This is a genomic window from Lacibacter sp. H407, assembly GCF_037892605.1.
GTDB lineage: Bacteria > Bacteroidota > Bacteroidia > Chitinophagales > Chitinophagaceae > Lacibacter.
The window spans coordinates 2,883,573-2,941,243 of the sequence record NZ_JBBKTU010000001.1 but is presented as its reverse complement, the minus strand read 5'-3'; the positions used below and the strand labels follow the sequence as shown (position 1 = coordinate 2,941,243).

The 57,671-nt window shown below is 40.1% G+C and carries 53 protein-coding genes and 2 pseudogenes (1 of these 55 only partly in view); 25 read left to right on the top strand and 30 right to left on the bottom strand.

Features of this window, described 5'->3' with window-relative positions:
• The 13 genes and pseudogenes from WG989_RS12700 to WG989_RS12645 all read right to left on the bottom strand — a co-directional run.
• Positions 1-250, bottom strand: the 5' portion of a protein-coding gene (locus WG989_RS12700) for a sensor histidine kinase (RefSeq protein ID WP_340429881.1). 953 nt of this gene lie to the left of the window's left edge; only the first 250 of its 1,203 coding nucleotides appear in the window; its start codon is at positions 248-250; the stop codon falls past the left edge of the window.
• 237 nt (positions 251-487) lie between these two features.
• Positions 488-1,549 carry a hybrid sensor histidine kinase/response regulator gene (locus WG989_RS12695; RefSeq protein WP_340429880.1) on the bottom strand — a complete coding sequence of 354 codons (1,062 nt, stop codon included), beginning with the start codon at positions 1,547-1,549 and terminating at the stop codon, positions 488-490.
• Positions 1,550-1,557: 8 nt separating this feature from the next.
• Positions 1,558-2,001 (bottom strand): response regulator, encoded by a 444-nt coding sequence (locus tag WG989_RS12690; protein ID WP_340429879.1) that lies wholly within the window; start codon positions 1,999-2,001, stop codon positions 1,558-1,560.
• Positions 2,002-2,028: 27 nt separating this feature from the next.
• Positions 2,029-3,822, bottom strand: a complete 1,794-nt coding sequence (locus WG989_RS12685; protein ID WP_340429878.1) for a sensor histidine kinase — start codon at positions 3,820-3,822, stop codon at positions 2,029-2,031.
• A gap of 510 nt (positions 3,823-4,332) precedes the next feature.
• Positions 4,333-5,514 (bottom strand): Kelch repeat-containing protein, encoded by a 1,182-nt coding sequence (locus WG989_RS12680; protein WP_340429877.1) that lies wholly within the window; start codon positions 5,512-5,514, stop codon positions 4,333-4,335.
• A 153-nt stretch (positions 5,515-5,667) separates the two neighbouring features.
• A complete protein-coding gene (locus WG989_RS12675) occupies positions 5,668-6,498 on the bottom strand; it encodes a hypothetical protein (protein ID WP_340429875.1) in 831 nt (276 codons plus the stop codon).
• A gap of 200 nt (positions 6,499-6,698) precedes the next feature.
• Positions 6,699-7,340: a response regulator gene (locus WG989_RS12670; RefSeq protein WP_340429873.1), complete on the bottom strand. Its 642-nt coding sequence runs from the start codon at positions 7,338-7,340 to the stop codon at positions 6,699-6,701.
• Entirely contained in the window at positions 7,337-8,110 is a 774-nt protein-coding gene (locus WG989_RS12665) for a sensor histidine kinase (RefSeq protein ID WP_340429871.1), read from the bottom strand. The genes WG989_RS12670 and WG989_RS12665 overlap by 4 nt, the downstream gene beginning before the upstream one ends.
• Complete coding sequence (locus tag WG989_RS12660; RefSeq protein ID WP_340429870.1) at positions 8,080-8,739, bottom strand: hypothetical protein; 660 nt, start codon at positions 8,737-8,739, stop codon at positions 8,080-8,082. The genes WG989_RS12665 and WG989_RS12660 overlap by 31 nt, the downstream gene beginning before the upstream one ends.
• Positions 8,730-9,329, bottom strand: coding sequence for a hypothetical protein (locus WG989_RS12655; protein WP_340429869.1), 600 nt, complete (start codon positions 9,327-9,329; stop codon positions 8,730-8,732). The genes WG989_RS12660 and WG989_RS12655 overlap by 10 nt, the downstream gene beginning before the upstream one ends.
• A gap of 724 nt (positions 9,330-10,053) precedes the next feature.
• Positions 10,054-10,290: pseudogene (locus tag WG989_RS20960) on the bottom strand (T9SS type A sorting domain-containing protein); the annotation flags it as partial.
• Between the two features lie 126 nt (positions 10,291-10,416).
• Positions 10,417-12,948: pseudogene (locus tag WG989_RS12650) on the bottom strand (GEVED domain-containing protein); the annotation flags it as partial.
• A gap of 810 nt (positions 12,949-13,758) precedes the next feature.
• Positions 13,759-14,757, bottom strand: coding sequence for a hypothetical protein (locus WG989_RS12645; RefSeq protein WP_340429865.1), 999 nt, complete (start codon positions 14,755-14,757; stop codon positions 13,759-13,761).
• 210 nt (positions 14,758-14,967) lie between these two features.
• On the opposite strand from WG989_RS12645, the gene WG989_RS12640 reads away from it, so the two are divergent.
• The 10 genes from WG989_RS12640 to WG989_RS12595 all read left to right on the top strand — a co-directional run bounded on the left by WG989_RS12640 (position 14,968) and on the right by WG989_RS12595 (position 25,115).
• The gene (locus WG989_RS12640; RefSeq protein WP_340429863.1) at positions 14,968-16,620 is read left to right on the top strand and encodes a type I restriction-modification system subunit M; all 1,653 of its coding nucleotides are present in this window, start codon (positions 14,968-14,970) and stop codon (positions 16,618-16,620) included.
• Between the two features lie 11 nt (positions 16,621-16,631).
• Positions 16,632-16,994: a hypothetical protein gene (locus tag WG989_RS12635; protein WP_340429861.1), complete on the top strand. Its 363-nt coding sequence runs from the start codon at positions 16,632-16,634 to the stop codon at positions 16,992-16,994.
• Complete coding sequence (locus WG989_RS12630; RefSeq protein ID WP_340429860.1) at positions 16,991-17,806, top strand: hypothetical protein; 816 nt, start codon at positions 16,991-16,993, stop codon at positions 17,804-17,806. Before WG989_RS12635 ends, WG989_RS12630 begins: the two co-directional genes overlap by 4 nt.
• Before the next feature lie 15 nt (positions 17,807-17,821).
• On the top strand, positions 17,822-18,556 hold the full coding sequence (locus WG989_RS12625) for a hypothetical protein (RefSeq protein WP_340429859.1): 735 nt from the start codon (positions 17,822-17,824) through the stop codon (positions 18,554-18,556).
• Positions 18,553-19,770, top strand: coding sequence for a restriction endonuclease subunit S (locus WG989_RS12620; RefSeq protein ID WP_340429858.1), 1,218 nt, complete (start codon positions 18,553-18,555; stop codon positions 19,768-19,770). Before WG989_RS12625 ends, WG989_RS12620 begins: the two co-directional genes overlap by 4 nt.
• A 6-nt stretch (positions 19,771-19,776) precedes the next feature.
• Positions 19,777-22,803 (top strand): type I restriction endonuclease subunit R, encoded by a 3,027-nt coding sequence (locus WG989_RS12615; protein WP_340429857.1) that lies wholly within the window; start codon positions 19,777-19,779, stop codon positions 22,801-22,803.
• Positions 22,804-22,848: 45 nt separating this feature from the next.
• Positions 22,849-23,727, top strand: a complete 879-nt coding sequence (locus tag WG989_RS12610) for a hypothetical protein (protein ID WP_340429855.1) — start codon at positions 22,849-22,851, stop codon at positions 23,725-23,727.
• Positions 23,728-23,738: 11 nt separating this feature from the next.
• The gene (locus WG989_RS12605) at positions 23,739-24,008 is read left to right on the top strand and encodes a hypothetical protein (protein WP_340429854.1); all 270 of its coding nucleotides are present in this window, start codon (positions 23,739-23,741) and stop codon (positions 24,006-24,008) included.
• A gap of 116 nt (positions 24,009-24,124) precedes the next feature.
• Entirely contained in the window at positions 24,125-24,592 is a 468-nt protein-coding gene (locus tag WG989_RS12600) for a hypothetical protein (protein ID WP_340429853.1), read from the top strand.
• A 52-nt stretch (positions 24,593-24,644) separates the two neighbouring features.
• Positions 24,645-25,115, top strand: coding sequence for an HNH endonuclease (locus WG989_RS12595; RefSeq protein WP_340429851.1), 471 nt, complete (start codon positions 24,645-24,647; stop codon positions 25,113-25,115).
• Positions 25,116-25,394: 279 nt separating this feature from the next.
• On the opposite strand, the gene WG989_RS12590 is transcribed toward WG989_RS12595, so the two are convergent.
• From WG989_RS12590 to WG989_RS12575, 4 genes are all read right to left on the bottom strand, one after another.
• A complete protein-coding gene (locus WG989_RS12590; protein ID WP_340429850.1) occupies positions 25,395-26,882 on the bottom strand; it encodes a hypothetical protein in 1,488 nt (495 codons plus the stop codon).
• 7 nt (positions 26,883-26,889) lie between these two features.
• Positions 26,890-27,900, bottom strand: a complete 1,011-nt coding sequence (locus tag WG989_RS12585) for a M12 family metallopeptidase (RefSeq protein WP_340429848.1) — start codon at positions 27,898-27,900, stop codon at positions 26,890-26,892.
• 596 nt (positions 27,901-28,496) lie between these two features.
• Positions 28,497-28,760, bottom strand: a complete 264-nt coding sequence (locus WG989_RS12580) for a TFIIB-type zinc ribbon-containing protein (protein ID WP_340429846.1) — start codon at positions 28,758-28,760, stop codon at positions 28,497-28,499.
• Positions 28,761-29,097: 337 nt separating this feature from the next.
• Complete coding sequence (locus tag WG989_RS12575; protein WP_340429844.1) at positions 29,098-29,301, bottom strand: hypothetical protein; 204 nt, start codon at positions 29,299-29,301, stop codon at positions 29,098-29,100.
• A 147-nt stretch (positions 29,302-29,448) separates the two neighbouring features.
• Between WG989_RS12575 and WG989_RS12570 the strand changes: the two genes are divergently transcribed.
• The gene (locus WG989_RS12570) at positions 29,449-29,637 is read left to right on the top strand and encodes a CsbD family protein (protein WP_340429841.1); all 189 of its coding nucleotides are present in this window, start codon (positions 29,449-29,451) and stop codon (positions 29,635-29,637) included.
• 124 nt (positions 29,638-29,761) lie between these two features.
• Here the strand turns inward: WG989_RS12570 and WG989_RS12565 are convergent, their stop codons facing one another.
• Positions 29,762-30,331 (bottom strand): helix-turn-helix domain-containing protein, encoded by a 570-nt coding sequence (locus tag WG989_RS12565; RefSeq protein ID WP_340429839.1) that lies wholly within the window; start codon positions 30,329-30,331, stop codon positions 29,762-29,764.
• 401 nt (positions 30,332-30,732) lie between these two features.
• On the opposite strand from WG989_RS12565, the gene WG989_RS12560 reads away from it, so the two are divergent.
• Positions 30,733-32,259 (top strand): alanine/glycine:cation symporter family protein, encoded by a 1,527-nt coding sequence (locus tag WG989_RS12560; protein WP_340429837.1) that lies wholly within the window; start codon positions 30,733-30,735, stop codon positions 32,257-32,259.
• 137 nt (positions 32,260-32,396) lie between these two features.
• Here WG989_RS12560 and WG989_RS12555 read toward each other — a convergent pair whose 3' ends face one another.
• The gene (locus WG989_RS12555; protein ID WP_340429836.1) at positions 32,397-33,098 is read right to left on the bottom strand and encodes a GIN domain-containing protein; all 702 of its coding nucleotides are present in this window, start codon (positions 33,096-33,098) and stop codon (positions 32,397-32,399) included.
• A gap of 186 nt (positions 33,099-33,284) precedes the next feature.
• Here WG989_RS12555 and WG989_RS12550 point away from each other — a divergent pair, with 186 nt between their 5' ends.
• From WG989_RS12550 to WG989_RS12535, 4 genes are all read left to right on the top strand, one after another.
• Entirely contained in the window at positions 33,285-33,959 is a 675-nt protein-coding gene (locus tag WG989_RS12550) for a hypothetical protein (RefSeq protein ID WP_340429835.1), read from the top strand.
• A 98-nt stretch (positions 33,960-34,057) separates the two neighbouring features.
• On the top strand, positions 34,058-34,435 hold the full coding sequence (locus tag WG989_RS12545) for a YccF domain-containing protein (protein ID WP_340429834.1): 378 nt from the start codon (positions 34,058-34,060) through the stop codon (positions 34,433-34,435).
• An 89-nt stretch (positions 34,436-34,524) separates the two neighbouring features.
• Positions 34,525-35,220: a DsbA family oxidoreductase gene (locus WG989_RS12540; protein ID WP_340429833.1), complete on the top strand. Its 696-nt coding sequence runs from the start codon at positions 34,525-34,527 to the stop codon at positions 35,218-35,220.
• Positions 35,221-35,285: 65 nt separating this feature from the next.
• Positions 35,286-36,122 (top strand): oxidoreductase, encoded by an 837-nt coding sequence (locus WG989_RS12535; RefSeq protein ID WP_340429831.1) that lies wholly within the window; start codon positions 35,286-35,288, stop codon positions 36,120-36,122.
• Positions 36,123-36,152: 30 nt separating this feature from the next.
• Here WG989_RS12535 and WG989_RS12530 read toward each other — a convergent pair whose 3' ends face one another.
• Complete coding sequence (locus tag WG989_RS12530) at positions 36,153-36,788, bottom strand: STM3941 family protein (protein WP_340429830.1); 636 nt, start codon at positions 36,786-36,788, stop codon at positions 36,153-36,155.
• A 341-nt stretch (positions 36,789-37,129) separates the two neighbouring features.
• On the opposite strand from WG989_RS12530, the gene WG989_RS12525 reads away from it, so the two are divergent.
• Positions 37,130-37,342, top strand: coding sequence for a hypothetical protein (locus WG989_RS12525; RefSeq protein WP_340429828.1), 213 nt, complete (start codon positions 37,130-37,132; stop codon positions 37,340-37,342).
• Positions 37,343-37,379: 37 nt separating this feature from the next.
• Here the strand turns inward: WG989_RS12525 and WG989_RS12520 are convergent, their stop codons facing one another.
• Complete coding sequence (locus tag WG989_RS12520; protein WP_340429826.1) at positions 37,380-38,147, bottom strand: glucose 1-dehydrogenase; 768 nt, start codon at positions 38,145-38,147, stop codon at positions 37,380-37,382.
• Positions 38,148-38,355: 208 nt separating this feature from the next.
• On the opposite strand from WG989_RS12520, the gene WG989_RS12515 reads away from it, so the two are divergent.
• Positions 38,356-38,832 carry a YybH family protein gene (locus WG989_RS12515; protein WP_340429824.1) on the top strand — a complete coding sequence of 159 codons (477 nt, stop codon included), beginning with the start codon at positions 38,356-38,358 and terminating at the stop codon, positions 38,830-38,832.
• A 23-nt stretch (positions 38,833-38,855) separates the two neighbouring features.
• Here WG989_RS12515 and WG989_RS12510 read toward each other — a convergent pair whose 3' ends face one another.
• Positions 38,856-39,629, bottom strand: coding sequence for a sulfite exporter TauE/SafE family protein (locus WG989_RS12510; RefSeq protein ID WP_340429822.1), 774 nt, complete (start codon positions 39,627-39,629; stop codon positions 38,856-38,858).
• A 297-nt stretch (positions 39,630-39,926) separates the two neighbouring features.
• On the opposite strand from WG989_RS12510, the gene WG989_RS12505 reads away from it, so the two are divergent.
• Positions 39,927-41,678, top strand: coding sequence for a cell envelope integrity protein TolA (locus tag WG989_RS12505; protein WP_340429820.1), 1,752 nt, complete (start codon positions 39,927-39,929; stop codon positions 41,676-41,678).
• Positions 41,679-41,819: 141 nt separating this feature from the next.
• On the top strand, positions 41,820-42,299 hold the full coding sequence (locus WG989_RS12500; protein ID WP_340429819.1) for a COG3650 family protein: 480 nt from the start codon (positions 41,820-41,822) through the stop codon (positions 42,297-42,299).
• 72 nt (positions 42,300-42,371) lie between these two features.
• On the opposite strand, the gene WG989_RS12495 is transcribed toward WG989_RS12500, so the two are convergent.
• The 3 genes from WG989_RS12495 to WG989_RS12485 all read right to left on the bottom strand — a co-directional run bounded on the left by WG989_RS12495 (position 42,372) and on the right by WG989_RS12485 (position 44,273).
• The gene (locus WG989_RS12495) at positions 42,372-42,806 is read right to left on the bottom strand and encodes an SWIB/MDM2 domain-containing protein (protein ID WP_340429818.1); all 435 of its coding nucleotides are present in this window, start codon (positions 42,804-42,806) and stop codon (positions 42,372-42,374) included.
• A 648-nt stretch (positions 42,807-43,454) separates the two neighbouring features.
• Positions 43,455-43,682, bottom strand: a complete 228-nt coding sequence (locus tag WG989_RS12490; RefSeq protein ID WP_340429817.1) for a DUF2905 domain-containing protein — start codon at positions 43,680-43,682, stop codon at positions 43,455-43,457.
• A gap of 117 nt (positions 43,683-43,799) precedes the next feature.
• A complete protein-coding gene (locus tag WG989_RS12485) occupies positions 43,800-44,273 on the bottom strand; it encodes a hypothetical protein (protein ID WP_340429816.1) in 474 nt (157 codons plus the stop codon).
• 162 nt (positions 44,274-44,435) lie between these two features.
• Here WG989_RS12485 and htpG point away from each other — a divergent pair, with 162 nt between their 5' ends.
• The gene (htpG, locus tag WG989_RS12480; protein ID WP_340429815.1) at positions 44,436-46,325 is read left to right on the top strand and encodes a molecular chaperone HtpG; all 1,890 of its coding nucleotides are present in this window, start codon (positions 44,436-44,438) and stop codon (positions 46,323-46,325) included.
• Positions 46,326-46,453: 128 nt separating this feature from the next.
• Here htpG and WG989_RS12475 read toward each other — a convergent pair whose 3' ends face one another.
• The 4 genes from WG989_RS12475 to WG989_RS12460 form a co-directional block, all read right to left on the bottom strand.
• Entirely contained in the window at positions 46,454-49,642 is a 3,189-nt protein-coding gene (locus tag WG989_RS12475) for a M16 family metallopeptidase (protein WP_340429814.1), read from the bottom strand.
• Between the two features lie 143 nt (positions 49,643-49,785).
• Positions 49,786-50,370 carry a porin family protein gene (locus WG989_RS12470; RefSeq protein WP_340429813.1) on the bottom strand — a complete coding sequence of 195 codons (585 nt, stop codon included), beginning with the start codon at positions 50,368-50,370 and terminating at the stop codon, positions 49,786-49,788.
• A 97-nt stretch (positions 50,371-50,467) separates the two neighbouring features.
• Positions 50,468-51,472 (bottom strand): hypothetical protein, encoded by a 1,005-nt coding sequence (locus tag WG989_RS12465; RefSeq protein WP_340429811.1) that lies wholly within the window; start codon positions 51,470-51,472, stop codon positions 50,468-50,470.
• 60 nt (positions 51,473-51,532) lie between these two features.
• Positions 51,533-52,789 carry a metallophosphoesterase gene (locus WG989_RS12460; RefSeq protein WP_340429809.1) on the bottom strand — a complete coding sequence of 419 codons (1,257 nt, stop codon included), beginning with the start codon at positions 52,787-52,789 and terminating at the stop codon, positions 51,533-51,535.
• Positions 52,790-52,981: 192 nt separating this feature from the next.
• On the opposite strand from WG989_RS12460, the gene WG989_RS12455 reads away from it, so the two are divergent.
• The 3 genes from WG989_RS12455 to WG989_RS12445 all read left to right on the top strand — a co-directional run bounded on the left by WG989_RS12455 (position 52,982) and on the right by WG989_RS12445 (position 55,669).
• Complete coding sequence (locus tag WG989_RS12455; RefSeq protein ID WP_340429807.1) at positions 52,982-53,662, top strand: metal-dependent hydrolase; 681 nt, start codon at positions 52,982-52,984, stop codon at positions 53,660-53,662.
• 53 nt (positions 53,663-53,715) lie between these two features.
• Entirely contained in the window at positions 53,716-54,546 is an 831-nt protein-coding gene (locus WG989_RS12450) for a ParA family protein (RefSeq protein WP_340429806.1), read from the top strand.
• 91 nt (positions 54,547-54,637) lie between these two features.
• A complete protein-coding gene (locus WG989_RS12445; protein WP_340429804.1) occupies positions 54,638-55,669 on the top strand; it encodes a methionyl-tRNA formyltransferase in 1,032 nt (343 codons plus the stop codon).
• A 201-nt stretch (positions 55,670-55,870) separates the two neighbouring features.
• Here WG989_RS12445 and WG989_RS12440 read toward each other — a convergent pair whose 3' ends face one another.
• A complete protein-coding gene (locus WG989_RS12440) occupies positions 55,871-56,857 on the bottom strand; it encodes a LysM peptidoglycan-binding domain-containing protein (protein ID WP_340429803.1) in 987 nt (328 codons plus the stop codon).
• Positions 56,858-57,022: 165 nt separating this feature from the next.
• On the opposite strand from WG989_RS12440, the gene WG989_RS12435 reads away from it, so the two are divergent.
• A complete protein-coding gene (locus WG989_RS12435) occupies positions 57,023-57,658 on the top strand; it encodes a ribonuclease H1 domain-containing protein (protein ID WP_340429802.1) in 636 nt (211 codons plus the stop codon).
• Positions 57,659-57,671: the final 13 nt, after the last annotated feature.

Below are 57,671 nucleotides of genomic sequence, written 5' to 3'. Positions count from 1 at the left end.
CTACATTAAACGTAACGGCCGATAAAATCTTTGCTGCCAACGTATGATCTTTTTGATGCAGCAACAGCGACAGCAAAAGAAAAAATCCGGCAGCTGTTAACACATAGACATCGTAATATTCGCCGTAGCCCGACAATATACTGTCGGCAATGTTGATGATAATGGCAATCAGAGCAAGATAGATAAACCGTTTAAAGCCGGTTAATACGTTGTGCTTAACAACATCATCAAAGGATGTAGCACTATTCATACATAGGAATTCAGGATATTGGATAATAAAAAGTCAACTTTAAAATTAGACTAAAACCTGCCCTTTTCAGGCATTTCCCTCCAATGGTTTTTACAACTAAGTAGTTTAACTGATGAATCCAATAGAATACTCTTGTCAGCTATAAGTAGTATCGTCAGTTATTGAAACGATGCGCCAGATTTTCACCGGATGTTAGAAATTGCGGGAACCAGAAATGTAATAAAACAGACTGCGTGATCAACTAATATCGCTGTTGGCCATCGCAGTATAAGGAATTTTCACCTTCAATGTAAAACCTGTGCCGGGTGCTGTTTGAATGATGAGTTCGCCATCAAAATAATCAACCCTGCTTTTAATATTGTTCAAGCCGATGCCATTGCCTTTTTCTTCTGTGTTGGCACCTTTACCATCATCGCCAATCAACAGGATCAACGATTGTGGTTCCGGATAAATTTTAATAAACGCATTTAATGCACCGCTATGCTTGAGAATATTACTCAGTTGTTCCTGCACAATTCTGTAAAGGGTGAGTTTGAACTCCCTGCCAAGATGCTCTTCATCAAAATCATCGGCGCTGAAACTGATTTGAAGCGATGAGCTTTGGTGTACATCTTCAATCAAATCACGAATAATCTGGCACAGGCTGATGCTTTCCAGCGATGGTGTAACGATCTGGTGCGATAAACGCCTGATTTCTTCAATAGCGTTCACTAAATGTTCTTTGCTTCGAAGCAGCAGATCGTCCTGGTCATTTTTTTGCCGTAATGCTTTATCCAGAAAAAGCTTTGACGCCGCCAGTATTTGATTGATATTATCGTGTAACTCAATACCAATTTCGTTGCGTACTTTTTCCTGCGCCCGGATGCTTGTTCGTACAATCAGTTTTTCCTGCAAAATCCGTTGCCGGTCTAACGCTTTCTCTGCTTCAAATTTTTCAATAGCTGCAGTAACGGCACCGGGTAGCCGCTGCATCCTGTCTTTCAAAATATAATCGCAGGCTCCCTGCTTCATGATTTGTACAGCATAATCTTCCGACACAGTGGAAGTGATAAGAATAAACGGAACAGCAGCGTCAATTTGTTGCGAAATCTGTAAAGCTTCCTGCGAATTAAAAGAAGGGAGCGAATGATCACTCAAAATGAGATCGGGTTTACTGTAGTGCAACAGCTGTTCAAACTGTTGTTTGTTGACCGCACGATGGATTACACAATTGATCCCGCCTTTCTTCAGCACATATGCAACCAATTCTGCATCGGTATCCAGATCTTCAAGATGTACAATGTGTAAAACCTTTTTCATACTTGTATCTACAGATTGTTGATCGACTTATTCAGTAACATCCAGTACAAACCCAGCTCGCCCACAGCTTTGGCAAAATCTTCAAACCCAACCGGCTTTACAACATAGCTGTTTACACCAAGCTGATAACTGGAAATAATATCTTTCTCTTCGGCAGAAGAGGTCATAATTACAACGGGAATCACTTTCGTGTGTTCGCTTGCTTTTAGTTGACGTAACACCTCGATACCATTCACCTTTGGCATTTTTATATCCAGCAAAATCACCTTCGGAACTTTTGTAAGATCCCTTTCGGCATAGGCACCTTTGCCAAATAAATAATCAAGTGCCTCCGCTCCATCTTTCAAATGCAGAATATTGTTGGCGATCTTTGCTTTATTGAGAGCCCGGATCGTTAATTCTGCGTCTGACATATTATCCTCTACCAGTAATATTTCTACTTCATGTAACATGCGCATCGTTTTTTTTAAATTAAATGATCAGCAAAAGCTGAACGCAAAAACAGCTCCATTGCCAATACTGCTTTCGGCACGTATAGAGCCCTGTTGCCGTTCTACGATCCGTTTTGCCAATGCCAGTCCAATGCCGGTGCCTTCAAATTCATCCTGCCGGTGCAAACGTTGAAACACACCAAACAGTTTTTCACTGTACTTCATATCAAAGCCTACTCCATTATCTTTCACATAGTATTCTGTTATTCCGTTGGAAGTAGTTGTTCCAATTTCAATAACAGGCTTCTCTTTTTGAGAAGAATATTTCATGGCATTGTCGATCAGGTTTATCCAAACCTGTTTGATCAACTGCGGATCAGTAGTGCAGGTAGGCAAAGCATGTACAGTAAACTGGTAATGCTTATCGGTGCGTTGCGTTTTGAGTTCAGCAATTATCTGCTCCACCAACTGTTGCATATCTACTTCCTGCACATTGGATTCTTTGCGGTTGATGCGTGAAAAACTGATCAAATCATCGATCAGTTGACCCATCATACGTGCATTGGTGATAATCGTGCCAACTATTCGCTTACCATCATCATTTAACGAAGCGGAATGGTCTTCCTGCAACATATAAGCATATCCACTTACTGCACGCAATGGCGCACGCAAGTCGTGCGATACAGAATACGAAAATGCTTCCAGTTCCTGATTGGCTTTCTCCAGTTGCGCTGTTCGTTGTACTACGTTCGCTTCCAGATTTTTTTGTGTGTCGTTTACTTCCTTTGCCATGCGATTAAATGCATCGGCCAGCACGCCTAATTCATCAGCACGTTTTAATTGAACGGTTTGTGAAAAATCACCTTGTGCAATACCACGTGCTGCCACCGCCAGTTTTTCAATAGGCTGTGTAATTCTGCGGCTAAGGAGCCACGTTAGTACAATTCCGATTACCAGAAGCAACACTGCACTGCTGATGGCAATTTTTAAAAATTCATTTGCGGGTTGTATTACCATTCGCTGCGGTGTTGTTACCATCACTTTCCATGCCGCATTCTGCACAAGTGCCTGAGCTGCCAGATAATGTTCCCCGTTGTTAGAATACGTTACAACAGCATTATCTACACCTTTTGTTGCCGGCAATCCAGTAACCGTAGTACGCAGATCGCTCCACATACTGCCATCTGCATTACCAACATACACCCGCACTTCTTTCCCCAACAATTTTAATACACGCTCAATATTATCTTTTGAATTATACATTTTTCGCCAACGCAGTAAATAACCGACCAACTTACCATTATGCACTACTGCTGCACATAATGAATAGTAGAAGGCTTCCTCTTTTTCGTATAATTTACTGATGAGATTGGTGTCGGCTATTGATGGATAACCGGGAAAGAGGGTTGATAAGTTGATGGAATTATATCCGGCATCCTTGGATGCTGCCAATTGTTTTTTGTTTACATCCAGCAACTGTACATGAATCCAGGTTGTATCGGGTTGCAAGCGTTCCATCAATCGTTGAACCGAAGCCGCAGAATCTTTTCCGTTCGAAAGAAGAAACGATTTTACTGCAGGACTTGCAGCGGCTGCTTTTGTTGCATTCATTACCGGCACCGCCATTTGTGTGTAATTTCCAGCCAGTTGTTGGGCCAACATTAACAACCGCTCCGTTGCTGCATTCTCTGACGCATTGCGGATCCCTCTATACGAAAGCCAACCAAAAGCCAGCATCATAACAAGTAACAATACAAAAATGAGAAAAGGCAGTTTCCGTTGGATCGACTGTCGTTTCAGGAATTGAACAGTTGTTGTTGGTTGGAAATTGTTGGTATTCATCAAAACATATAAGTTGGCTGTTAGAAATGGAAAGATAGCTTTGTTGAACAACAAAAAATATAGCTGTTACCACTTGTAACAAACAAGTGAAAACACCTACAGACTGTCAATGCTTGACTGCAATCAACAAAGCGATCAAGAATGTTATGTGGATTTTTGGGAGAATGAAATGCATCAGATTCAGATACATTTATTTTAAAGTTACATGAAATCGAAGATGAAAGGATAGGTTTTTTGAAATTGCTGTTACAAATGTTCTTGGTTGGTCACTTACAACCGCACCCTGTTTGCTGCAAACAGATTGATATTATCGTCATCAAAAAAACAATTACCTCTGCAGCGCTTTCTTTCAACTATGCTGCCATTCTCAAGAAAATGACAACACAGTTGAAGAAGAATACCATCTTACGCATAGATTTTATAAAATGAATAGTGAGAATAACGCTGACATTTCTTAGGTATGCAGCAATTCAAAACAAGGAAATACGAAGTACATTGCCCGCAGCTTTTTTATTCCGGCAGATATTCCCAAAATTCATTGGCATAGGTAAGATTATTGATATGCAGAAAAAACAACTCTTCGCCTGCACTGGTGTACAGCATAAACTTTTTATCGCCCGGAGTAATTGGATATTGGTAAGAAGTTGTCATTACTTCACCATCAAATCTGCGATTTACACGGTATACCTGATTTGCCTGAATCAGATACATCATATTATCCCAACGATACGATGAATGAAGCGCCGCAAATCTTGTCTGCGGCCCGCTTTGCAACACACGCCAAACATTCGCAGCGGGATTAAATTCAATTGTTCCGTAACTGGAAGTAGGTGCATAAAACATGTTGCCAATCCGGTACGCATGTCCTTCCACTTCTACTGAAGCAGGTAAATCTGCAAGTCGTGTCCATACATCTGTTTGAGGATCGTAGGTCCAGCATTGTTGACTCACGGGATTGTTGTATACTTCATAACATCCCAGCACATACGCTTTGTTGTTATGTACAAACGAGAGTGCATCCATACGACCTGCTGCAGGCATGGATGCTTTTTTGGTCCAGGTATTTGTTTGCGGATCATAACAATACAAACTGTTGGCTCCGTTGCCTGCACTTGCGGTTAATCCGCCAAATACATAGGCTCTGCCATTAATAACAAATGAAGTGGTACGGCTGGCCCATTCCGGCATATCCGCCACCCGTTGCCAGGTATGTTGTTCTGCATCAAACTTCCAGAAGTCATCAAAGCCGATGTACACAAAACCATTGATTGAAAACATGGTGCTTGGACGGTTTTTCTTTCCCGGATAATCGGGCAAGCGTTGAAATGTATTTTGAATACCATTGGCCGGCGAAATTGTAAATGGAGATGCTGCACAGTATCTTTTTGATTTCCATTCAACGCACACCGTTCCGCTTTTGGCATTAGCCGGTACAAATACTTCCAGTAATGTATCATTGATCACAGCAACATCGCAACGTACATCCGCAATAAATAATTTGAATTGAGCACTGCTATCAGCAACAAGCAGATTTTTAAACCCTTTGCCAATCACTTTTACAGTGCTGTTTACCCTTGCTGTTGTTGGTATGGTACGAACTACCTCAATTGTTGCAGAAGGATTGTCATTTTTGCTACAGGAAAAAAGCGACAAAAAAATCAGCAGAACCGTAAATAAAAAATACGTTTTCATGCAATGGATTTACGTTCAAAAGTAACTGTTTCCTGTTTACGGAGAAACTACAGCAACTGAAGTAGTATAATGATATACAAAATATATCTGCACTCAGTTCATAGCTGACAGCCAGAATTTTCTTTGCAGTGGGCTGCTGTCATCAATATATAATCACTTTCCTGCAGTAACCAATTGCCAGGCACCAATATAATACACTTGTCCGTTGGCAACATAAGCAGAGATCATATATGGCTCATAACCTTTGGCGGCAAGTTCTTTTGATTTTGACTGGAGTGCAACATAGGTAAGTCCGTAACGTGCTTCCCACTTGATGCCCGGAATTTTCTGCCAGATACATCCGTATTTCAGTACACCCTTATCATAATACGCAAACAATTCTTTCGGCACATAACCCTGCGGTGTTAACTTATCAAAATAACTTTGAAATTCAGTTGCTGTTAAACTATGCCTTGCTTCCCATGCAATACCCGGTCGTTTTTCCCATACTGCTGCAAACAGCAACTCTCCATTTGTTCCCGTATAAGCTGATACATGCATGGGCATATATCCCTGCGGTGTAAGTTTATTGAAATAATCCTGGTACTGATTGGCAGTTAAATTATGTCGTGCTTCCCAAACAGCAGTTGGCCGTTTTTCCCAAATAGCAGAAAACACAAGGCTGCCACTTACATTATAGACCGATACATCGGTTGGCATATAACCCTGCGGAACAAGTTTATTAAAATATTCCTGGTACTGTGCTGCTGTAAGATTGCTGCGTGTTTCCCAAACACTTCCGGGTTGATGATGCCAAACAGGATTGAATTGTTGCACACCGTTTACTGCAATAAAATTTACTGAAACAGGTTTATATCCCTTGGGCGTAAGTTCATTAAACAACTCCTGGTAATTACTCATCGACATGTTTTGCTTTGCGATCCAGGTTTGTGCAGAAGCCGTTGCAACCAGCAACAGCAAGGAAACAGATAAAAGAAGACGCATACAATTGGTTTGGTGAATGTATTTGCAGCGTTGCCACTCAGCAGCTGCGGGTTACGGATGTGAAGATAAAGAAGAAATGAACGCTGGAATACTATGCAGCGTTGCGGAGACAGCAGGGTGGTAAAAAAAATGATTCAGGAAGAAACGCATGGCAACAATTCAAAAGTAAACTTGCAACAAGCACGCCGCTCACAGCTTCCTCACAATTTCGCAAACCCCTTCCGCAGTGCTTCCAGACAAAGCCCTACCCTGCTTTGTACATGAAATTTTTGAAACAACGATTCCCTGTAACCATCAATCGTACGTTCGCTCATATTCATTTTGGCAGCTACCTGCTTGTAAGTAAGTTCGCTGCAGGCATAATTCAAAAACTGTTTTTCCTTTTCCGTTAACACGATCGTGGGCGCCTCATTCGATTTCAATAAAAGCCGGCGAAAGTTGATATTACTGGCATCGGCATTGTAATAACCTTTTGCCACTACTTCCTGCAATGCTTTTTCTAAATCGTTTGGATGTGTATCTTTTAACAGGTAGGCGCAGCATCCTGCCTTTATCATATCAATGATGGCGCTATCAGTATCGTTCATTGACAATGCAATTAATTTCATGGCAGGGTACTCTTTACTCAACCATGTGCAGGTGGCAATGCCGTCCATTACCGGCATATTCACATCCACCAACATCAAATCAGGTATTACACCACTGCTTTTCAATTTACTTTTTAAGTCTTCGCCATTAAGCGCTTCTACTACTACTTCATATACTTTAAAACTCTCCAACATCAATTGGAGTGATTTCAAAAACAATTGATGATCATCTACTAAACCAATTGTGAGCTTCATACTTTGTTTGTTTTTACGGGTAAGCGGATCACAACAGTTGTGCCTCCTGCCGGAATTGAATTAAATTGAATGCTTCCACGCAGCAGTTGCACCCGTTGCTGCATGTTGGCAATTCCCATACTTTTTGTAACAGCACTTATGTCAAAACCTCTTCCATCGTCACTAACGGTAATGCGTAGATTATTTTCTTCCGCTTCAACAGCAATACGCATGTGTACAGGTGAAGCGTGCTTTACTGCATTCTGGATTGCTTCCTGTACAATACGGAACAGGATGATCTGCTCATCGTTTCGCAGTGGCAGTTCAACCGATTGCAGATAATCTACTGCAATGGTTCTGCCGGCATTGATGCGTTCGATCATGGTTTGGATATTTTCTGAAAAGCTGAAACGCTCCAGCCATTCTTTGTCCAATGATTTTGCCAGCGAACGGATCTCATTGATCGCCTGCCCCAGTGTTGCATTTGCCGTTAGCAATGTATCGGGTGGGTTTTGCAATTCACGTTCGGTTAATCCGATCAGCATGCGGGATGTGCTTAACAATTGTCCTACATTATCGTGCAGTTCCTTTCCGATTTGCTGAAAGGTTTCTTCCTGCACTTCAATACGTGATTGCAGGAGTTGTGTTTGAAATTCTTCTTTCATTTTGAGGTGTTCTTCGGTCATCGTTTCCTTTTTTCGTTTGAAATAAATAAAATAATTGATCACAAACAATGCAACCATTGCAAAAACGGAGGACATTAAGACGATCGCAACTGCTTTTTCTTCCATATAAAACCAATTATCCAGCTTCCGTATAAAATGAAGCTTAAATAGCCTATGACTAATGTATAAAAAGATAGATTGCCTGCCAGTTTTATTTTAGATACCTGCTCATAAAAAGCAAACATCACAATAGAACCAAAATAATAAAAAAACAAACCGGTTACGATCCAGAATGCCGGGTGCGACAAAGGGTTTTTCACTTCATCGTTCTGTAACAACGTAAAATAAAATGTACAACTGAACAACACAATTACAAGCGAAAGGTATTGCCGGCTGTATTTGTTATACGCCGCAAAGGCATGAACGATCGATTCTGTAAAATAGAACAGTAAAAAGAGCACTGCTGCGGCAACGATCATTTTTTTCAACTTTTTTGACTGATGAAACCGGTAAAAGAGAAAAAGAAAAAAAGCCACCTGCACCGGCATCAACAAATTATACACGGCATGGTTGGATTTTACCATAACCGTACGCATATAAAAACCGGTGAGCTCTGCCAGCAGCAGCACTACACAAAACAAAATAAACAATCGCCAGTAACCGGCTTTCTCTGAAAGAAGAAAAACGCAGGCTCCCACCAGTGCCAACAGCTCTGCAATGGTAACGGGGTTTGTAAGAAAATCAGTTATGGCCATAATTGTCCTTCGTTAAAAACAAAACCACGAGTTGTAGAATCAGTCATGGTTCCTTTTATAGTTAATGGACCAATAGAATTATACAAAGGCAAATAGTATTGTTTGTAGTAATCAGTATTTCCTTCCATTTCGGTAAAAAAATCATACACTCTTGCACTGCTGGTATCTACAATACAAGGCACTATACATAGGCTAAGTTTTTGTCCTGCTCCCGGTTTCGTGAAAAACATGGGACTGAAAGCCAATCTCCAAATATGACCTTGTGGTAATGTTATTTTTGCTGTGTATTTGTAAAATATACTATCCATATAAAATTTCACTGCCATTGGATCATGCATTACAATCTGTGTGGAAAAAGGCCCTCCACCTGCATTACGATATTTTTTTACCCAGGCTGCTGCACTGTCTTTTGGTATAATTGAGCCGGGTGGTTTCATTTCAATTATTTCTGTAATACTGGTATCTGTTGTTGCTGTTGTTATTTCTGCTCCATCGCCGGTGGATGATTGATCACAGCCGATCCATAAAAAAGAAAGACCAATAAATACGAACAGCAGGGTAAAATACCTGTCTGATTTTTTTGTACGCATAACTAATATGTGGTTTGGGTTGATGAATTGGCCGTAAAATGAGCCAATCCAATGAACTAACCTACGGGAATTTTCCCGTACACAATTGCGCCATTCACCCTTTTTTACAAATGGCAGGTAGTTCATCTTTGTAACTCATTACACAAATTCAGTTGTAACACCTATTGCGGCCGCTGCTAATCTTTTTGCACAACAAATGAAGTTCACCACCTTGCCCCTCGTTCAAGAGGGGCTTTTTTTATGGTGAGTACGGCCGCTCGTAGCTCACCGCTAATAGCTCGAGCTTTCTTGGCCAAGGATGAACACAAAGGAACACAGATGATTCGTGAGAACAGGCTCAGCCGGCAAACGTTTCGAAGATTGAAGCTGTAAAAAATATCACCACGAATCACACTAATCTGCACGAAGAACAAGAAGAAGGTTACCTGATGAACATTGCTGTTAATTTAAATTATATGTGCTGCAGCTCACAGATAATAGTTCGCCGCTTTTCTTGCCACATATGAAGAAAGTTTCGTTGGCACAGCATTAGTTGAGAAACGTATAGAATTTGTTGCTGTCTTTTCACTTGCAAGGTGACTGCACAACCGAAGAAAATGCAAATTCATTATGTATTACAACAACCATCATTTAAAACAAACATAAATACGAAGAACGGGCTGTGAATTCACAGCCCGTTCTTCGTATTTACTATTACAGTTTTCAGAAACCTATCACAGTATTTCTATTTTGTGACAATCAATTTTGTTTTATACCATTTACCATTGGCTGTTACTTCAACCAAGTACATACCTGCTATTGCATAACCCGGCAGTTGAATATTCTTTCTTACCAATCCGTTTACAACATTTACTTTCTCGGTCAACAACAGCTTACCTGTAATATCACGGATGCTGATGTTGGCAGTACCTGAAATTGTTTGTTCAAGCTGCAGATCAAGATTAAAGTTTCCGTTTGATGGATTTGGATACAAAAGAATGGCAGCATTAGCATTTCCAGTCAACATATGATCTCCGGAAGTTCGGCCTGCAACTGCGGCAACTGTTTTAAAGTTAGCACCTGGTAAATAGGCTGTCCACGATTTACCACACTTTGCCCGTAGTTGCCATTGATAATTTTGATTTGATACAAGATTTTGTATCGTTACTGAACGGATATTGCCTGTAAGCAGTACATCAATCCATTTCGCAGCACCTTTGCCAATAGGTTTGTATTGCACTTGCCATTGTTCAGGATTCGCAATCGCTTTCCAATTTAACTGTACGCTGGTGAATGTAATATTCGTAACTGTTAGATCAGTTGCATTTGCACATGGATAGCAAACGGCTTCATCAACAATACCATTACAATTATCATCAATTTTATTGCCACATACTTCCACTGCTGCAGGACTGATAGCAGGATTACTATCGTTACAATCACCGCTATTATTTACATAACCAACAGGTGCCGTTGAAGAACAAACCGAAATTGGTTTTGCATTATTGCCGTAACCATCTCCATCCTCATCTTTATAATAGGTTTGGTTTTCAAACACTGTTTTATCAGCATCATTACAATCGCCCTCAACCTGATTTATTTTTACCACATAGCCTGTCCCCGGACTATCACATTGTATAACAGGTGCATCTACATAGCGCCCATCACCATCTCCATCTTTCACCCAAACAGTAAGGGGATTAATTGCCTTAACGCCATCATTGCAATCGCCTGGCTTTTTGCCAAATATTCTCATATAACCAGGACCAGGTGAAGTACACTGTAAAATTGGTTCACCCGGATAGTAGGTATCGCCATCAGCATCTTTTACCCATTTGGTGGTTGGATTTACATCGGGAAAATCATCATTACAATCATCTCCTGTTGTTGAATAACCCGGAGGTGCTGTTTCGCTGCGCAACCATGCCCTTGAATTGGGAGCGCCATAACCATCACGGTCACGATCAACATAGTAAAACTTTTCAGCAGCTAAAAATACAACGCCGTAATCTTCTACTTGTGCACCTGGATTAACACTACATCCATTTGCAGGCGCTGAACCGCAGCCCGTACCTATTACCCGCATACGTAAGGTTTTATCCAACACAGTAATATTTGCAGGAACGGTAAATGAAAAACTATACTCACCCATCAGGCAATCGGGCGATGTATGAACTGCTTCACTTTCATCTAAAAAATCACCATCAGCATTGTAATCAATAAACAGCTGCAACCTGCTGCTTACGTTGTTGGCAGGCAATCCTACAATGCCTTTGTACGTATATGTTTTACCGGGGATAAACGAAACAACTTCACAAGTATTATTTTTATAAATTCCACCATAAGGGCTTTCAAACGTATGCTGCAGATCGCTTACACTGAAATTGGTAAATGCACCAAAACTTAAAAAAGTACCTGTACGGGTTACACATCCGTTGGGCAAGCCCGAAGTAATATATACCTGTTTAACAATTGTATTAATTTCAAACGTACTGTAAGCAGTAAGCGAAATTGTTTTTAAACCCGGCGAACTGTATTGTACGGAAAACGAAGCTGCATTCGACCGCTCGGGTGTAGCACCCGGTGCTTCCCAAAAAACTCCATTAACAGTTCCAACACTTGCACTGGTTAAATTGATGGTATTACTGCAACTGTATTTTGGCAAAGTAAACCCAGCCGTTGGTGGTTCTGTGTTGCAGCCGGCAATACATGAAGCCCCGGGAAAGCTTAAATAGGTGTTCATAGCTGAAAGACTGAGTTCACTAAACACTGTATTTGGCGGATTAGTTATCGATGGCGCCATAATAAACGGAGCACCTGATGCATCGTGTTGTGCACCCAGGTTATGGCCCGTTTCGTGGGCGGCAAGTACCCCTGCCTGCAATCCCGTTTGCGAATAAACATCTCTGTTTACCTGATATTTTGAACTGGAACAAACAACACCAACAAAGGCAAGGCCAACAACTCCTCCATTATCAGGTATAATATTTTGCATGGTCCAGAGTTGACCCAAATCAAAATTGAAGCCACTGCCAAAACCACCTGCATTGCCCCAAGCCCTGAAACCACTAAGCAGCGGGCTGTTTGTAACTTCGGTATATGGTGCAACAGGATCTGTTTCTACGGACGTGGAAACGTAATTACGTTTTATCCTGAACTGTAAATACGAACTGCCAATCTGTGCGTTACTGTACAACAATACCATTGTATTCGTAACACTGATATTGTGCTCTTCAATCAATTCGGCCGAACCATATTTTTCAAAGATCGTAGCATCCGAAGCAATAGCTAGCTCAATAATTTTACAAGTACCCGTTGCTGAACCGAGTGTAGCTGCCGAAGTTTCAGCAGAAGCCACCTGCTTTTCGGCAACCTCTGTTGCACCGCATACCCATCCGGAATTCGGCAGCACATCTTTTGTTTCGTAGATCACAAAACTATTGGCCGCTGCTTTTTTATTATAATATCGTAATGGCTCAATAAAATAATCTTTGTCTTTCCCTTTTATATGCCCGAAGATTGTTTTATCTGATACCGTTAGTGCCACAACAGAACTTTCGTCGCCAGCCAGTTTGCCGGTATACGTTTTGATGTTGGGACGGCCGCTTTCTTTTTTACCCGAAGGTCCGGCAACCGTCATACTATACGATTCACTTAAAATATTCTGCTCAACTAATGCCAGCGACAGCGATTGAAGCCCCGCTAATTCCAGATCGAATCGAAACAAACCCCTCCCGGCGGCTTTTGAATTACGCATCAGCTCAGGGGCATTGATGGTAAATACATGATACTTTTTAAATACTTTGCTCAGCGATGGTTGGTTGTTTTGGTTTACACGCTCCCCTTTTAGTTTGTATTGGGCCGCTACCGAAAGCGGAAACAGAAAAACAACAGCCAGGAGAAACTGATATAAAATTTTACGCAAACGCTTTGTTTGCTTACAGGACGAAACAGTCATAGCAGGTTTAATTTTGAGTTGATTGTGATTGTCCTTGAAAATTAAATCACTTGCTGACCGAACGCACTATAAAATCCACGACAAAAGACTGACATGTACCGGACAAAAACCTGACAATGGGAGAAAACTCCAGTTGCCACTGCGAAAGTTTTCCTGGAACAAAACCACAGACGATGGACGACAGACCACCAATGGTTGATCGTTCATAGTTCATGGTTAATAGCTGACCACGCATTACTCATCAGCTCACCACTAACTCCTTGTTCAGGATGAATCATTCATGACTGTCACTATCAGGCAGCCACCTGGTCAGGCCGGTCACCGGAGGCCAGACCGGAGCCAATTGTCTGAACCGTAATTGATGAGATTTTATGGATTGAGAAGATGAAGACATCGAAACGGTCGGGACGCTGCAGCGACCTGAACAATGATGCATCCTATTACCGCAAAGACGACATGAGGGAAGAAAAAATGTATCGAGATTTTCCTTGGTTACCTCACAAATACAGAGTATGCATAACCGATTCCTTTTTTAACAGGCAGTACATTTGGAATATTATTTTTCCAGAGTATAGCTTCATTGCCATGCGAAGCCACATACACATCTTTTCCTGATGTGGTAATGGATGCTCCGGTAGAAGAAAATTGGTTTTCTGTGTACAAGATTTTACCATTTTTCCATGTTGCACAGCCAGCGTTTTGCATACCTGTAACAAACACATCATTGGTAGCCGACACAGTAACACCTGTTGCCCAAACATTGCCCGGACCCTCCAGTTCGGTGTACTTACCATTGATCCAAAGAACAGCTTCATTTTTAAGTGGCATTGAAACATAACCTGCAGCATACACAATACCTTTGTGTACATATACACACAGCACTTCTCCATCCAGATAGTTTGTCGGCAACTCTAATAATTGTGGCTGACCGTTTTTATAAATGGCAGGGTAACGAATACCATTTACTTTATGTGCGCCTGTCGCATACAAATCATTGTTGTACACAAATAGCGACCATAAAAACGTTGTATCAGAAATCTGAAATAGTTCAACTCCGTTTTTCCAAATAACTGCATTGAATGTTCCGTTCCTGGTAACCGATCCACTTACATACACATCCTTGTTGGAAACATATAAGGAATGTGCCTGCCCCCCTTCACCATCTTTAGATAAATAAACAGGACGCATATTTTTCCAGAGTACAGCTCGTGAATCACCATAACCATACTCTGAACCTGCTACATACACATCTGTCTTTTCAACAAACACTTCTTCGGGTTGAGGCCAGGGGGCATCTGAGGGAAGATCATACGGCACACCATCTACCCACAATTTAGCAATGGCGTATGCAGAATCAGTATAAAAATTTATCATTTCACCACCGGCCACATATACCTTTCCTAAACGCACAGGCAAGGGTGGTTTGTCACATTGCAGAAATAATACACAAACAAAAAGAATGGAAGTAACCTTGTGAAGATGTTTTTGCATAACCTGTAATTTGTGAATAATGGGAGTTAACGACTGACAAAATACTCATTCCAGTGGTTTATACAAGAGGCGACAGAAAGATTCATAGTTGCCAACTTCTACTCACCACTATCAACCTGCATCTTTCCACACAATGTGGGTGAAAAACACTTTGTACAATCAATTTTCATCTTTACATTGAGAACTTAACCAGAACAACTACACGTACGAATGGCCAAAGCAAAAAAAGAAAACACCAAACCCAAAGCCGATATTGATTTTGAACAGGAACTATGGGATGCTGCCAATGAACTACGGGGTGCAGTAGCCGAAAACCAGTATAAAGATTACGTACTCTCCCTCCTCTTTCTCAAACACATGAGCGAACGCTACGAAATGCGCAAAGAGGAAATCAAAAGCGAATTCACAAATCCCAAGTCTGATTACTATACATCCGATGAAGCTGTACAACTCAGCTTTCTCGAAGATGAACTGGAGTACCAGGTAAAGAACGTGTACAAGATACCCGAAGAAGCAACCTGGACTTATTTAAAAGACAATGCCACCCGTGATGATATTAAAGTCATCGTCGACAAAGCATTTGTTTTGATTGATGAAATACTGGCCCAACGCAACGAAGAATTTAAAGGCGTAATGGAACCCATTTTTGTAAAAAGCCAGTTAAGCCCCACACAGGTTGCCGGACTCATCAACATGTTCAGCCACGATAAATTTTCGGAAGCAAAGAATCCCGAAAGTGATATTTACGGACGTGTGTACGAATACTATATCGGCAAGTTTGCTATGGCCGAAGGCAGTGGTGCAGGGCAGTTCTTTACACCCGGTTCGGTAGTGCGGTTACTGGTGGAAATGATTGAACCCATGAAAGGCCGCATTATGGATCTGGCCTGTGGCAGCGGTGGTATGTTTGTACAAAGCTTAAAATTTGTAACTGCACATGGCGGCAGCAGCAACGATATTTCTATTTACGGACAGGAACGTTACGAAGGCACGTTGCGTTTATGCAAAATGAACCTGCTCTTGCGTAATCTTTCTTTTGATGTAAAACTGGGCGACTCTTTATTGAACGATCGCTTTCCGCAACTGAAAGCCGATTATGCATTGATGAATCCGCCCTTTAACATCAGCAAGTGGCACCCCGAAGATTTGTCAGAGAACGATCCCCGTTTGTTTGGCGCAAAAGAACAGTTTACCACCGATGGTAATGCCAACTACATGTGGTTTCAAACACTGTGGCATCATTTAAGTGAAAAAGGAACGGCTGCTGTGGTAATGGCCAACGGTGCTATGACAACAGGAAACCAAGGTGAAAAAAATGTACGGGAACACATGATTGAAAAGGGCATGGTGGATTGTATTGTGCAAATGCCTGATAAATTGTTTTTAACCACGGGCATCCCCGCCTGTATTTTCATTCTCAGTAAAAACAGGGATGGAAAAGATGGCCTGCACCGTGAACGTAAAAACGAAATACTGTTTATTGATGCACGTAAACTCGGCCACATGGTCAACCGACGCCTGCGTGTATTTGAAGATGCTGATGTTAACAAGATTGCCGATACCTATCACCGTTGGCGCAACGTCCCCTCCCAAACGTCATTGCGAGGCACGAAGCAATCTCCCCCCTACGAAGACGTAGAAGGCTTCTCCAAATCCGCCACCCTCGCCGAAGTAAAAGCCAACGGCTACATCCTTTCCCCCGGCCGCTATGTAGGCACCGAAGCCGAAGAAGACGATGGTATTTCCTTTGAAGAAAAAATGAACCACTTAACCCAGCAGTTGAAACAACAATTTGCTGAAAGCGATAAATTGGAACAACAGATAAAAGAGAATTTGAAAAGTATTGGGTTTGAAATAAACTAAAATGACAAATCATGGGATATTGGATGTTCGAAATGTTTGATGATTACTTATCAAAAGCAAAAAAACTTTCTGCTAAGGATAAACAATCTGTTTACGAAATAGTAACTTATGCAATTCGTAGTACAAAAACTTTTATTACAAATAGAAGAAGGAACAACAACGATGAAGCTTCTAATATTTTAAGTATGTTATGGCAGGATGCATCAAGTCAACTAAAAAAATATGGAGACGAAGAATTAAAGTCATTTGCAAACATGTTAGAAGAAAAAAGCAAATACTGGGCAGATCCAAAAGGATATGACTTTGATGAACTTAAGCAATATGGAATGATGTTAACACAGGTTGAATTAAAACTTAAAGAATTAACTTCATGAGAGTTATAATTACTATTTCTTTTCTGTTTTCTACAATTGTTTGTTTAAGCCAAAAAAGCAAACAGAATTTGTTAATTGAAAGAAAATTAGATTCAATCATTAACATTGTCCAGACTCTGCAAAACAAGACTTCAGACTCGACTTTGATTAGAATAGATAAACTTGATGAAGTTTTTAAAAAAACAGACACTAAGTGGTATGACAAGTATTTACCTGCGCTTATTGCTCTTGTAACAGTTATTTTATCTTCAGGCGTCGCTTACTATGTTGGAGTAAGAAACGCAAAAACACAAATTGTGAATGCTGAAAGGCAAGCAAAAACACAGATAGCAATTGCGGCTGACCAATTAGAAATGTCTCGAAGGCAGATTGATCAAAACACAGCAAACACATTAGCACAAATAAGAGCCAATAATATTTCAAAAGCAAGAATAGACTGGATTCAAAATTTGCGTGCAGTACTTAGCACTTTTTTTGCAAATGCTGCTGAAGCTTCAAGTTTAATTGAAGACATGAAATTAGCGAAAGCAAAAAACAAAACGGATGAGGTGTTAAAAGTATATGAGTCTTTTACACATATTCTCTTCAAAATGAAAGAGCAAGACAACCAAATACAATTGATGCTCAATCCAACAAACCAAAATCATCAAAATCTGATTAATTCTATGGACGCATATATAGAATACCTTTTTCGTATTGACGGAGAGCAGGATAAAAAAGCACAAGAAGAACTATCTGGCAAAGTCATTTCTGACTCAAGAAAAGTAATTAAAGAAGCTTGGGAAAAAGCGAAGAGCGAAACAAACATCTAATTATAAAAAGACATAATGAGTGCTTTAAATCAAATCAAGGAAAATGTTTTTTCAATTTTTACATTTTCACTTGTAGCAAGTTATTTTGCGTGTCAAGGCTACTACCTGTCTTTTAATCTTGACATAAGCTCCTTTCTAAGTGTTGAGGATTTGATAATGATTTTTGCAAAATGGATTTGGCTTAGTGGCGTAGTTTCCATTATTTTAGTATTATTTGTTCGGAGAGTTTTGAATAAAATTGATGAATTCACATTTTCAAATAGCTGGCTTAATAAAACAATTGGTAACACAATTTACAAACGAACTATTTTCATACTTATTCCGCTATTAATCGTAGTGGCCATACTTCTATGTCGTTATGAAACATTTAGAGATATTTTTATTGCTCTTTTTGGATTAGGTTTTTTCATATTCTTTTTAGTAGTTATAGTGTTTGCTATTATTTCAATTTTTAGGGAAAAGACAGATGTTAAAACCCTTGGTTTAAATGACTGGGCATCAATAATAGCATTCGTTTACTTTTTTGTTATTATTATTCCTTTAAGCGGCGGGATTTACGCTGCATCTCACACTCCTAACGAGGATGTTGTGCTAAAAGCCGATAACCAAATAATAAATACAAAAGATTCTGCCCATGTAATTTATATTGGAAAAACTCATGATTATATTTTCATTCATAATAAGAAACTTAAAAAAACAAAAGCTTATAATCTCAGCAGTATTACATTTTTAGAATTTGAACGCAAATGACAACAAGGGCAAAATACAAACTCGGCGAACTTTACGACGTATCTTCTGGCTTATCAAAACCAAGAGAAGAATTTGGCTTTGGGCATCCATTTGTAACATTCAGGGATGTGTTCTATAATTACTTTCTTCCGGATCAACTGAGTGAATTAGCGAATACTACTGAAAAGGAAATCAAAAGTTGTTCAGTTAAGAAAGGAGATATTTTTCTTACAAGAACAAGTGAAACAATGCATGAGTTAGGCATGAGTTCTGTTGCATTGAAAGATTATCCAAACGCAACGTTCAACGGTTTTACAAAGCGATTAAGATTAAAAGAAGATGTTGATGTAGAGATAGACCCGGTTTACATCGGTTACTATTTCCGTACAAACGAAATCAGGAACCAGGTTGATATGCATGCTACAATGACTACAAGGGCAAGTCTTAACAGTACTGCAATTAACTCAATAGAAATATCAATCCCTGATATAAAATATCAAATACCTATTGGTAAAATTCTAAAGCAACTCGACGACAAAATAGAACTCAACCGCCGAACCAACCACACACTGGAGCAAATGGCACAAACACTTTTCAAAAAATACTTTGTAACAGATATTGATCCCGATAACTTGCCGGAGGGTTGGAGCTATCAAAAAGTAAACGATCTTTTTGATATTACTATTGGCCGAACACCTCCACGAAATCAACAGCAATGGTTTACAGAAAAACCTGCTGATGTAAAATGGATTTCAATTAAGGATATGGGCATTTCTGGAATTTACATATCAAAGACATCAGAATATCTAACAAAGGAAGCAGTAAAAAAATTTAATATTCCTGTTATTCCAACGAATACAGCAATATTAAGTTTCAAACTTACTGTTGGCAGAGTGGCTATTACCACAGAGGATATGCTATCAAATGAAGCTATTGCTCATTTTATACCTAAGAAATCAACCAAACTATCCACGGAGTATACTTATCTATTCCTAAAGAACTTTGACTATAGCTCTTTGGGAAATACTTCATCAATAGCAACTGCAGTTAATTCGCAAACTGTTAAATCAATTGATTTCTTAGTTCCAAAAGAAAGTGTAACAGACGAATTTTACAGAGACGTAAAAACAATATTTGAAAAGATAAAACTTAACCAAAACGAAATTTCAACCTTAATAAAACTAAGAGATATCCTTCTCCCCAAACTCATGAATGGAGAACTTACCGTAAATTAGAAACCGATGAGCCGCTACCTCGCCGAAAGTACTATTGAAGATGCCGCTATTGAATGGCTTACCGCCATCAATGGTTACAGCTATTCACATGGAGCAGACATTCACCGTCCACTCACCAAAGTAGTGCTCGAAGATCGGTTGGAGCAGTTCCTGCAAAAACGCTACAGCCATGTACCCGCCAAATTACTCACCGAGGTAAAACAGGAATTCCTGTATAACAAAGGCACCGATCTGCAATACCGCAATCATGATTTTCATAAGAAGTTAAGTAAGGGAATTAGCAAGAACTGGAAAGACAATGCAGGCAAACAATACTTTGAACACTTCTACCCTGTTGATTATGACAATTGGCAGAACAATGATTTTCTGGTGGTTAACCAGTTCAGCATCGAAGGCCGTAACAAACGCCGTCCCGATCTGCTGATTTTTATTAATGGGTTGCCGCTTGTGTTGTTTGAATTTAAAAACATGTTTGATGCTGAGGCAACGGTGGAAAATGCATTTAACCAGGTGCAGCATTACATCGAAGATATTCCGGCCCTGTTCGAATACAATGCACTTACCATCATCAGCGATGGGGCCACTACCCTGCATGGTATGTACAGCAGCGGTTTCGAATGGTTTGCTGCATGGAAAAGTACCGATGGCATTAATACCGTAAGTAACGATTTTGCATTAGATACACTCATTAACGGTTTGCTGTTGCCGCAACGTTTGCTGCAATACATCCGCTTTTATATTTTTCACGAACCCGATAAAGGAAAGCTTATTAAGAAAGGTGCCAAGTATCACCAGTTTTTCGGGATACAGTTTGCACTGGAGCAAACAAAAGCATCGATCCGTCCGGTAGGCGATGGTAAGATCGGTGTCATCTGGCATACCACCCGCAGTGGTAAGAGTATTACCATGGCTATTTACACGGGTATCCTGCGACAATTACCCGAATTAAAAAATCCAACCATTGTCGTTCAGGTCGATCGCTTTGATCTCAACAAACAACTGTACGAAGATTTTGTAGCAGCCAAAGATTTAGTAGGCGATGTGCAGCTAGCCAGCAGTGCCGATGATTTACGTAAACTCTTAAGTGCCGATGGTGGCGGTGTGATTTTTAGCACCATTGAAAAGTTCCGGTTAAAAGAAACGGAAGATGGGAAGGAAGCAAAACACCCGGAGCTGAGTACAAGAGAAAATATTATTGTAATTGCCGATGAATGTCACCGTACACAATATGGTTTGCTGCAGGGCTTTGCACGCAACCTGCGTAATGCGTTGCCCAATGCATCGTTCATTGGTTTTACCGGCACACCGGTTGACAGTAAGGATGCTGATACCGAAGCTGTGTTTGGTGAGATCATTCACCGGTACGATATTAAACAGGCAACGGAAGACAAAGCTGTTGTACCTATTTATTACGAACCACGCTTGGCAAAACTGCATTTAGCCAATACCAACATTGAAGAAGAAGCCGAAGAAATTACCGAAGGCTTAACCGATAACCAGAAGAACAAAGTTTTGTGGGCTGCTGCTGAAGATGCAGCAGGTGCAGCGGAACGTGTAGAGGAAGTGGCAACAGACATCTTGAAACATTACCTGCAACGCATCAGCACACTCGAAGGCAAGGCCATGATTGTGTGTATGAGTCGCCGTAACTGTGTAAAAATGTATGATGCTATTACTGCATTGGAAGGTTGCCCTGAAGTGGCGGTGATCATGACCACCAATATTGCCAAAGATCCGGTGGCATGGAAACCGCATGTACGCACCAAAGAAGCCATGGAAGCGGTGAAGGCACGGTTTAAAGATCCGGATGATGCATTGAAGATTGTGATCGTAAGGGATATGTGGCTTACAGGTTTTGATAATCCTGCTTTGCATACAATGTATGTTGATAAGATCATGAATGGTCATAACCTCATACAGGCCATTAACCGTGTAAGTACCGTGTTTCGAGATAAGCCCAGTGGTTTGATTGTAGATTATATCGGCATTGGTGACAACCTGAGTGCAGCCACTAAAAAATATACGGGCAGTGGTGGCAGTGGTGATGTTACTATCCCTGTACAGGAAGCGTTTGACATGGCGAAGGATGAAATTGCTGCCTTAAAAGCATTGCTGCCTGCAGGTACCGATTACAGCAGGTGGATGAGTATGAGTAATGGTGATCAATTGCGTTTGATCAGCACCGTGGTGAATAGTATTGTTGCCGAAGAAGAACGGAGCAAAGATTTCCTGTTGTTCGAAAAACGTTTGAGTGGACTGGCGCCGATTATTAAAAGTCATGATGAAATAGAAGAGATTACACTCGATATTATTTTCTTCCAGCACGTAGGTGCTGCAGTGCGTAAGATCAAATACCCTGTTACCAATATAAGGCAGAAAGAAGGACAGATCAAAGAACTCATTCACCGCAGCATTGAAAGCGAAGCAGTGGTGGATGTATTTGCCATGGCCGGTATTCCGAAGTTTGATATTTCGATTATCAATGATGATTTCCTGGCAGCAGCGAAAGAAAAGAAAAGCGGTAATGAACTGAAGCTGGAACTGATCCGCCAAATCATTAACAACGAAATAAAAGTACGTGCCAACAGCAACCTCATTAAATACCGTAAGCTGAAAGAATCGGTCGAAAAGATCATTAACGATTACCACAATCATTTCTTTGACAGCTTGGTTGCACTGCAAAAACTCCGTGAAGTGGCAGGTGAAATGCAGGATGAAGATAACCGCCGCAAACAACTTGGCTTTACTGAAGAGGAAGAAGCCTTTTATGAAATACTGGCCAAGCACAAAACAGCCATCAGCGATTTCTCGTTGATACAGGAGCTGGTAAAAGAAATTACCGCCAATATTAAAAAGAACTTACAGATCGATTGGTATAAAAAGCCCGATGCTAAAGCACAGATATTACTGGCCGTAAAACGCAGCTTGCTGAAGAAAGGTGTAAGCCAGGAGTTGAAGGATATCTTGGATGAGATTATGGAACAGGCGGAGGCAAGGTATAAGGAATGGTTTGGGGAGGAAGAGGTGGCGTAGAGAGATGTAACTCAATTTAAATAACCCTAATAAACCTTCATTACAATGCGGCATAATTATCTTTTGCTGATACTATTATTTGTTTTGCAGATTGCCTGCACGAATAACACTACAGCTACTGAAGAGGAAGAAAAGAAATTCGCCATTGAAGGACAAACAGAAAACGGTTTTGAAGATGGAAGTTACTGCGCAGAAGTTTCGTATTACAACGCCAAAACAGGTACAACAAACAAATACACATTAAAAGTAGATGTTGATTACAACAAAGTAGAAAAGATTTATTTCGGAAATGGAGGATGGCTTGATAGTGATCACATGACACCAAAAGAGCTTGACTCTGATGGTGAATGTAAATTGTTTAGCGATGCTGGTGCACAGTATTGGGTTAAAATAACAGGCCGCTCCTGTTCTCACTATGATGATTTCACAGCAGAGGATATAAATTCGGGTATAACAATGGAACAATGTGCATACAAAATCAACATGACGGAACAAGAAATTACAGATTACGAAAGCCGGTTCAACAAAAAGAGAACAGACCCATATACCGAAGAAATGTGTGAACTTTTAAAAAATTACATGCAAAAAAGAAGGCAACTTCTTTCAGAAAGTGAAGCGTTTGAACGGGAAGTAGATGAAGGATATATTCAGGGAGTTTACAGAAAAGGAGAAGGTGACTATTATTATTGTCATCACGCAATCGTAAAAAAATATGGTCAATTTTATTTACTTGAAGGCATAAGTTCTCAAGCCTGTACAATGGGTTTGATGCAATTTGATCACACCACTAGTCAATGGCAGGAGGTATTGGTGAAAGAAAACCCTCAATACATGGATTTAAAGGTGTTCAAAATGAGGGTGATTTCATATGGTGCTACAAAAGAAGAATTGCTGAGCCAAATCGAAATGATCTGTGGAAAATAATAATAAACTTTATGACAGAAAAGAAATTACACCGCATCGGAAGAATTGACCAAATTGTAAGGGACTATTTTGAAAAGAATAAGTCTGTCACGGAAATTCTATCAAAAGAGCTAATGCCCCTTTTTATTGAGAAGGATATCTTTACTAAAGATCACCGGGAAGGCTTGCCAATCAGAAATTTACTGAGAGACTTAGATGCAGAAAACAAACTTAATTTATTGAAGCATGTGAAAGTCATCCGGAATGCCGTTAACCGGAACTGGTATTTTTCCAGAAAATGAAATAAAGTCATCAGAACGGATACCCAAATTGAAGTAAGAGATGGCATTTGCTTGAAGAAAACCTTAAATGTAGCTTCTGCTTATTAAAACCACCTGCACATACAAATCAAATAACTATGCAGCAATTCTTTGATGAAATTACAGATTTCTTTTCTGGCAAAAGCAAAGCTCCAGCCAATCCTGATCCTGCACATAATGTTTTATTATTACAGGAAACAAGAAAGAAAATAGAAACAGGCATTTTAACCAGACTGCTGAAGCGGCCTACTGTCTACATTTTTGAAATAGCATCATACATAACCAGTCTAATCCTGTTTGTTCTTGCCATTTATATTTGGGGACGAGTAGACAACATCTTTGATACAATTGATACCATTAATTTTTTCAACCGTCTGTTTAACGACGGTAACCTGTTGGTAGACGACTACAACTGGATCAGCTATTGTTTACTGTTTGTTTTGCTTCTGCCGTCAGTTATTTGTTTTCTATTGGCAAGGCTTTTTACAAAATCAAGAAAACGCACAGCCATATTCATAGAAGTAGAAAATATGATTGATCGTATTATTTATAATTTGAAAGGATAATCTGTTACCCGTATGTGAGTGATCAATTTTAAATAACAAACAACTCCATTCAATGAGAAAAACATCTGAACTCAAATTTCTTCGTACAATAAAAACCGGCAAAGGATTAATTAAACTGATCAATAGTCTTAAGACGATCAGAAGAAGAGAGAAAGTAAAAGGTAAAAAGCGCTCTTCACTTACTAAAAAGCAGCGTGAGTTAATTCTTTCAAAAACAGATTCCCGTTGTCATATGTGTGGAGTAAAAGTAGACATTACAAATTTCCAGGCTGATCATGTGCAGTCGCATAGTTCTGGCGGCACTCATGCAGAAAATAATTATTTACCCAGTTGCTTTACCTGTAACAATTACCGCTGGCATTATTCATCAGAAGAAATACAGATCATTTTAAAGCTGGGTGTTTGGCTAAAAACAAAAATTACCAGTGATGCTGAAGCTGGTAAAGAACTTGCCAACCAGTTTGTAAAACACGAGATGAGTGTACGCAAACGGAAGAAGGCAAAGAACGAGAAGAAAAAATAAGTATTGCAACCCTTCAATAGTATAACTAAAAATCCCCGAGGTCGGCTAAGGCCAGACCTCGGGGCGGCAGATAGTATAGGGTGCAGGTAAAGAGCTGGTGCAGTATAAAGAAAATGAGGAGATAACGATGGTAGCGGAGGGGTAAAAAGAAAGTTGCCAACCTTTCACGGTTGGCAACTTCGCTTATACAACAATTATCAATTTATTATACTATTGCAATTTTAAGCTATACATTTCCCTAACAAGCTAAAATACTTGGTTGGACAAATCTGAAACACATCATTGTTTTCCTGAGATTGTCTTTACAACTTGACCTGGCGTTAACATTATACCGAAATAGAATTTTGGTTTATATTCCTTTTGGGAATACTTTCTTAAATAATCTAAAGATGCGTCAATGCCAACAGGCAAATCCTTTTGATCAATTGGCGTTGCAAAAAAAGCCATTCCTACACCAACTGTTATTTCCTTTGTTAAAGCAAAACTTAAACCTCCGAACAATGATTCAAGTGGATCACTAGACAACTTTACTCCACCAAAAACACCTATTCGTTCTGCAATATTTGTTTCTTTATTCTTAGACCACAATGGTTCCAGCCTATTATAATCACGGCCCCAAGGAATAAATTCAAACATTAAAGAAAAATTTGATTTCCATTCATTTGCTTTTACACTATCTGTTTTTATAGTTAGCTCTTGATTTGAATTAAGACTGAAATTTTTCCTGTCAACATATTGAGCGCCTATTCCTATGCGTATCCCTAGGTACTTTTTTTCATAAACTTTTTGAACTGGAATATCTTTATATTCCGTTGATGTGACCTTTATTTCATATGGCGCCTTAATTTTTTTATTATTTAGATAAACAAATGAAACTCCGATTTTCTCAGCAGAATAGTCATTTTCTAATTTACAATCATTTACAGCATTTAAGTATCCTAACGAATTAGGCATGGCTATGTCAAGAGATTTTGCAAGATTGTATAAATCCGATAGCTCAGTTTGAAAAGAGGTTGGCTTTAAATCTACTTCCACGTTTGATTTTGCTAGTAAAGTTTCATTTCCAACAAATACAAGCAAAACATTTTTGCTGTTTAACAAATAATCATCCCAATCCCCCTCATTATTTTGAAGCACCATTGTTGAAACACTATTTATGAAAACAAATTTATTTGTAACCAAATCAAACCTTTTAGTTAAGCTATCCATTTCCTCATTTTTGCCTTTTATTTGTTTTTCATATTTTTCTTTTATTGCAAACAATACTTTTATTGAATTTGCAGTACTTGGCTCTCCAGATTTTACTTTGCCACTCTTGATTTCAGTTTCTATTTCGTTAATTTTTGTCTCAATTTCATCCAAGGCTGCAATTAACTCATTATTTTTTATGCATACTTTATTAAAATCCTCTTTTATTTTTTTCATCTCAGTTTCATTTCCAAATAACCTTTTCAGCTCCAAAGGCTGAAAATACAAAATGATAGCATCTAGCTTTTTGCCCAACCCACCGTCGAGCAGATTTCTTACATCACCGGGCACCTTGGGATCTTGAAGCAACTTCTTCACAAAATCATACGAATTATTTTTATCAGAAAATGGCTGTTTGTTTTTATGATCTTCTTCCTTTAATGGCAATTTTTTATTATAGGCAAACTGTATAAATTCCTCCATTGTAATTTGCACTGAAGATTTGTGTTTTATAAATGACTCCTGAGCCTTTACATTTGAAAATAAAAATAAAAGAGCTACTGCTACTATCTTTTTCATTTTTTAGTTATTTATATAGTTGATTAATTCCGAAAATGTCTGTCTCCGTTAATGTGTTTTGCATACCTACAGTTTTGCATTGGAGCTTAGAGATAGAAACCTTACCTCTTGACGCAAAATCGGTAGCTTTGTAATGCATGATCGAATTACAATCATAATTAGTCCCATATGTGCTTGCATTATTGTTTACAATTGAAAATTGTGCAGTATCCTCATAAGGGATATTCTCATACCTAATTTTAATATACTTATCCCTATCCGGTCTGCTATGCTCATGCCATAGCCCAATCGCATGACAAAGTTCATGTACGATTTTATTAATTTCTGCTTCCTCAGGCAAAAACAGTTGTTGAGCACCTTTTTGGCGGCCTACTGCCGAAGCATACCCATTTGATTTTGTAACTACTAAATATGAATCCTGACTACCAGAAAAAATCTTAAATCTAACTTTAGTTTTTTCAAACTGTACAAATGCCTGAGAGAGTCGATTTAAAATATCTGTTTCGTCAAATGAATTATCGATTGCATAATAAACCTCGGCGGACTTCCAAAGTAAATGAGGTTGTAAAATTGCCAAGCTTTCGATTTGATCAATTCCAAAAAACTTATTATTTATCATATTCATCGTACCTGATTTCCCAAGAATTATATCACCTTGAAAAACCTCAAAAGAATCTATTTCCTTGTAGGAGATATTAACTAACACCTTATTTGTATCAGTCTGAGTAGAATTCAAAACAAGAAAGCCTTTGAGATTTTCTTTGTTTTCGTGCCATTTTTTTGAAATCACTAAACCAGAAACTTCGTTGGTAAGTTTGTTTATTTTAAATGTAAATACACAAACCAAAATTAGGCTTATGAGGGTCGTAACAACTATGTACGTAAATAGATTATTCTTCATTGCTTTAATCACAATTTGATCCAACAGTATTAGATTTTCTTGCTTTGACTGATTTGAATATTTATAACTTTTTTGGCTAGTTTTTTTAGGAACTAGCAGACAATGAAGTTTCGTCAACTTCTTTTTGTTTATGTAGGAAATTCATATCGATGCAGGTTTTGGTTTAAGTGATTCAACTGTATTAACAGTTGCGGCTTTCAGGCAGGAAGTGGAATTGGGTAGTTTAAAAAGGAGATTGGAAGAGATCAGGATTAAATCAAAAATCGAAAACGAAATTTATATTAACAATAGTAGAAATACGTTTTCAGTGCAAAACAACAAATTTTCGTTGCTGCTGCAATACCCCAAAAGGAGTAATTTTTATAAAAACTAACGGTCGCTAATATCCTGCACAAAGCTTGTTGAATGTTTTTGCAGCAACGAATGCAATTTCATCATCAATACAAAACCGTTACTGCCGTTTCTGTTTTGCCTGCATCAAAAATGCAGTGTATGTAGTTGTAAGAAAAGGTGAAAAAGCACAAACGGGTACGGGAAAATTCCCGTACCCGTTTGTGAACGTATCAGCTAAACAAAACCGAAAGCGTAAATCAAGCACTGGGTCTCGTTTTACGCTTTTGCAAATGTGATACGCTATCTTCTTCGTTTAACATTATCAATTAAAAAGGCTGCCGGTGAGGGCAGCCTTTTTGCATAGTAGAAATTGTATTCGTTTAATCGAACAAATCATTCAGCCAATGTTTCTTATGATGCTTGTATGGATGTTTATCGTGTTGTTTATAATCGTTATTGTAGTTACTGTTGGGTTGCGGGTTTACGGGAGCGCTGTTGCGTTCATTGGCAATACCACGTTCAATGATCTTATCGAGTTCGCCCCTGTCGAGCCAGATACCTCTGCAGGTGGGGCAATAATCAATTTCAATACCTTGTCGTTCCGACATTACAAGATCAACAGTTGTACATACAGGACATTTCATACTTCGTATTTTTTATGAATGAACAATCGCTGCAAATTTACTGCTTCTGCTGTTTTCAACATCAATGATCAGCGGCGAAACAACAGCAAATGCAGTTATAATCCTGTTAATTCCTTCTCTTCATTCAAAGAAACCTGTTTACAAACAAAACTGTTAAACGGACTCTTCAAAAAAATTGAAACCGTTTAACAGTTTGCTTCAGCATGTTGCTGATTAAGAACTGATGCGCACAAATGATCTATTACTGAAAACAAAAAAACATACGTAACATTTTGCTCAACAACCAATGCTGTAAAAAGATGCTGTTGTTGCGCATGTCCTGTTTAAACATCGGTCACTACATTTTTTCATCCCGCTTTTTTGTTGCTTCTTCCTGCGATTCTTCATCGTTCTCCTGTACTTTCTCTTTTACACTTTGTACAAGTGAAGAAATGGGGCCTTTCATTTCCTCCTGCGGATCTGTTGTATGCAGTGTTTCCGGATCGGGCTGCACAGCAGATGATTCTTCATCGGCTATGTGTTTCTTTTTTTCCTGTTCCATAAACTTTGTTTTAGAACTACAATCGTTCAAATACCGAGCCACAGGCTGCGTACTGCACCAATGAAAAAAACGAGCACAAGATTCTTTGGCACAGTTTTCAATACATATAGCTGTCAAACAATTTTTAACACCTAAACAAATAATATCATGGACAAACTGGAAGTAAAAGGAAAGCTGCAGGAGTGGAAAGGAAAACTCAAACAGAAATATGCCGAATTAACGGAAGATGATTTACTGTATGAAGAGGGAAAAGATGAAGAATGGCTGGGTAAAATTGTGAACAAAACGGGGCAGGCAAAAGATGACCTGGTGAAATGGTTGAAAGACCTTGGGTAAAAATGATCATTCAGTGTTATAAGAAAGCGGATCTTTTAAAAGATCCGCTTTTGTATTGAAGTACATGTTGCATTTATTATCATCAAATAAAGCAGCAACAGTGCAGCTGCAATAAACATGTTGTTTAAACAGGGATCAGCTCGGGCATTTCGATCGACGCATCAACGTACATTACTTTAAAATCGCTGGCACGTATGCCCGTTACTTTCTTAAACTGCGATGAGAGATGCGCCACACTGCTGTAATTCATTTTATAGGCAATTTCACTAAGCGTGAGCTGTTCTGAGATCAACAGCATTTTTACTTTCCTGATCTTTTCTGTAATTACAAACTGCTCAATGGGTATTCCATTGATCTTCTTAAAAATATTTGCCAGGTAAGTATAACTGTAGTTTAACCGGTTGCTCAAATAGGTTGATAACTTTTCAAGCAATGGTTCGTTGCTGTAGTGTACAATTTCGAATATTACATGCTTGATCTTTTGAACGATCAGTTCATCGTTTGTGTACACTAATGCAAGCCCCGTTTTTTTCAAAGCTGTATCTAATTGCTCCAGTTCATCTTCAGTAAGATGTTGGTTGAGTACAATCTCTCCCACTTGTACCGACTTCGGTTCAAAGCCCAACTCTTCCAGTATTTCATGGATCACAATGATACATCGCTGACAGATCATGTTTTTTACTTTCAATAGCATAGGCGATATTTTTTTGTAACCGGCTTAAGAACCGTGCCATTCTTTTTTTAGATTAAATTAACGGCTTCTATCTGTTTGAAAAACAGTCAACAAGGGACAGGTAACCCATATCCGCCTGTTTATCTTTAACACAATTGTGACCGAAACGGGCAGATGTGACATGCATTTGAGATCACCGTGTAAACATTCAATACATGCAAATGATGAAGCAAATGCAACCTGCGTTGACCATGTTTTTTGCTCTGTTTTTTGTATCAGAAAATACGCCAACCGGTAATTAAACACATACTGATTCCTATTCGAAACGAACTGACATATTAAAAAAAGAGACACGGCAATCAGGCTCAAAGGCTTTTATGCATTATATTGTCGTTTCGTTTCACCAACCCAATACAAATTGCATGGAAGATTTTATCCAATCAGCAAACGCTGTTATCTGGAGCGATGCGCTCATCTATTTATTATTACTCTTAGGTGTCTATTTTTCTGTTCGCATGCGTTTTTTTCAGGTACGTCTCATCAAAGACATGGTAAAGCTGCTGATGGAAAGCGATAAATCAAAAGCAGGTATCTCTTCGTTTCAGGCATTGGCTGTTTCATTATCTGGCCGTGTAGGTACAGGTAATATTGCAGGTGTGGCAACCGCTATTTTTATTGGCGGACCCGGAGCTGTGTTCTGGATGTGGGCCGTTGCGTTTCTCGGATCAGGTTCAGCATTTGTTGAATCGGCATTGGGACAAATTTATAAACGCAAAGAAAAAGGCGAGTATCGTGGTGGTCCTGCGTTTTATATTGAAAAAGGTTTTAAGAATAAAAAGATCGGAAAGATTTATGCCATAGTATTTGCAATTGCGACCGTGCTGGCAACAGGTTTGTTGCTGCCGGGTGTACAATCGAACAGTATCGCTTCGTCTGTAAAAAATGCATTTGTAATTGATCACATGTACACCGCCATTTTACTGGTGGTGTTGCTGGGGCTCATCATTTTTGGTGGTATTAAAGCCATTGCAAATGTGGCGCAGTATGTAGTACCGTTTATGGCCATTGCTTATGTACTTCTTGCAGTGATCATTCTTGTGATGAACTATTCACGTATCCCTGAAATATTCGGGCTTATTATTTCCAGTGCATTTGGTGCCAAAGCAACCTTTGCAGGTATTGTGGGTGCAATGATTTCCATTGGAGTAAAACGTGGTGTGTACAGTAACGAAGCCGGTCAGGGTACCGGCCCCCACCCCGCTGCTGCTGCTGAAGTAACGCATCCTGCCAAGCAAGGTTTGGTGCAGGCGTTTTCTGTTTACATTGATACCTTGTTTGTTTGTTCTGCCACTGCTTTCATGATCTTAATAACGGGCATGTATAATGTAAAAGGTCCTGGTAAAGATGAACTGCTGGTTGATAACGGTGTATACTACACGCAGGATGGTGTAAAGCATGTGGAGGGAAGTGCTACTTACACACAGGCCGCTATTGACAAAGCCTTCAGCAGTAAAGAAACATTCGATGAAAATTATGTTGGCAGCGGAAGCTACTTTGTTGCCATTGCATTGTTCTTCTTTGCCTTTACTACGTTAATGGCTTACTATTATATTGCTGAAACAAATGTTGCTTATCTCACACAAAATAAAGGAGCGCCAGTGTTGATGTTCCTGCTGAAGATGGGTATACTGGCAGCTGTGTTTTTTGGTTGTGTACGAACGGCGAAAATTGCATGGGACCTTGGTGATATGGGTGTTGGTATTATGGCCTGGCTGAATGTAATTGCCATCATCATTCTGCAAAAACCGGCGTTGCTTTCATTGAAAGATTATGAAAAACAAAAAGCAGAAGGAAAAGATCCTGTGTTTGACCCTGTTGCATTGGGTATTAAAAATGCTGACTTCTGGGAATTTGAATACGGAAAAGAAGCGGCTGCAACTAAAAAATAATACGGCTTTCATTTACAGTACATCGCTCCGTTGTTCGCTTTTACAACGGAGCGATTTTTTATTAGTGACTTTACTTAGCAAAGAGCTTCAGTTGAAATATTTCCTGATGTTTACTTGCATCAGCATTTGCTGTATTGTTATTGCTTAATGATTTGTCCGTCGCCAAGGATCACCAGATTTTCCTGCGCCGGATTTCCTTTGTAGTAGATGCGGCTGTTTCCTGCTGCTGTTGCAGTAAACCATTGCAATATATGCAGTTTAATGGTTGACTGACTGTTGGCCACTGCTGTTGCTTTGATGACAGGTGTTTGCCAGGCATCAATTGTTGCTGCACCTGCTGTTTCAGCTTTCAGTTCACCTGCAATACCACTCACAGTTATTTCGGATAGACTGGAAGCACGTAATTGAAACACAGGCGCATTCATTTTTAAATACAGTTTGCTTTCGCCGCTCGTTTCTACAAGTACCGGTACCGTTTCGGTAAACCCTTCCACAGTAACCGTACTTTCGCCGGCAAACACCATGTCTTGCAACGAAGGCATAGTGATGTTGATTGTTCCTCTCTTTCGCCACATTCTAAAATCAGGATACTCGATCAGGAGCAGTTGATCGAATACCTGTACATCAAGTTCAGCAAGGTCTCGTTCACTACCGGTAATGCGTACACTATAATCGGCTCCCTGTACAATATGTATATCAAACTCACCGGCTATTTCCACTTTATGGAAATTATGTACGTCCGGTTCTTTTGTGATGGTTGTAAAGCGATCTTTTTTGCAGGATGAAACGAATATGCCAAGTAGAACAAGCAGATAAAAATAAATTTGCTTTTGTACCATGATGATGAGGTTTAAAATAAGTTGCAAATATGAAGAATGAACAGCAGCCGGGCAATCACATAAACGTGTGAATAGAAATAAATGATCTTATCGAACTGTGTTTTCAATTTCAATCGCAGGAAACAGTTACATTGCTTTTTCATATATCAAATTCTTACTATCTTTTCGGTACAAAACCAAAGTTGTATGAGCGACTCTAATCCAAACGACCGCTATCTCATTTCATTTCTCACCTTGCGCAGGCTGGTAGGTATTTTAGGAATGACCTTGCCTTTTGCATTACTCATTGGTTATTTTCTTTTTGAGAAAGGATGCAAGTTTCCACCCAGCATCAGTCATTTCTACTATACTGATATGGGCAATGTGTTTGTGGGCATTCTCTGTGCGGTAGCATTATTTTTATTCACCTACAATGGCTACGACAAGCGGGATATGATCGCCGCAAAACTGGCAGGCAGCTTTGCAATGATCGTAGCAATGTTTCCCACAAATTTTGGCGACTATACACCCGATGAATGCAGCCGTATTACACAAGGCACCAATACATTTGCTAATGCCATGCATTATGGCGGTGCGGTGTTACTGTTTTCTACGTTTGCTTATTTTTCGTTGGTACTGTTTACCAAATCAAAACAGAAAGGAGCCATCAAAGGCGAAAAGAAAACACGCAATACCATTTACAAAATATGCGGTTGGGTAATACTTGTTTGCATTGTGGCCATTGCGTTGATCGGCGTAGTACCCGGTTGGTACCAGGCATTGAAACATTTGAAACCAACCTATGTATTAGAAACAATTGCGTTGTTGGCGTTTGGTTACTCGTGGTTAATTAAAGGAGAAACATTTTTTAAAGATGAGTAACAACCATTGTTTCTTAATGCGTTGATACCACAACGTTTCATTTTATTCTTGCTGCCGAAATAATTTGTAATGTTGCGTTACAGCAATTCTACAGCTTTATGAATTTTCTCGGCAACCTTATCTGGCTCATTTTCGGCGGATTGTTTTCTGCCCTTGGTTATTTCTTTGGCGGCATCGTGCTATGCATTACCATTATCGGTATTCCATTCGGCTTACAATGTTTTAAACTGGCGGGGCTTGTGTTATGGCCGTTTGGAAAACAGGTGGTGAGCAGCACTGCACAAACAGGCTGTTTATCGATCCTTGCAAACATCATCTGGATCATTGTAGGCGGTATTGCAGTTACACTCAATCATTTGATCATGGGGATTCTTTTATATATCAGCATTATTGGTATTCCATGGGGGCGCCAGCATTTCAAATTGCTTGAGATCTCCTTACTCCCGTTTGGGAAAAAAGTAATTGATGCTCCGTGAACACTCCTACCACCGTTTTTGCAAACTGACAGCGCCGTGACTTTTTGCCAATTGATCCGGCTGTAACTTGCGCCCCTAAACAAAAGACGATGAAAGTAGAAATATGGTCAGACCTTGTGTGTCCGTTTTGCTATATCGGCAAACGGCGATTTGAACAGGCATTGGAACAATTTGCAAACAAAGAGAAAGTGGAAATTGTATGGAAGAGTTTTCAGCTAGACCCCGACATGCAACCAATTCCCGGCGAATCTGTACATCAATACCTGGCGAAGCGAAAAGGCGTTTCGGTTGAAAAAGCAAAAGAGATGGGAAATTATATGTCGAATATGGCGAAGGAAGTTGGATTGGATTACAACTTTGATATAGCCGTTATCAACAACACACTTGCTCCACATCGATTGTTACACCTCGCTAAAAAATACGGCGTACAGCATGAAGCAAAAGAAAAACTGTTTGCTGCTTATTATACTCAAGGAAAAGACATTGCATCAACTGAAGTATTAATTGAAACAGGAACAAGCCTTGGTATACCGGCCGATGAAATACAACAAATCCTGCAAAGTGATTTGTACGTTGATGAAGTACGGCAGGATCAATACCGGGCACAACAGATCGGCGTACAAGGTGTTCCGTTTTTTGTATTCAATAATAAATATGCTGTATCAGGTGCACAACCGGTTGATGTATTTACACAAGTGTTAGATACAGTTTGGGAAGAAGAAAAACCATTGGTGGAGATAGCTGCGGCGGGTGGATTTTGTACAACAGATGGTATTTGTAATTAATTCTATAAAAAACAAGTTGTAATGAAACTGTTACACTTGTCCGATCATTTTAAACTAAAAAAGCAATGAAAAAAGTTTGGCTCATAACAGGTTGTTCAACAGGTTTTGGACGATCACTTGCTACAGAAGCATTGGCACAGGGATATCGTGTTGCTGTAGCTGCTCGCAAAACAGAAGATGTACAGGATATTGTAAGCAGTTATCCGGAAACAGCGATCGCAGTTAAACTCGATGTGACTGTTCCTGAGCAAATCACATCGGCTGTAAAAACAACGGTTGATACATTCGGACAAATTGATGTACTGGTAAACAATGCAGGGATTGGTTATTTTGCTGCTGTTGAAGAAAGTGAAGAGGAAGAAGTGCGTCGCATGTTTGAGATCAATGTATTTGGTTTGGCAAAAATGACGCAGGAAGTACTACCGCACATGCGTAAACGCAGAAGCGGTCATATCCTTAATGTATCTTCTATCGGCGGTCTTCGCTCCTTCCCCGGTGTTGGATTTTACAATGCAACCAAATATGCAGTTGATGGATTGAGTGAAGCGCTCTCCAAAGAAGTTTCTCCATTGGGCATTCACGTTACCATTATTGCACCGAGTGGTTTCCGTACCGATTGGGCCGGACGTTCAGCAAAAGACACCAGCATTAAGATTGATGACTATGCAACAACAGCAGGAAAAAATGCCGACGATATCCGTGGGTACAGTGGTAATCAACCGGGCGACCCCGTTCGTGCAGCAAAAGCAATGATACAGGTTACAGAAACCGAACACCCACCACTTCGTTTGTTATTGGGTGCCGCAGCACTCAAGGGTGCACGTTTAAAACTCGAAGAATTAAAACATGATTTTGAAACCTGGGCCGACGTAACCGTAGGCGCAGATTTTCCGAAAGCATAATATGTTACGACAAATAACTCCTTTCTTACGTTATAAGGAAGGAGTTATTTCTCCAATTGTTCCTCTTTTTTGTTTGATGCCTGCATACATCAAGGTGATAGCAGCAGTATATTGCATCCCGAACGCCGCAACAGGTAAAAATAAAGGAGGCGTACTATCTTCCACGCCATACTTACCGGTATGTTTATAACGTCCGCTTTTAGTAGCCAGCTTCATTACCCATTGAAAAAAAATCGGCAACCTGTTTGTGTAAACGGAAGGTTCTTTTAAATAAACTGCTACTGCTGCTTCCTTTCTCGTACCGCTTCCGCTATTGGAGCTTACCATTACCTCTTCTATTTTTTCAATATCGGTCCAGTTGATAAAGCCCGTAGCTACACCATTGGTGTTTGCTTCAAATCCATTTTGATAAATGGAAATGGCAGGCGTATCGCTTATAAACTGCTTCACCCATACATAACAAAGAAAAAGTCCGATCAAAGCAAAAAAACTAAAGATGATGGCTTGCATTACGGAAATCTCTTGTGGCCTGCTGAAGGGATCGGGTGCAGAAAAAAAATCAGGTACTATTCCGAATATGGTAAACAAGGCAGACATACCCAGTGCCACAAATGCCATGATAAGATAAATCGACCGGTCTGATTTAATAACGAGTACAGGTTCCATATAACAATGCAGTTGGGTTGATTGAAGGTTGGTTTGATTTTCAAATGTACAAATTCAAGAAGTAGGTTTCTCTTCCGCTGCATTTGCACACTTCAAAACATTCAGTTCCGTATTTTCCACAAACCCCTTGGTAAAAAAAGTTATATCAACAGAAATGGATTGTGGTTACTACTTGCAGAATTCCACCGGCTTCCATGAATTTACACGTTGAAGGCTACAATGGCTTGTTTTTTGTTAATGATTTAGTAATTGTTTTGCTGTTGGCATTGTTATTACAACAACAGTCGGCATCACTGCAAGTATCCATTTACATCCTATACTCTGAACGAAAACTATTGCTTATGTTTATTCAGTTACTAAATGACGAGCGTGCCGTATTCATTGCCTTTCACTTTTTCTTTGCAGGCGTGTTTGCCGGTATTTTTCTGATGCGTTATCAGATCAAAAAGATGAAGAAAAATATTCAATCACTTGAACGGGAATTGCAAAAAGAGTACGAAGACAATATCGTACAACTGCCCGGCAAATTATCAACAGGCTTTTCTAAAAAGTAATATACGCATTGCAGTAAAGATTGAAGGTAGCGGTTGCTTAATATGCAGTCCATCCTCCATCTGCAACAAGAACAGCACCGTTTACAAAACCTGCATCATCCGATGCAAGGAACAACACAACCTGCGCCACTTCCATTGGATTTGAACTGCGGCTCATCAATGCCATGCCTGGCATAATGCGTTCGTTCACGATGGCGGGTAAATGTGCCAGATCAATTCCTGCAGCAATGGTTGTATCCATAGCACCCGGTGCAACTGCATTGCAACGGATTCCTTTTTTCGCATACATGTAACCGGTATTTTTTGTGAGTCCGATAAGTGCATGCTTACTGGTTGTGTAGGCAGCGCCGGCTCTTGCTCCCTGCAATCCACCCACAGACGAAATATTTACAATAGATCCTTTTCCTGCAGATAACATCAACTGCACTGCTTTGCGCATGGCTTTGAACGGACCCGTTACATTGATCGCCATTACACGTTCCCATGTGTGGTTATCTACATCCGCAACAGGATCGAACTGATCCATTACACCTGCATTGTTTACCAAAATATCTACCGTTCCATATGAAGTTATTGCCTTGTTGAACAGTTCATCAATATCCTGTTCCTTTGCCATATCAGCAACTACTGTTGTTACAATACCTCCTGTGTTTGTAATTTCTTCTTCCAACATTTTTAATAATGCCACATTGATATCGGCAGCAACAACTTTACTGCCTTCTGCAGCAAATAATAACGCAATTGCTTTTCCCAACCCGGCAGCAGCTCCTGTTATGATCGCTACTCTGTTTTCCAGCTTTTTCATACCCAACCATTTGATCTGTTATGAGATAAATTTCATTTGAAGGAAATCAAGTTACACACCGGTAAGATCGTAATCAATGATGGTTATTGCAAAGCAAGATGAGAGTTATCAGTAGCAGTGCCGTATTGCTGAACAGTAACCGTTGCTGATCTGCATTTTCATTCCTGCGAATAATGTTCTACCTTATCAGCATCTAATAAAATAACAGATGAAATTATTGACTCCTGCTTTTACAACAGCTTTACTTTTGTGCAGCACACTGCTACCGGCGCAAGCCAACGATTCGATCGCCGTAATGAAGGCAGCAGAACATTTTGTTACTGCATTCAACCAATTTAAATGGGAAGCGTTCCGTTCTTCGTTCACGAATGATGCTACCATGTTTCACCCGGTGTGGGAGCAGGGGAAACGCAGAGCCGGTCAACAGGAAATTGAAGCAACCTGGCTCGAAGTATTTCCTGAATTCATTGATTCATCCAATACCGCAACACTCAACATCAGTCCAAAGGACATCCGGATTCAACTTTACGGCAACACAGCAATTGTTACATTTCATTTAGGAGATGGTATTACACGTTTATCACGACGAACATTGGTAATGGTGAAACAGAAAAACGATTGGAAGATCGCTCATTTACATGCGTCGTTTGTTACAGCACCACCGGAAGATAAAAAGACAGACTGATTTCGGTTGCAATAAAAAGAATACTATTGCCAACTGATGATCACATCTCTTCCTAAACGGATGATCAAGATTGAGATAACCAGCAGAAATACATAACGGATAAACACATTGCCTTTGAGAATGGCTGCCTTACTTCCAATATAACCGCCCAGCATATTAAAGACCATCATAGGTAATGCGATTTTAAATACAACGGCACCATTTAATAAAAACCCCACCAAGGACGCAACATCAGCAATGGCATTCACAATCTTTGATGAAGCAGATGCATGCAGAAAATTTAAACCGGCTACACTTACAAATGCAAATACAAACAGGCTTCCCGTACCCGGGCCAATAAAGCCATTGTAAAAACCTATCAGTGCACCAATCAAAGCACATACAATCAGAAATTGATTACCGCTGTACTTCACTGCATGAACATGGCCAAAATCTTTTTTGAGAAATGTATAAACAGCCAATACAATAATAATTACAAGCAATAAAGGCTTGAATACTTCCGGCTTTATCAGTTCCATTACAAACGTTCCGCTGAACGATGCTATGGCAGCTGTGATGCCTGTGGCAAGCACCACGCTGCTATCTACACCAATCATTTTGATGTATTGATAAGCAGCTACGCTGGTTCCTGCCAGCGAAGCAAAGCGATTGCTGGCAATCACTTGTACATGCGACAACTCCGGAAACAGGATGAGCAACAGCGGCACCTGTACCAATCCACCGCCGCCTACCACAGCATCAATAAACCCTGCAAAGAGAGCGCCCAAACAAACCAGCAAATAGATCCACCATTCCATTGTGGCTGCAAAGTAAAGGAGAAACTGTTATTGTATGATCTGTAACACACATAACAATAACTGCAATGCGTTGCGGCATAAAACCTCTATATACGGTTTTGTTTTTTTGCTGCAGCAAAATAAACATGCACATGCTAAGTAAAAACATTTACTTTTTATAAAAGATCATTCAGTTGATCTGCCTGTTTTAAAAAAATTACCCCAAAGGGAGTATTGTTGCGCATACCCGCCGCCGTTACTTTTGTCCGTCCGATGAAAAATCGGCATTTACCCATTCAATCACAAAACTAAAATTTCATGTATCGTAAATCATGTATCCGTACGCTTGTACTGCTGCTGTCAATTCTAACAGTAAGTATACGCTTGAACGCACAACGAAAAGATGTTTCCGTTTCTCAAGTTGACCCACGGTTTACCGTTAGTGTACAACGGTATTGGTCATCTCTCGGAGGAAGCGAAGAGTACTATTTTTATGTTCAAAACAACACAAATCAAGAATACAGCATGGTGATCAACGTAAGGCTTGATCTTGCATGTGTTGGAACCAAAAATTTCACACTCGGCATTAACAAAGTTGTTTGGCTGAAACCAAATGCCCGTTTTACCCCCGATGACGACTGGGTACATATCTACACCAGCGGAGCCGACAATTTTAAAAATTGCCGGCGTGCCGATGGTAACTCGTTTACATTGTTACAGGGCATCAGCTACACAATGAGTAACATTACAAACGTAACGCAGCAAAAAGCTGCCGAAGAAAAAAAGAAAGCAGATGAAAAACTTGCAGCTGAAAAAAAAGCGGCTGAAGAAAAAAAGCAACGGGAAGAAAAGTTAGCTGCTGAGAAAAAAGCTGCCGAAGAAAAGAAATTGGCAGAGGAAAAGAAACAAAAAGAAGCGCAGGCAAAAGCTGAAGAAGAAAAAAAGAAAAAAGAAGCAGAAGCAAAAACTTCGGGCACAACTGCAAAAGAAGAAACCAAAACAGAAAGCAGCAATACATCTTCTACCACTTCCGGCAGTTCAGGAAGCTCAACCACACAATCGAGAGCTGAACAAGAGTATAATGCTAAAGAAGAAGCACGTCGCCAGGAAGAAGCACGACTGAAAGCAGAACAGGAAGCCCGGGATCAACGCCAGAACGAATACAATACATGGAAGCAAAATGCAAATGAAGAACGCAGGCAGGCTGAAGCAACTGCCGCTACTGCCAGTGTAAGTTTATTGTTTATTGTAGGCACCTGGATCTACAATGATAAAATGGGCCGTGTAAACCCTGATTTTGTTTACAACAAACCTGAATCGAAAGGGAAACTGCGTTTGAATGCAAGTATTGAATGGGGTTATTCGGCTACCTACGCTCCGCTCATTTTTGCAAGTGATAAAACAACCATGATCAATGGCAGTTATGTATCAACAAAATCATTGGAAAAAGTACAAATGTTCACATTGAACCTGGATGTAAATATGAAAATTGGTGCGGAGCACGACAATTTCGGAGGCTATGCATTTCTTGCACCAAAAGCAGGTTTCAGCCCCATCTTTGATGGCTATCAATTATCGCCGCTTGTATATGGCGGACGGGTTTTTGCAGGTGCAAAATGGGTGAAAGCATATGGTGAATACACCGGTGGTTCAAGAGTGTTTTCGAAAAGCGACAATGATCCTGAAGAAAGCGGTAAAGGAAAATCTGATATGAATTTTCAAAAGCTTGAGTATGGTGTACGGTTTACAACCAAACCTGATGCGGATTACAGACGTAGCCATATTTCGCTTGGGATGATCATGGAACGATTGATACCTGGCGGCATTGGAGCCTATGCTGACCCGGAAACATCTTCCCTTGTTGAAACCCAAAAATCGCCATGGATCCAAGGGTTTGCTTTTCAATGGAAAAAAGATCACACCTTTAACTTTTACGTTAATTACTATCCTGAATATATTTTCGGTGGCGACGTTTCGTACAACAGCGGATCACCAAGTTCTGAATTCAGAAGTACAAAAACCGGAACCTTTGTTGAAGTGGGCTTTCTCCGCTCAGTTGATTTCTGGTAATACAAATGAAAACTTATTTCTAAAAAAGCTGCCGGAATAACGGCAGCTTTTTTTGTGTCCTGAAGGCAACTGATCTTTCGAAATAGTAACAATTAATTATTCGGGTTTTATTATCTTACCTGCCCATTCAAAACTTACAGTATGTTTATTAAAACCTGTTTCCTGTTGTTCATCCTTGCCGCCGGTTGCAATACCGCACAGGAGAAAAACGCCGTTACACCATCAACCGACAAAGCAGAGACTTTTGTTGACACTATTTTAAATGACGATTCGATTCCTGAGCATTGGAAGGGAAAAGCATTGGCCGGTATTGATTTTATTGCCACCGGTAATGAGCCGTTCTGGAGTTTTGAACTGGATGAGGAAAGTGCCATGCATTTTCAAACACCGGATGGTTTGGAAATGATCGCTCCTGCTGTTTTGCCGGAGATCACAAAAGACGGAGCAAAAATATTCAGTGCAGATACAGAGACTGGCAGTATGCTTGTACAAATTGAAAATAAACTTTGCATCAATACCATGTCGGGCGACAGTTCTGCATACACCGTTTACGTTACCATCAAACAAAACGAAGGCGGAGAAAAAAAATTCCGTGGTTGCGGTACTTCATTGAAGAATTAAACGATCGGATATTCAAAAAATAAAAGAGGGCATTCAATTGAATGCCCTCTTCTCATATCAGGAATAAATCGCTTAGCTTAAATGCTTGCTCAGGAATTTTGCCATGTCGAACATAGACACCTGTGCTTTGCCACCAAATACAGGCTTCAGCTTTGCATCAGCATTGATCATGCGTCTGTTTTTGCTATCCTGTAATTTATTGGCTTTGATGTAAACCCAGATTTTTTTCACTGCTTCAGTACGTGGTACAGCTTTGTTACCAATTACTGCTGCCAGATCTGCACTTGGAGTAAGTGCTTTCATGAACGCTGCATTTGGCTTACGTGCTGATTTCTTTTTTGCTGCTTTTTTAGGAGCTGCCTTTTTGGGTGCTGCTTTTTTAGGAGCTGCTTTTTTAGCGGCCTTTTTAGGAGCTGCTTTTTTAGCGGCTTTCTTAGGAGCGGCTTTTTTTACAGCTTTTTTTGCTGCTTTCTTGGGGGCGGCTTTTTTTGCTTTTTTAGTTGCCATTTGTTGGAGTTTTAGAATTTTAATTGGGAAATAGTAACGTTTTAACAAGATGAATTTAGGGTAATTTTAAATAACCAACAAGGATTCTGCAAACATGATTTACACAATGTGAATAAGACATGAATAACATCGTTTTTCATTGGGAAAACAGGGTTTCAATAAACGTTGATTTTACACTCCTTTTCTTGCTGAAATTTTGCTTGTTTGTGATACATTCCTTACTCAAAACAATACAGCTTGTACAAACAACAGACAAAGTTAGGCAAGCTGTAACTATTGCTGCCATTGCGTTTCAGGCGAATCAACCTCATTAAATGAAATGTAAAACAACTACACAATCTAACCAGGCAATCGGGTGATGCCTTAGTATTTTTCACAACGATCATATTAAATTACCGGTTGAAAAGTAAGGGTTTCCCTTACTGATCCGAAAAATGATCACCGGATCAGAAAATGTGCTTCAGCTATGAAAAATGTGCTTTTAAGAGTGAATTTTTCTGATTTTTTCAGAATGCTGTCACCTCTTTTACATGCTTTTTCTGAACCATGCCTGATATCTCTCATCTGTTTTTCCAATGGAAAAACACCCCATTCTTTACCGCATTCAATCAATAATTGTGTACAATTATCCGTAAAAAAAGCACGACATTAATTTAAAAATCGTTTGATCAAACGAAGAAGAATTGTAACAACTATACTCAGCAATAACATTGTCGTTAGAGGAAAATAAAAACGAAAATGCTCTTTCTCTACACGTATATCGCCGGGCAATCGACCGATCCAATGAAGCTTATCATGAAAGAAATAAATGACCAAACCGATCAGTACAATTAATGCACCCACCAGTATGATCCATTTACCTGTATCGCTGTTCATACACTAAAAATACGATATCGATTGCCCTGCATTGTCATCTTATTAAAACAAAACCCTCCGTAGAAAACGGAGGGTTCTTTTTAAACCACCACTTTAGAACCATCTGCTAAACTCTTATCAATTTTTCCCTTTACCCTTTCCTTTTGCAGGTGTACCGGGTTTTGATTTATTTACTACGCCTGTCTTCTTTGCAGGAGAATATTTCGGCGCATTCGATTTATTGTTTTTAAGCGATGCCTGCTTGCCATTCACACCTTTATACTTTGCGTACTTTACTTTGTAGGTTGCATGGCGCAAATATGGACGAGGTTCATTCACCACCACCTTGTATCCATTGTAGAGATTGTAATTTCTGTAAGCAGAAGGCAATCCCGCTGAATACACCCACTTGCCATTATTCAAATGAATAAACTGTTTGCGTGGCACATAATAATAACTTTCAATATCGGGTAGATAGTAATAATCTACATGCTGGTAGCCAACTGGCCCCCATGCAGGTTGCAAACCGACATTTACATTGATCTGTGCTTCCGTTTCGTGGGCGGTAAACAGGCCACCGAGCAACAGTATTCCGAGCATTATCTTTTTCATATAAATCATTTTAACAAGGGCATAAGTTCAAAGTCAGTGCCAGAAATGAGTTGCTGCCAAACCATGTGTGCATAAGATGCTGTCAATGTGGCAAATAAACAGCATTTGGAACAGCAATTGATTTACCCCAGCCAGTCAATAAAACAGCTTAAAACAAACAGTATGGTACAGGAAAAAGGAACAATTTCCATTAACACGGAGAATATCTTCCCGATCATTAAGAAATTCTTATACTCCGATAATGAAATTTTTCTGCGGGAATTGGTAAGTAATGCAGTGGATGCGTCGCAGAAAATGAAACGCCTCAGCTCACTCGGACATTACAGCAACGAGCTCGGTGAACTCAAGGTAAAAGTGGCAGTTGATGCAACCGCAAAAACCATTACCATTTCTGATAACGGAATTGGTATGACGGCTGATGAAATTAAAAAATACATCAACCAGGTGGCGTTCTCCGGTGCAACAGAATTCATGGAAAAATTCAAAGAAGCAAAAGATGCCAATGAGATCATCGGACGTTTTGGTCTGGGTTTCTATTCGGCGTTTATGGTGGCTGATAAAGTTGAAATTCAAACACTCTCCTATCAGGATGGAGCAGAGGCAGCCCGTTGGATCTGCGACGGCAGTACTTCGTTTGAAATAACAGAAGGTACACGTACCGAAAGAGGAACAGATATTATCCTGTACATCAATGCAGAATCAGAAGAGTTTTTAGAAGAACAACGCATTGGAAGCATTCTTGATAAGTATGCGAAGTTTTTACCGGTGCCTGTTCAATTTGGTACAAAAGAAGAAACGGAACCTGATGGTGAAGATGAAGAAGGCAAACCAAAATACAAAACCGTTACGGTTGATAATATCATCAACAACACCAATCCTATCTGGACCAAGGCTCCTACAGAATTGAAAGATGAAGATTACCTCGATTTCTACCGTGAGCTATATCCGTTTAGTGAAGAGCCGTTATTCTGGATCCATCTCAATGTAGATTATCCGTTTAACCTTACCGGTGTATTGTATTTCCCCAAATTGAAAAATGATTTTGAAGTACAAAAGAATAAGATCAAACTATTCAGTCGCCAGGTATTTATTACTGATGAGGTAAAAGATATTGTTCCTGAATTTTTATTGTTGCTGCATGGTGTGATCGATTCACCGGATATTCCGCTGAATGTTAGCCGTTCGTTCCTGCAGGCCGATAGCAATGTAAAAAAGATCAACAGCTATATCAGTCGCAAAGTAGCGGATAAGCTGAGCGAACTCTTTAAGAAAGACCGTAAAGCTTACGAAGAAAAATGGACCGACATTGGTTTGTTTGTCAAGTACGGTGCCATTTCTGATGAGAAGTTTTATGATAAAGCGAAAGACTTTTTATTACTCACCAATACAAGCAATGAGCATTACACATTGGATGAGTACAATGCGAAGGTGAAAGATTTTCAAACCGATAAAGAAGGTAATCTTGTTTATCTGTATACCATTGATGCAGAACATCAGCACAGTTACGTACAGGCTGCTGCAAAAAAGAACTATGATGTATTGCTGATGAACTCTCCAATTGATACCCACTTTATTCAGCACCTCGAAATGAAGCTGGAGAAAACAAGTATGAAACGGGTGGATGCAGATGTTCCGGACAAACTGATTGTAAAAGAAGATGCACCTGCACATCAATTAACGGAAGAAGAACGCAACAAAGTAAAAGCGGTATTTGAAAAAGCCATCAACAATGCAACCATGAAAGTTGAATTGGAAAGTTTACCTGCTGAAACAATGCCGGTAACCATTACTATGGAAGAATGGATGCGCCGTATGAAAGATATGAGCAAGCTTGGCGGTGGCGGTATGATGGGCTTTTATGGCAGTATGCCCGATAATTACAAAGTAGCCATCAATGCCAATCATAAACTCATCAGTAAGCTGTTGAGTGCAGAAGAAGCGCAGCAAACAGTAATTGCCAAGCAGGCATTTGATCTGGCGCTGCTTGCACAAGGGTTGTTGAAAGGCGCTGATCTTACAGCCTTTGTTGAAAGGAATGTGGAAGTGATTTAATGAGTCCTGAGCGCCCTTCAACTTTGAAAAAGATAAAACAAAAAGAGGGTCGATGCTTCGCATCGACCCTCTTCATTATTTAAATTCTTCTATGATGAACAGTCACACTTCGGGTGAGCAGTCATTAACTACTCTATCCATTTAAACACGATCGTTCCGTTTTTCTTCTTATCACTCTCAACGGTAATATTGTACACCTTACCACCTGCGGTGATACGCATCAAGGCTGTGTTAGGAGGTGTTGTGCCGAGATTCTCTGCAAACATCACAAGGTTGTTCTTTCTGCCTTTTAATGCCTTTACATTCAACGTGGTTACTTTATCCGTCAGTTGTTTTTTGCTGAGAACCGGATAGCTGTTGAAATAAACGGTTACACTGTCGCCATCAATTTCACCATTGTCAAACAATTCAATTTTAATTTCAGGCTTATCAATTTCGATGGTTTGCAGAATATTGTTATCACGCTCCGCTGTTTTCTTTTCTTCGCCCGGTACATAATTCTCCGGCATCTGGATAGCGGTAAATACATTCGGACCATTCAATAATTTCGCTGCAGCCTGTTGTACATCTTTCACAGTGAGCTTGTCGATGTATTTCTCATAGTTCACAAAGTAATCAATATCGTTGCCCGGGAATTTACTTTCCGTAATTGCAGAAAGCCAGTCTTCATTTTCTTTAATATCGATCTTATGTTGCTCACGCCATTGCTGTTTTACTTTATCCAGGTTTTGTTGAGAAGGGCCTTTGGTAGCGATCTCTTTAATTTCTCGGTTCACCGCTTTTAACAGCGTATCTGCTTTCTCCGGACCGCAAGGCAATTGTACTGCAAACGTATAGTTATTGTAAGGCTCACGTTCCAACGAACCAAAGATGCCGCCTCCATAAATACCACCGATCTTTTCACGTAACTCTTCTATGATACGGATGTTGAGCACTTCCGATGCAGCCTGTGCTTTCAATTCAAGATCCTGGCTAAAAGGAACTTCACCTGAATGGAATTGAATAATAAGGCTACGCTCTTCTTTCCCTTTCTTCACCATCATTTCACGTTTACCTTTTACAGGACGCACTTTGTTATCAACCGTTGCAAACTTCTTTTTTGTAGTTGGCAAGCTGGCAATGTATTGTTCAATAAGTGGAATGATCTCTTCTTCTTTAAAACTTCCTACAAATACAAACTCCATACTTCCTGCATCGCCAAAACGCTCTTTATAAATTTCCATTGAACGCTTGAGATCGATCTTTGAAAAGTTTTCTGCTTTGGGCAGTGCAATAGGTGCAAGTGGATTGTTACTGTACAATTCGCTGTATAACGTATCAATAAATGCAAACTGCGGATTAGCCCCCATCATTGCATATTGTGATTTGTTCCGTTGAATATATGATTTGAACAAGGTTGTATCCATCCGCGGATTTGTAAACGTTAACCAGGTTAACTGGAACATTGTTTCAATATCCTTTACTGTAGAACTACCTCTTACTCCTTCACTGGCTGCTGTAAGGAATGGATTTACCTGTACCGTTTTACCAGCTAATACCTTCCGCAGATCAACAGGTGAAAATTCGCCCACACCCATTGATGTAACAACCGGTACTGCATACTCTGCATTGAATTTATCGGCCAGGCTATAATTGTTTTTTCCACCGGGACGCACTGACGACATCAAGATCTGATCGGCTTTAAAATCAGTTGACTTCAACGTTACTTTAATACCGTTGCTGAGTGTAAGTTCAGTAGTACCAAGTGCTGCATTTTTCTTTGTTGCTGTTACAGTACCGGCTTTCGGCTTCGTTTGAATTAAAGAAGAAGCAACCGCTTTATCTTCATATGCTTTGATATCTGCTTTTTCTGCTGCAGGGAAAAACGCCAGTATCTCCTCTTCTGTTGCCAATTTTTCACCAGCCTTTGGTTCCGGTTGGGTGATATAGGTAAACCGATTCTCCACTCCCTTGATGTATTTATTTACCAATGCATTTACTTCTTCAATGGTAACACCCGGTAAAAGTTCTTTCACTTTTTCAAATTCATATTCAATACCCGGCGTTGGATCAGCTTTCAAAAAGTAGTTCACATATTCGTTCACGTAATTGGCACTTTCTGTTTTATCACGGTTGTTGTAAGAACGTTCATAATTACTCAACGTTGTTTTCTTACTGCGTTCAAGTTCTGTTGCAGTAAACCCAAATCGTTTTACACGTTCAATTTCTTCCAGCAATGCTTGTGTTGCTTTTTTTACATCTCCTGTTCCTACTCCGGCAAATACAGAGAATGCATCGTAGCCTCTTGCATACGAACCAAAACCACTCCCGGCAAAGTTGAATGGTGGATTTTCTTTTTGGGTCAGCTCCTGTAAACGTTGGTTGAGCATTCGTGTAAACAATCCACGCAAAATACTGTTCCTGTAATCTTCAACAGTTGCAGATGGTTCTGCCACAAACGAAGGAAAATTAATGGCCACTTCACTTGAAGAAGCTTCTTTATCGGTCAGGATCATTACTTCATTGGCCGCATAAGGTGCCACGGGTGCATACTTCCGTTCACGTGGATTTGCCGGGTTTTTGATCCCTGCAAAATGTTTCCTTATGAGTGCTTCCGCAGCTTCGGTGGTAATATCACCAACCACTACTACTGCCATCAGATCAGGACGGTACCAATCTTTATAAAAACGACGGATCGCATCATATTTAAAATTCTGAATGATGCTGTCTTTACCGATAGGTAAACGATCAGCATACAATGAGCCGGCAAATAATCCCGGTAAAATTTTACGAAACATGCGTTCTTCTGCACCTTTACCAGATCGGCTTTCTTCTAAGATCACGGCACGTTCGCCATCAATATCTTCATCAAGGTTGGTAACATTGTGCGCCCAGTCTTCCAGTATCTGGAAACCTTTTTCAAGATTACCCGGCTTATCAACAGGAATAGGAAGAATGTAGACTGTTTCATCAAAACTTGTATAAGCGTTGAGATCGTTTCCAAACCCTACGCCAATTTCCTGCAGGTACGAAACGATATCATTCTTCTTAAAATTTTTGGTACCATTAAATGCCATATGTTCCATCATATGTGCCAACCCAAGTTGATCGGCGTCTTCAACAATAGAACCCACATTTACCACTAAACGCAGCTCCACACGTTTTTCCGGTTTTTGATTGGGGCGAATGAAATAGGTTAATCCATTTTCCAGTTTCCCCATTTTTACTTTCGAATCAAAGGGAATTTTTTCCGTTCGGGCTTGTTGGGCCAGCGTAGTAGAAAAAAGAAATAAAACAAAGGGGAGAATCAACAGCAGGTGTAGTCCTTTACGTTGCATATAGAATGTTTTTTTGAAGGGGTAAATATATATGATTCAAAGATATTATAACTGTTAACAGTTATTGTTCATGATGAACGGTACAAAAATAAAAAGCTCCCCTGCTTTAACAGGAGAGCCTTTGCTATATGGAGATGTAAGTTTTAAAGTGCTAAACCAACACCTAATTGGAAGCCGGTGGTTTTCCATTTTTCCTGGCTTTGAAGATCATTGATATTATTTAAACCAATGGCATACCGTCCGTACACTCTTACACGAAGAATATTTAACTGTGCTCCAAAGAGCATAGAAAAATCGCCATTTTTAAATGCCTCGCCTCCATTATCGATCAATGTCTTGTCTTTATTTATCAAAACACCAAATTGCGGACCTGCCTGTAACGAGAGGTATTTTATCGGCTTGTATATAAGTAACAAAGGGATGCTGAGATAATTCAATTGTGGATTTGATAATTCCTGCTGACCAAGATTCTGATAGATCTGTCTGAAATTTGATGCAGTATCAGAATTGATCTGGTTCCACAACACTTCCGGTTGAAGGCCAAATTTTTTCCCTAACGGAATTTCTACGAATGCGCCGAGATGATAACCGAGTTTGTATTGTTCATCAAATCCCTTTCCTTCAATTTTACCAATATTTGCGCCCAATTTTGGACCAATACGAAACTGTGCAAACGAAACAGAAGATGCGGTGATGGCTACTAAGATAAGGACCAGATACTTTTTCATTCTTTTGAAGTTTAGTTGAACTACTAACGGCGAATTAAATGCCAATCATTTAAATGCCTCGGTAAAAATATGTTAAGAAGAACCGTGCCAAAATTAATTAAAACATAAACCCGGCTTGCACACTGTACAAAGTGCTGAGTTTGTTTTGACTGCTCAACAGGTAATAATCAAAATAAACCTGTGGATTTAAAAAGAACTTGCCGATGTACCACGATGCATCTAACTGCAAACCCAACGATTGAAATTGAAATGCATTTGTTTGCGAATCGGTTCCGGAATAACTTCTGCTGCGGCTCAATAACCGTCGCTGACGAACAGTTCCTTTTGAATCAACTGTTACCCGTGTAGCTGATCCCAACAACATCAACGTAGGTTGCAAACTGAAATAATCTTTCTTACCAATTCCATCGAGTACCCAATCGTACCTTACATAAGGAATCAATGAAAGGTCTCTGATACGAATATTGGATGTATCACTCACATAAAAATATTGTGTAACCAATTCGCCTGTTAATGGTAAGCGTATCTGCTGCGAATCGAGGTATTGTAATGTTTCACGGTAACGGCCACCCGAAAAGCCAAGCATTACACCCGGCCTGAATTTTCCTTTGCCCACCTGTACATAAGCCAGCAAATCATTATCGTAAGGTGATGATGTATTTACAAATTCCTTCTTCCCCAAAAAACGTGTATAGGAAACTCCGTAGGACACTTTTTCCAACTGTGTTTGATCGTACGAGAATGTAAGCGCATGTTGCAACAGTTGCGATTTACCGGCCTCCGTTAAAATATAATTATTGTAAGTAATTCCCAACCCGCTTTTATGATAATACCCGATGGTGGGTGTAAAGCTGAGGTTGGTGGCTGATTGCTGTGCATTCAATGCTACGTTACGTACACTGAATTGTGTATTCCCTACGCCCAATGATAACAACCAATAACTTTTAGGCGCTTTCAATGAATCATAAAATGCAAGGAAATCGTCGAGCTCTTTTTCAAGCGAATCGACATTGATCATAACTGAATCAGTTTTTGCTTCCTGCGCATTGACTACAGAACAAAAACAAAACAGCACTGCGAATAGAATAAATGGTTTAAGCATGCGGGCAAGGTTAATCCAATAGACGAACCGGCTGCAAGATAGTTTAATGGCTGTAAAAAATTATGTCAACTCGATCAAGGTGATCTCCGGCAAAATGCCCACCCTGCCCGGGTAACCTATAAATCCAAAGCCTCGGTTTACGTACAATTTCTGATTGGCCTCTTCATACAAACCTGCCCATTGTTTGTACACGTATTTTACGGGACTCCAACGGAAACCGGGAATTTCTACACCAAACTGCATACCATGTGTATGACCTGATAATGTGAGATCAATATCCTTAAACTGCGATGTTACTTCCGAATTCCAATGCGAAGGATCGTGGCTCATTAAAATTTTAAACGGTGACTCTTTGGCCGCTGCATGTGTTTCCGGCAATTTACCAAACGATGGAAAATTTGCTTTGGCACTGGTATTATCAACACCAAGTATGGCGATCTGTTGTCCGTCTTTTTCAATCATCACATGTTCATTGCTCAATGTTTTCCAACCAAGCTTTTTATGTACTTCTACCACACCTGCCGCATTAGCCAATTGTTTATGCCGTACTTCTTCCCTGCTGGCACCTGTAGGAAAACCATAATCATGGTTGCCCAATGTTGCATACACACCATAGTTTGCTTTCAGTGCAGAAAATACATCCATGTATTCTTTCATTTCTTCAGCACTGTAATTCACAAGGTCGCCGGTAAACAAAACGACATCTGCATTCTGCTCATTGATCTTATCGATCCCCTTCCGTACGGCTTCTTTATCTGTAAAACTGCCGCTATGAATATCACTCACATGAATGATCTTAAATCCTTTGAATGCCTGCGGGAGATTGCTGAAACTTAATGCCAGTTTCTGAAGATTGTATTTGTACTTATTTCCAAATCCATATATCAATGATGTAAACAAACCGCCACCAACTGCCAAACCAGCCCAGCTTAAAAACATCGAACGGGTAATGCCGGTACCTGTGCCTGCATTTTTAGGATTCCAGTTGGGGAAAATAAAACTGCCCGCCCATTGTACAACACGCCGTACATCATCTACCAGGAAAAAAGCACTGGCCAGGATTTTGGCCAGGAACAAACCGATCACAACAGCAAAAGCATAGGTACGTAACAACTTGTGCCACGATTCATAATTCGTAAACGTGATGCTCAGCATTAAAGCAAATGAAAGAATACTGATGCCCCAGTATACAGCATACACTATCAGGCGGGTACGTGGTGCCCAACTATCGGCCACTGTACGCAGGGCCTGGAATACATAAATGTCCACTATCAGAAAAATTACTAAAAATATCCATGATCCGGCTAAACGTCGCATAAGTGTCAAAATTGAGGAATAAATAAAACAACTGCCTGTTAAATTTCAAACAGTTACACGGTTTCTTGTATAACATCAGGGGATAAGTATTGTTCCCGAATATTATGCCGAAGCCTTATTTTTGTCAGGATGGCCTAACCTGCCAACACAGCATTGCTGTTACGTACAATAGCTCATCAAAACCGTTACAATATGAATTTTACCTATTATGGCCATTCCTGCTTTGGTATAGACGTAAAAGGAACGAAATTACTTTTTGATCCTTTTATTTCGCTGAATGAACTGGCAAAAGATAAAGTAGACATTACATCAATTGAGGCGGATTATGTATTTGTGAGTCATGGACATGCCGATCATATTGCCGATTGTGTAAGTATTGCGGCCCGTACCAAAGCAAAGGTGATCTGCAATTGGGAAATTCATTTGTGGTTGCAAAAAAATGGAATAACCAACACGCATCCCATGAATATCGGGGGCCGTTGGAATTTTGAATTTGGAACAGTACGTTGTGTGATGGCACAGCATTCATCGTCACTACCAGATGGAAGCTATGGCGGTAACCCAATGGGTTTTGTAATAAACGGTGAATCGCCTTTTTATTACAGCGGCGACACAGGACTAACCCTTGAAATGCAACTGGTGCCGCAAGGTGCTCCGCTTGCCTTTTGTATTTTGCCGATTGGAGACAATCTTACCATGGGCTACGAAGATGCAGTAAGAGCGGCGCATATGATGGGTTGCAGTAAAGTAGTGGGTGTTCATTACAACACATTTGAATTGATTGAAATTGATACCGATAAAGCCAGGCAGCATTTTGAAAAGAACGGATTGCAATTACTGTTGCCGGCAATTGGAGAAACAATAGACATTTAACAGCCGGATATACATGCCAGCGGCAGGCAGCACAAAGCAGGAACGAAATTACTATGGGTAGAATTATTGGAATCGCCAATCAGAAAGGAGGAGTCGGTAAAACCACAACAGCAATTAATCTTGCTGCCAGTTTTGCTGTACTGGAATTCAAAACATTATTGGTGGATGCCGATCCGCAGGCCAACAGTACTACCGGTGTTGGTTTTGATTTGCACAACGTACAACAAAGTTTATACGATTGTTTTGTAAATGGCGCCAATGCAAAAGATGTGGTGTTGAAAACGGATATTCCGCATCTTGATCTCATTCCTTCGCATATTGATCTGGTGGGTGCTGAAATTGAAATGATCAACCAGCCAAACCGTGAATCGGTGATGAAACAATTGCTGGCCGGTTTAAAAAATGATTACGACTTTATTATTATCGATTGCTCTCCATCACTTGGATTAATAACTGTGAATGCATTAACTGCAGCTGATGCAGTAGTGGTGCCTGTACAAACTGAATTTTTTGCATTGGAAGGGTTGGGCAAATTGCTCAACACTATTAAAATTGTACAAAGCCGTTTGAATCCGCAATTGGTAATTGAAGGTATTTTGATGACAATGTATGATGGACGTTTGCGTTTGTGTAACCAGGTGGTGAGCGAAGTACGTCGCCACTTTGAAGGCATTGTATTTGATTCGATCATTCATCGCAATACACGTTTAAGTGAAGCACCTAGTTTTGGTAAACCTGTTATTCTCTACGACAGTGAAAGCAAGGGGGCCATCAACTATCTTAACCTCGCCAAAGAAATTCTGCAGCGAAACAACCTCACCAAAATGAATCAGGAAGACAAGATCATTGAGATGGATGAGGAGGAAGAGGAAGCTACAAGCTAATAGCTTATTTGCATTTACTATTCATCAACCTGCTGCCTTTTGCTCGTAGCTGATCGCTCAGAGCTCGCAGCTTTCTCTTTACTTTTGCCTTATGGTTACAAACGAATCTCCACGTATTGTTTTTATGGGTACGCCTGAGTTTGCAGTTGCATCATTGGATGCATTGGTGCAGGCAGGTTATAATGTGGTAGGTGTAATTACAGCACCCGATAAACCGGCTGGTCGTGGGATGAAGATCACACAAAGTGCGGTGAAGAAATATGCAACAGAACATAACCTGTTTGTACTGCAACCGGAGAAACTGAAGAATCCTGTGTTCTTAAAAGAGTTGATTGCGTTACGTGCCGATCTGCAGATCGTTGTTGCATTCCGTATGTTGCCTGAAGCTGTTTGGAATATGCCGAAGATGGGAACCGTAAATGTGCATGGAAGTTTGTTGCCACAGTATCGTGGTGCGGCGCCGATCAACTGGGCCGTGATCAATGGAGAAACAGAAACCGGCGTCACTACTTTCAAATTGAAACATGAAATTGATACCGGCGATATTCTGCTGCAGGAATCATTTGCGATTGGTGAAGATGAAACAGCAGGTGAAGTACACGACCGCATGAAAGAGATCGGTGCACAACTCTTAGTGAAAACAGTTGGAGGATTGGTGAATGGAACATTGAAAGAACGTCCACAGACCACAGTCAATAGTCCACAGTTGAGTGCTGCTGTTTTACCATCGTCTGTTGACAGTGGACCGTCGACCGTTCTCAAACATGCACCAAAAATTTTCACCGACACCTGCAAAATAGATTTTTCAAAAACAGTTGACGAGGTGCATAATCTCATTCGTGGTCTTTCTCCTTTTCCCGGAGCGTTTACTTATTTCAACGAAAAGATGATGAAGATCTACCGGTCGAAGAAAGAAACGGGTCGGGGCGCTTCAGGCGACCTGAACCATGCTGATCAAAATGTTCAGGCCGGTGAAACCGTCCCGACCGGCAATTACCTAACTGATGGCAAAACCTATTTAAAGTTTGCCTGCAGTAACGGTTACGTACAGGTGCTGGAATTGCAACTGGAAGGTAAAAAGAAAATGCTGGTGGAAGATTTTTTGAGGGGGCACAGGAGTTGATTATTTAAAATGCTATATCTCAGCAATAATTCAAATTACGTCAATCAATATCAACAGCTTCATCTAAATAAAAGAATGTGTATAAAAGTAAAAGAGGTGATTGAAAACAATCACCTCTTTTACTTTTATCAGTTGCAATTTTAAAAATAACTTATGGGCTTTCTACCTTCCCACCTGCAACTTCTCACTTCCCACTTTCGCCTACTTTCCCCACACCAACTCCGCATTAAACTTCTCAGCACTAATACCCAACTGAGCGGCTGCGGAATTACTGAGGCGAAAAATCAATCCACTGCCGGGGCTGGTTTCTTCTACCCCACCCAATACTTTTGCATACACTGCTTTTCCATTGGCCGGGTTGCGGATCATGACAATGGCTCCCTTTTCTACCTGATCCATCAACACATAATATTTTCCATCGCTCCAGCCGCTTGTGCTTTTAAAGATGCTGCCGGCGCCATTATTTCCTTCTACCCGTTTGCCATTATTTGTTTGTCTGTTAAACTCATCTTTGAAAAAACCATTGCCGGCATAACTCACTGCCGACACTTCGGGTTTTGGTTGCTCTTTTTTTATTTGCTCTTTTGGAGCCTCTTCTTTTACAGGCACATCTTTCACCAAAACAGTTTCTTTCTTTGGTTCGTCTGGTTTCTTTACCTCCGGTTTGGGCTGTTGCTGCACCACGGTTGGTTCGCTGCGCACATTCATTCCCTTCGCTGCCAATGGTGATAATGATTTATCTACTTTCAAAAATCCAATGATCACTTTGCTGCCAACACTTACTGCATCGCCCAGGTTATTCCATGATTTGATGGATGCATTATCCGTACCATACAATTGACTCAACCGACTCATTGTTTCGCCCTGTTTAACGGTATGGTACAATGGCACCACCGTTTCATTTTCTTTACGGGTGCCGGTTTGCCAGAAATTCGCTTCATTGAGTGGAATACGTATTTGCTGGCCAATACTTAGCGGCGATGTTAATTCCAATCCATTATAAGGTGCAAACACACGTGGACTGATATTATAAATGCGCCCGATACTGTAAAAATTTTCTTTGGGGCCAATACCGTGTGTGAGATAGGGATTGTTTTGATTGTCCAGCTGTACGATCAACGGGGTGTTTTGCGCCATCGCCGAAACAGCAATCAAACAGATACTCAGAAATAAAAAGGCTCTCTTCATGGGAATATTATTTACGCTGCAAAGATGCACAATTATCGGAAAGAATAATGCCAAACAAAAGCTTAACCCAATTTTTGCATTTTACAAAAATTCTCCGAACGGTTAAACGCCAACAAGCTTCGTTTCGTGTGAGCTTATCGTTTCTTTTGCTAACATTGCACCCACATGAGCAATACGAAACCAAAATATTATGTGGTTTGGAAAGGGAAAGAGCCCGGAATTTATACCAATTGGAACGATTGCAAACAACAGGTGGAAGGCTTTACCGGTGCTGCATACAAATCGTTCCCTACGATGATGGAGGCTGAACTGGCATACAAAGATCATTTTGCCAAACACATCTACAAAAAAGATAAACCGGCAGGTACAAAAGACCTTACATCGCTGGGCACGCCTATACAGGAAAGTATTATTGTGGATGCTGCATGGAACAGCGTGCAAAAAGATATGGAGTACCAGGGTATTCTCTACAAAACCAATACACGCATCTTTCACATGGGGCCCTTGGCAAACGGCACAAATAATATTGGTGAATTTTTAGCCATTGTACATGCGCTTGCTTATTGTAAAAAACACAACCTGTTTACCATACCCATTTACAGCGATAGCAGAAATGCAATTGGCTGGGTGAAAGCAAAAAAATGTAAAACCAACCTGGAAGAATCAGCAAAAACGAAACACATTTTTGAATTGATCCATCGTGCCGAAGCATGGCTCAACGAACATTCATACAAGAATAAAATTCTGAAATGGGAAACCGAAGCATGGGGCGAAAATCCTGCTGATTTCGGTCGCAAATAATTTTTACCGCAGA

What these genes read in the sequence shown, in the direction of transcription:
- WG989_RS12695 (WP_340429880.1), bottom strand. Translation starts at nt 1,549, where the DNA reads ATGAAAAAGGTTTTACACATTGTACATCTTGAAGATCTGGATACCGAT.
- WG989_RS12690 (WP_340429879.1), bottom strand. Translation starts at nt 2,001, where the DNA reads ATGTTACATGAAGTAGAAATATTACTGGTAGAGGATAATATGTCAGAC.
- WG989_RS12685 (WP_340429878.1), bottom strand. Translation starts at nt 3,822, where the DNA reads ATGAATACCAACAATTTCCAACCAACAACAACTGTTCAATTCCTGAAA.
- WG989_RS12680 (WP_340429877.1), bottom strand. Translation starts at nt 5,514, where the DNA reads ATGAAAACGTATTTTTTATTTACGGTTCTGCTGATTTTTTTGTCGCTT.
- WG989_RS12675 (WP_340429875.1), bottom strand. Translation starts at nt 6,498, where the DNA reads ATGCGTCTTCTTTTATCTGTTTCCTTGCTGTTGCTGGTTGCAACGGCT.
- WG989_RS12670 (WP_340429873.1), bottom strand. Translation starts at nt 7,340, where the DNA reads ATGAAGCTCACAATTGGTTTAGTAGATGATCATCAATTGTTTTTGAAA.
- WG989_RS12665 (WP_340429871.1), bottom strand. Translation starts at nt 8,110, where the DNA reads ATGGAAGAAAAAGCAGTTGCGATCGTCTTAATGTCCTCCGTTTTTGCA.
- WG989_RS12660 (WP_340429870.1), bottom strand. Translation starts at nt 8,739, where the DNA reads ATGGCCATAACTGATTTTCTTACAAACCCCGTTACCATTGCAGAGCTG.
- WG989_RS12655 (WP_340429869.1), bottom strand. Translation starts at nt 9,329, where the DNA reads ATGCGTACAAAAAAATCAGACAGGTATTTTACCCTGCTGTTCGTATTT.
- WG989_RS12645 (WP_340429865.1), bottom strand. Translation starts at nt 14,757, where the DNA reads ATGCAAAAACATCTTCACAAGGTTACTTCCATTCTTTTTGTTTGTGTA.
- WG989_RS12640 (WP_340429863.1), top strand. Translation starts at nt 14,968, where the DNA reads ATGGCCAAAGCAAAAAAAGAAAACACCAAACCCAAAGCCGATATTGAT.
- WG989_RS12635 (WP_340429861.1), top strand. Translation starts at nt 16,632, where the DNA reads ATGGGATATTGGATGTTCGAAATGTTTGATGATTACTTATCAAAAGCA.
- WG989_RS12630 (WP_340429860.1), top strand. Translation starts at nt 16,991, where the DNA reads ATGAGAGTTATAATTACTATTTCTTTTCTGTTTTCTACAATTGTTTGT.
- WG989_RS12625 (WP_340429859.1), top strand. Translation starts at nt 17,822, where the DNA reads ATGAGTGCTTTAAATCAAATCAAGGAAAATGTTTTTTCAATTTTTACA.
- WG989_RS12620 (WP_340429858.1), top strand. Translation starts at nt 18,553, where the DNA reads ATGACAACAAGGGCAAAATACAAACTCGGCGAACTTTACGACGTATCT.
- WG989_RS12615 (WP_340429857.1), top strand. Translation starts at nt 19,777, where the DNA reads ATGAGCCGCTACCTCGCCGAAAGTACTATTGAAGATGCCGCTATTGAA.
- WG989_RS12610 (WP_340429855.1), top strand. Translation starts at nt 22,849, where the DNA reads ATGCGGCATAATTATCTTTTGCTGATACTATTATTTGTTTTGCAGATT.
- WG989_RS12605 (WP_340429854.1), top strand. Translation starts at nt 23,739, where the DNA reads ATGACAGAAAAGAAATTACACCGCATCGGAAGAATTGACCAAATTGTA.
- WG989_RS12600 (WP_340429853.1), top strand. Translation starts at nt 24,125, where the DNA reads ATGCAGCAATTCTTTGATGAAATTACAGATTTCTTTTCTGGCAAAAGC.
- WG989_RS12595 (WP_340429851.1), top strand. Translation starts at nt 24,645, where the DNA reads ATGAGAAAAACATCTGAACTCAAATTTCTTCGTACAATAAAAACCGGC.
- WG989_RS12590 (WP_340429850.1), bottom strand. Translation starts at nt 26,882, where the DNA reads ATGAAAAAGATAGTAGCAGTAGCTCTTTTATTTTTATTTTCAAATGTA.
- WG989_RS12580 (WP_340429846.1), bottom strand. Translation starts at nt 28,760, where the DNA reads ATGAAATGTCCTGTATGTACAACTGTTGATCTTGTAATGTCGGAACGA.
- WG989_RS12575 (WP_340429844.1), bottom strand. Translation starts at nt 29,301, where the DNA reads ATGGAACAGGAAAAAAAGAAACACATAGCCGATGAAGAATCATCTGCT.
- WG989_RS12570 (WP_340429841.1), top strand. Translation starts at nt 29,449, where the DNA reads ATGGACAAACTGGAAGTAAAAGGAAAGCTGCAGGAGTGGAAAGGAAAA.
- WG989_RS12565 (WP_340429839.1), bottom strand. Translation starts at nt 30,331, where the DNA reads ATGCTATTGAAAGTAAAAAACATGATCTGTCAGCGATGTATCATTGTG.
- WG989_RS12560 (WP_340429837.1), top strand. Translation starts at nt 30,733, where the DNA reads ATGGAAGATTTTATCCAATCAGCAAACGCTGTTATCTGGAGCGATGCG.
- WG989_RS12555 (WP_340429836.1), bottom strand. Translation starts at nt 33,098, where the DNA reads ATGGTACAAAAGCAAATTTATTTTTATCTGCTTGTTCTACTTGGCATA.
- WG989_RS12550 (WP_340429835.1), top strand. Translation starts at nt 33,285, where the DNA reads ATGAGCGACTCTAATCCAAACGACCGCTATCTCATTTCATTTCTCACC.
- WG989_RS12545 (WP_340429834.1), top strand. Translation starts at nt 34,058, where the DNA reads ATGAATTTTCTCGGCAACCTTATCTGGCTCATTTTCGGCGGATTGTTT.
- WG989_RS12540 (WP_340429833.1), top strand. Translation starts at nt 34,525, where the DNA reads ATGAAAGTAGAAATATGGTCAGACCTTGTGTGTCCGTTTTGCTATATC.
- WG989_RS12535 (WP_340429831.1), top strand. Translation starts at nt 35,286, where the DNA reads ATGAAAAAAGTTTGGCTCATAACAGGTTGTTCAACAGGTTTTGGACGA.
- WG989_RS12530 (WP_340429830.1), bottom strand. Translation starts at nt 36,788, where the DNA reads ATGGAACCTGTACTCGTTATTAAATCAGACCGGTCGATTTATCTTATC.
- WG989_RS12525 (WP_340429828.1), top strand. Translation starts at nt 37,130, where the DNA reads ATGTTTATTCAGTTACTAAATGACGAGCGTGCCGTATTCATTGCCTTT.
- WG989_RS12520 (WP_340429826.1), bottom strand. Translation starts at nt 38,147, where the DNA reads ATGAAAAAGCTGGAAAACAGAGTAGCGATCATAACAGGAGCTGCTGCC.
- WG989_RS12515 (WP_340429824.1), top strand. Translation starts at nt 38,356, where the DNA reads ATGAAATTATTGACTCCTGCTTTTACAACAGCTTTACTTTTGTGCAGC.
- WG989_RS12510 (WP_340429822.1), bottom strand. Translation starts at nt 39,629, where the DNA reads ATGGAATGGTGGATCTATTTGCTGGTTTGTTTGGGCGCTCTCTTTGCA.
- WG989_RS12505 (WP_340429820.1), top strand. Translation starts at nt 39,927, where the DNA reads ATGTATCGTAAATCATGTATCCGTACGCTTGTACTGCTGCTGTCAATT.
- WG989_RS12500 (WP_340429819.1), top strand. Translation starts at nt 41,820, where the DNA reads ATGTTTATTAAAACCTGTTTCCTGTTGTTCATCCTTGCCGCCGGTTGC.
- WG989_RS12495 (WP_340429818.1), bottom strand. Translation starts at nt 42,806, where the DNA reads ATGGCAACTAAAAAAGCAAAAAAAGCCGCCCCCAAGAAAGCAGCAAAA.
- WG989_RS12490 (WP_340429817.1), bottom strand. Translation starts at nt 43,682, where the DNA reads ATGAACAGCGATACAGGTAAATGGATCATACTGGTGGGTGCATTAATT.
- WG989_RS12485 (WP_340429816.1), bottom strand. Translation starts at nt 44,273, where the DNA reads ATGAAAAAGATAATGCTCGGAATACTGTTGCTCGGTGGCCTGTTTACC.
- htpG (WP_340429815.1), top strand. Translation starts at nt 44,436, where the DNA reads ATGGTACAGGAAAAAGGAACAATTTCCATTAACACGGAGAATATCTTC.
- WG989_RS12475 (WP_340429814.1), bottom strand. Translation starts at nt 49,642, where the DNA reads ATGCAACGTAAAGGACTACACCTGCTGTTGATTCTCCCCTTTGTTTTA.
- WG989_RS12470 (WP_340429813.1), bottom strand. Translation starts at nt 50,370, where the DNA reads ATGAAAAAGTATCTGGTCCTTATCTTAGTAGCCATCACCGCATCTTCT.
- WG989_RS12465 (WP_340429811.1), bottom strand. Translation starts at nt 51,472, where the DNA reads ATGCTTAAACCATTTATTCTATTCGCAGTGCTGTTTTGTTTTTGTTCT.
- WG989_RS12460 (WP_340429809.1), bottom strand. Translation starts at nt 52,789, where the DNA reads ATGCGACGTTTAGCCGGATCATGGATATTTTTAGTAATTTTTCTGATA.
- WG989_RS12455 (WP_340429807.1), top strand. Translation starts at nt 52,982, where the DNA reads ATGAATTTTACCTATTATGGCCATTCCTGCTTTGGTATAGACGTAAAA.
- WG989_RS12450 (WP_340429806.1), top strand. Translation starts at nt 53,716, where the DNA reads ATGGGTAGAATTATTGGAATCGCCAATCAGAAAGGAGGAGTCGGTAAA.
- WG989_RS12445 (WP_340429804.1), top strand. Translation starts at nt 54,638, where the DNA reads ATGGTTACAAACGAATCTCCACGTATTGTTTTTATGGGTACGCCTGAG.
- WG989_RS12440 (WP_340429803.1), bottom strand. Translation starts at nt 56,857, where the DNA reads ATGAAGAGAGCCTTTTTATTTCTGAGTATCTGTTTGATTGCTGTTTCG.
- WG989_RS12435 (WP_340429802.1), top strand. Translation starts at nt 57,023, where the DNA reads ATGAGCAATACGAAACCAAAATATTATGTGGTTTGGAAAGGGAAAGAG.